Origin of the sequence: Actinomadura barringtoniae, assembly GCF_017573505.1 — a bacterium.
Lineage (GTDB): Bacteria > Actinomycetota > Actinomycetes > Streptosporangiales > Streptosporangiaceae > Spirillospora > Spirillospora barringtoniae.
On record NZ_JAGEOJ010000001.1, the window covers coordinates 515,741 to 570,207 of the forward strand.

At 68.3% G+C, this 54,467-nt stretch carries 63 protein-coding genes and 2 pseudogenes (2 of these 65 running past the window's edge); 19 read left to right on the forward strand and 46 right to left on the reverse strand.

All coding sequences use genetic code 11. The annotated features are described in order from the left end of the window. A protein-coding gene (locus J4573_RS02255) for a sensor histidine kinase (RefSeq protein WP_208253481.1) crosses the window boundary here: on the reverse strand, window positions 1-63 show its beginning. The gene continues 939 nt to the left of window position 1, outside the view; 63 of the gene's 1,002 nt are visible here — the first part of the coding sequence; its start codon is at window positions 61-63; the stop codon falls past the left edge of the window. 129 nt (window positions 64-192) lie between these two features. Here J4573_RS02255 and J4573_RS02260 point away from each other — a divergent pair, with 129 nt between their 5' ends. From J4573_RS02260 to J4573_RS02275, 4 genes are all read left to right on the forward strand, one after another. Beyond that, window positions 193-1,293, forward strand: a complete 1,101-nt coding sequence (locus tag J4573_RS02260; RefSeq protein WP_208253482.1) for a hypothetical protein — start codon at window positions 193-195, stop codon at window positions 1,291-1,293. A 30-nt stretch (window positions 1,294-1,323) separates the two neighbouring features. Further along, window positions 1,324-1,464 carry a hypothetical protein gene (locus J4573_RS02265; RefSeq protein WP_208253483.1) on the forward strand — a complete coding sequence of 47 codons (141 nt, stop codon included), beginning with the start codon at window positions 1,324-1,326 and terminating at the stop codon, window positions 1,462-1,464. Window positions 1,465-2,965: 1,501 nt separating this feature from the next. Then, the gene (locus tag J4573_RS02270; protein WP_208253484.1) at window positions 2,966-3,115 is read left to right on the forward strand and encodes a hypothetical protein; all 150 of its coding nucleotides are present in this window, start codon (window positions 2,966-2,968) and stop codon (window positions 3,113-3,115) included. Window positions 3,116-3,357: 242 nt separating this feature from the next. Beyond that, a complete protein-coding gene (locus J4573_RS02275) occupies window positions 3,358-4,131 on the forward strand; it encodes a transposase family protein (protein WP_208253485.1) in 774 nt (257 codons plus the stop codon). A 9-nt stretch (window positions 4,132-4,140) separates the two neighbouring features. On the opposite strand, the gene J4573_RS02280 is transcribed toward J4573_RS02275, so the two are convergent. Then, window positions 4,141-5,049, reverse strand: coding sequence for a LysR family transcriptional regulator (locus J4573_RS02280; protein ID WP_208253486.1), 909 nt, complete (start codon window positions 5,047-5,049; stop codon window positions 4,141-4,143). A gap of 139 nt (window positions 5,050-5,188) precedes the next feature. Between J4573_RS02280 and J4573_RS02285 the strand changes: the two genes are divergently transcribed. Further along, a complete protein-coding gene (locus tag J4573_RS02285) occupies window positions 5,189-6,742 on the forward strand; it encodes an MFS transporter (protein WP_208253487.1) in 1,554 nt (517 codons plus the stop codon). Further along, window positions 6,739-7,155, forward strand: coding sequence for a YciI family protein (locus tag J4573_RS02290; RefSeq protein ID WP_208253488.1), 417 nt, complete (start codon window positions 6,739-6,741; stop codon window positions 7,153-7,155). Before J4573_RS02285 ends, J4573_RS02290 begins: the two co-directional genes overlap by 4 nt. A 334-nt stretch (window positions 7,156-7,489) precedes the next feature. On the opposite strand, the gene J4573_RS02295 is transcribed toward J4573_RS02290, so the two are convergent. The 15 genes from J4573_RS02295 to J4573_RS02365 form a co-directional block, all read right to left on the reverse strand. Beyond that, the gene (locus J4573_RS02295; RefSeq protein WP_208253489.1) at window positions 7,490-7,927 is read right to left on the reverse strand and encodes a S26 family signal peptidase; all 438 of its coding nucleotides are present in this window, start codon (window positions 7,925-7,927) and stop codon (window positions 7,490-7,492) included. Between the two features lie 24 nt (window positions 7,928-7,951). Further along, complete coding sequence (locus tag J4573_RS02300; RefSeq protein WP_208253490.1) at window positions 7,952-8,494, reverse strand: TlpA family protein disulfide reductase; 543 nt, start codon at window positions 8,492-8,494, stop codon at window positions 7,952-7,954. Between the two features lies 1 nt (window position 8,495). Continuing rightward, window positions 8,496-9,080, reverse strand: a complete 585-nt coding sequence (locus J4573_RS02305; RefSeq protein ID WP_208253491.1) for a MauE/DoxX family redox-associated membrane protein — start codon at window positions 9,078-9,080, stop codon at window positions 8,496-8,498. 370 nt (window positions 9,081-9,450) lie between these two features. After that, complete coding sequence (locus J4573_RS02310) at window positions 9,451-10,185, reverse strand: 2-hydroxychromene-2-carboxylate isomerase (protein WP_208253492.1); 735 nt, start codon at window positions 10,183-10,185, stop codon at window positions 9,451-9,453. Then, window positions 10,182-11,165 (reverse strand): hypothetical protein, encoded by a 984-nt coding sequence (locus tag J4573_RS02315; RefSeq protein WP_208253493.1) that lies wholly within the window; start codon window positions 11,163-11,165, stop codon window positions 10,182-10,184. Before J4573_RS02315 ends, J4573_RS02310 begins: the two co-directional genes overlap by 4 nt. A 14-nt stretch (window positions 11,166-11,179) precedes the next feature. Then, complete coding sequence (locus tag J4573_RS02320) at window positions 11,180-12,007, reverse strand: alpha/beta fold hydrolase (RefSeq protein WP_208253494.1); 828 nt, start codon at window positions 12,005-12,007, stop codon at window positions 11,180-11,182. 8 nt (window positions 12,008-12,015) lie between these two features. Next, window positions 12,016-12,987, reverse strand: a complete 972-nt coding sequence (locus J4573_RS02325; RefSeq protein ID WP_208253495.1) for a beta-ketoacyl synthase N-terminal-like domain-containing protein — start codon at window positions 12,985-12,987, stop codon at window positions 12,016-12,018. Beyond that, the gene (locus J4573_RS02330) at window positions 12,984-14,123 is read right to left on the reverse strand and encodes a beta-ketoacyl-[acyl-carrier-protein] synthase family protein (RefSeq protein ID WP_208253496.1); all 1,140 of its coding nucleotides are present in this window, start codon (window positions 14,121-14,123) and stop codon (window positions 12,984-12,986) included. Before J4573_RS02330 ends, J4573_RS02325 begins: the two co-directional genes overlap by 4 nt. Further along, window positions 14,098-15,249, reverse strand: a complete 1,152-nt coding sequence (locus J4573_RS02335) for a beta-ketoacyl synthase N-terminal-like domain-containing protein (protein WP_208253497.1) — start codon at window positions 15,247-15,249, stop codon at window positions 14,098-14,100. The genes J4573_RS02330 and J4573_RS02335 overlap by 26 nt, the downstream gene beginning before the upstream one ends. Beyond that, the gene (locus tag J4573_RS02340; protein ID WP_307796456.1) at window positions 15,239-16,474 is read right to left on the reverse strand and encodes a beta-ketoacyl-[acyl-carrier-protein] synthase family protein; all 1,236 of its coding nucleotides are present in this window, start codon (window positions 16,472-16,474) and stop codon (window positions 15,239-15,241) included. The genes J4573_RS02335 and J4573_RS02340 overlap by 11 nt, the downstream gene beginning before the upstream one ends. After that, on the reverse strand, window positions 16,462-16,710 hold the full coding sequence (locus J4573_RS02345; RefSeq protein WP_208253498.1) for an acyl carrier protein: 249 nt from the start codon (window positions 16,708-16,710) through the stop codon (window positions 16,462-16,464). Before J4573_RS02345 ends, J4573_RS02340 begins: the two co-directional genes overlap by 13 nt. A 32-nt stretch (window positions 16,711-16,742) precedes the next feature. Continuing rightward, complete coding sequence (locus J4573_RS02350; RefSeq protein ID WP_208253499.1) at window positions 16,743-17,684, reverse strand: beta-ketoacyl synthase N-terminal-like domain-containing protein; 942 nt, start codon at window positions 17,682-17,684, stop codon at window positions 16,743-16,745. Then, a complete protein-coding gene (locus J4573_RS55900) occupies window positions 17,677-18,903 on the reverse strand; it encodes a beta-ketoacyl-[acyl-carrier-protein] synthase family protein (RefSeq protein WP_208253500.1) in 1,227 nt (408 codons plus the stop codon). The genes J4573_RS02350 and J4573_RS55900 overlap by 8 nt, the downstream gene beginning before the upstream one ends. Next, entirely contained in the window at window positions 18,900-19,643 is a 744-nt protein-coding gene (gene fabG / locus J4573_RS02360; protein ID WP_208253501.1) for a 3-oxoacyl-[acyl-carrier-protein] reductase, read from the reverse strand. Before fabG ends, J4573_RS55900 begins: the two co-directional genes overlap by 4 nt. Then, a complete protein-coding gene (locus J4573_RS02365) occupies window positions 19,643-21,028 on the reverse strand; it encodes an NAD(P)/FAD-dependent oxidoreductase (RefSeq protein WP_208253502.1) in 1,386 nt (461 codons plus the stop codon). The genes fabG and J4573_RS02365 overlap by 1 nt, the downstream gene beginning before the upstream one ends. Window positions 21,029-21,334: 306 nt before the next feature. On the opposite strand from J4573_RS02365, the gene J4573_RS02370 reads away from it, so the two are divergent. Together J4573_RS02370 and J4573_RS02375 are read left to right on the forward strand one after the other, a co-directional pair. Beyond that, the gene (locus J4573_RS02370) at window positions 21,335-22,555 is read left to right on the forward strand and encodes a cytochrome P450 family protein (protein ID WP_208253503.1); all 1,221 of its coding nucleotides are present in this window, start codon (window positions 21,335-21,337) and stop codon (window positions 22,553-22,555) included. A 19-nt stretch (window positions 22,556-22,574) separates the two neighbouring features. Further along, entirely contained in the window at window positions 22,575-23,228 is a 654-nt protein-coding gene (locus J4573_RS02375) for an NADPH-dependent F420 reductase (protein WP_208253504.1), read from the forward strand. A gap of 103 nt (window positions 23,229-23,331) precedes the next feature. Here J4573_RS02375 and J4573_RS02380 read toward each other — a convergent pair whose 3' ends face one another. The 5 genes from J4573_RS02380 to J4573_RS02400 all read right to left on the reverse strand — a co-directional run bounded on the left by J4573_RS02380 (window position 23,332) and on the right by J4573_RS02400 (window position 27,809). Then, complete coding sequence (locus J4573_RS02380) at window positions 23,332-23,718, reverse strand: winged helix-turn-helix transcriptional regulator (RefSeq protein WP_208253505.1); 387 nt, start codon at window positions 23,716-23,718, stop codon at window positions 23,332-23,334. Between the two features lie 12 nt (window positions 23,719-23,730). Beyond that, window positions 23,731-24,804 (reverse strand): type III polyketide synthase, encoded by a 1,074-nt coding sequence (locus J4573_RS02385; RefSeq protein ID WP_208253506.1) that lies wholly within the window; start codon window positions 24,802-24,804, stop codon window positions 23,731-23,733. A gap of 169 nt (window positions 24,805-24,973) precedes the next feature. Next, window positions 24,974-25,534, reverse strand: coding sequence for a TlpA family protein disulfide reductase (locus J4573_RS02390; RefSeq protein WP_208253507.1), 561 nt, complete (start codon window positions 25,532-25,534; stop codon window positions 24,974-24,976). Between the two features lie 80 nt (window positions 25,535-25,614). Next, window positions 25,615-25,851 carry a hypothetical protein gene (locus tag J4573_RS02395; RefSeq protein ID WP_208253508.1) on the reverse strand — a complete coding sequence of 79 codons (237 nt, stop codon included), beginning with the start codon at window positions 25,849-25,851 and terminating at the stop codon, window positions 25,615-25,617. 86 nt (window positions 25,852-25,937) lie between these two features. Further along, window positions 25,938-27,809 (reverse strand): ABC transporter ATP-binding protein, encoded by a 1,872-nt coding sequence (locus tag J4573_RS02400; RefSeq protein ID WP_243772303.1) that lies wholly within the window; start codon window positions 27,807-27,809, stop codon window positions 25,938-25,940. Between the two features lie 315 nt (window positions 27,810-28,124). On the opposite strand from J4573_RS02400, the gene J4573_RS02405 reads away from it, so the two are divergent. Then, entirely contained in the window at window positions 28,125-28,304 is a 180-nt protein-coding gene (locus J4573_RS02405; RefSeq protein WP_208253509.1) for an ATP-binding cassette domain-containing protein, read from the forward strand. Window positions 28,305-28,439: 135 nt separating this feature from the next. Here the strand turns inward: J4573_RS02405 and J4573_RS02410 are convergent, their stop codons facing one another. Further along, a complete protein-coding gene (locus J4573_RS02410; RefSeq protein WP_208253510.1) occupies window positions 28,440-29,828 on the reverse strand; it encodes an MFS transporter in 1,389 nt (462 codons plus the stop codon). 487 nt (window positions 29,829-30,315) lie between these two features. On the opposite strand from J4573_RS02410, the gene J4573_RS02415 reads away from it, so the two are divergent. Next, window positions 30,316-30,567: a hypothetical protein gene (locus tag J4573_RS02415; RefSeq protein ID WP_208253511.1), complete on the forward strand. Its 252-nt coding sequence runs from the start codon at window positions 30,316-30,318 to the stop codon at window positions 30,565-30,567. Continuing rightward, window positions 30,564-31,175: a TetR/AcrR family transcriptional regulator gene (locus J4573_RS02420; protein ID WP_208253512.1), complete on the forward strand. Its 612-nt coding sequence runs from the start codon at window positions 30,564-30,566 to the stop codon at window positions 31,173-31,175. The genes J4573_RS02415 and J4573_RS02420 overlap by 4 nt, the downstream gene beginning before the upstream one ends. 10 nt (window positions 31,176-31,185) lie before the next feature. Here J4573_RS02420 and J4573_RS02425 read toward each other — a convergent pair whose 3' ends face one another. From J4573_RS02425 to J4573_RS56575, 3 genes and pseudogenes are all read right to left on the reverse strand, one after another. Continuing rightward, window positions 31,186-31,551, reverse strand: a complete 366-nt coding sequence (locus J4573_RS02425; protein WP_208253513.1) for a hypothetical protein — start codon at window positions 31,549-31,551, stop codon at window positions 31,186-31,188. Next, a complete protein-coding gene (locus tag J4573_RS55120) occupies window positions 31,499-31,906 on the reverse strand; it encodes a hypothetical protein (protein ID WP_279575322.1) in 408 nt (135 codons plus the stop codon). Before J4573_RS55120 ends, J4573_RS02425 begins: the two co-directional genes overlap by 53 nt. A 115-nt stretch (window positions 31,907-32,021) precedes the next feature. Beyond that, window positions 32,022-32,228: pseudogene (locus tag J4573_RS56575) on the reverse strand (ABC transporter permease subunit); the annotation flags it as partial. Window positions 32,229-33,020: 792 nt separating this feature from the next. Here J4573_RS56575 and J4573_RS55905 point away from each other — a divergent pair. The 3 genes from J4573_RS55905 to J4573_RS02445 all read left to right on the forward strand — a co-directional run bounded on the left by J4573_RS55905 (window position 33,021) and on the right by J4573_RS02445 (window position 33,939). After that, window positions 33,021-33,125, forward strand: coding sequence for a DUF3761 domain-containing protein (locus tag J4573_RS55905; protein WP_208253515.1), 105 nt, complete (start codon window positions 33,021-33,023; stop codon window positions 33,123-33,125). Between the two features lie 50 nt (window positions 33,126-33,175). Next, window positions 33,176-33,616 (forward strand): DUF3592 domain-containing protein, encoded by a 441-nt coding sequence (locus tag J4573_RS02440; RefSeq protein ID WP_208253516.1) that lies wholly within the window; start codon window positions 33,176-33,178, stop codon window positions 33,614-33,616. A 122-nt stretch (window positions 33,617-33,738) separates the two neighbouring features. After that, a complete protein-coding gene (locus tag J4573_RS02445) occupies window positions 33,739-33,939 on the forward strand; it encodes a DUF4158 domain-containing protein (RefSeq protein WP_208253517.1) in 201 nt (66 codons plus the stop codon). Window positions 33,940-34,041: 102 nt separating this feature from the next. Here J4573_RS02445 and J4573_RS02450 read toward each other — a convergent pair whose 3' ends face one another. Further along, window positions 34,042-34,326, reverse strand: a complete 285-nt coding sequence (locus J4573_RS02450; RefSeq protein ID WP_208253518.1) for a hypothetical protein — start codon at window positions 34,324-34,326, stop codon at window positions 34,042-34,044. A gap of 849 nt (window positions 34,327-35,175) precedes the next feature. Between J4573_RS02450 and J4573_RS56580 the strand changes: the two genes are divergently transcribed. Then, entirely contained in the window at window positions 35,176-35,520 is a 345-nt protein-coding gene (locus J4573_RS56580) for a transglycosylase SLT domain-containing protein (RefSeq protein ID WP_372442797.1), read from the forward strand. A 342-nt stretch (window positions 35,521-35,862) separates the two neighbouring features. Here the strand turns inward: J4573_RS56580 and J4573_RS55125 are convergent, their stop codons facing one another. Next, complete coding sequence (locus tag J4573_RS55125) at window positions 35,863-35,997, reverse strand: hypothetical protein (RefSeq protein WP_279575323.1); 135 nt, start codon at window positions 35,995-35,997, stop codon at window positions 35,863-35,865. A gap of 797 nt (window positions 35,998-36,794) precedes the next feature. On the opposite strand from J4573_RS55125, the gene J4573_RS02460 reads away from it, so the two are divergent. Next, complete coding sequence (locus tag J4573_RS02460; protein ID WP_208253520.1) at window positions 36,795-37,196, forward strand: DUF3592 domain-containing protein; 402 nt, start codon at window positions 36,795-36,797, stop codon at window positions 37,194-37,196. Window positions 37,197-37,269: 73 nt separating this feature from the next. After that, window positions 37,270-37,545: a response regulator transcription factor gene (locus tag J4573_RS02465; protein ID WP_243772304.1), complete on the forward strand. Its 276-nt coding sequence runs from the start codon at window positions 37,270-37,272 to the stop codon at window positions 37,543-37,545. A 915-nt stretch (window positions 37,546-38,460) separates the two neighbouring features. Here the strand turns inward: J4573_RS02465 and J4573_RS02470 are convergent. From J4573_RS02470 to J4573_RS02485, 4 genes are all read right to left on the reverse strand, one after another. Further along, window positions 38,461-39,084, reverse strand: a complete 624-nt coding sequence (locus tag J4573_RS02470; RefSeq protein ID WP_208253522.1) for a response regulator transcription factor — start codon at window positions 39,082-39,084, stop codon at window positions 38,461-38,463. Then, window positions 39,081-40,199, reverse strand: a complete 1,119-nt coding sequence (locus J4573_RS02475; protein ID WP_208253523.1) for a sensor histidine kinase — start codon at window positions 40,197-40,199, stop codon at window positions 39,081-39,083. The genes J4573_RS02470 and J4573_RS02475 overlap by 4 nt, the downstream gene beginning before the upstream one ends. A gap of 9 nt (window positions 40,200-40,208) precedes the next feature. Continuing rightward, window positions 40,209-41,693, reverse strand: coding sequence for a carotenoid oxygenase family protein (locus tag J4573_RS02480; protein ID WP_243772305.1), 1,485 nt, complete (start codon window positions 41,691-41,693; stop codon window positions 40,209-40,211). A 113-nt stretch (window positions 41,694-41,806) separates the two neighbouring features. Continuing rightward, entirely contained in the window at window positions 41,807-41,950 is a 144-nt protein-coding gene (locus tag J4573_RS02485; RefSeq protein WP_208253524.1) for a hypothetical protein, read from the reverse strand. Window positions 41,951-42,032: 82 nt separating this feature from the next. Between J4573_RS02485 and J4573_RS02490 the strand changes: the two genes are divergently transcribed. Next, complete coding sequence (locus J4573_RS02490; protein WP_208253525.1) at window positions 42,033-42,230, forward strand: hypothetical protein; 198 nt, start codon at window positions 42,033-42,035, stop codon at window positions 42,228-42,230. A 31-nt stretch (window positions 42,231-42,261) separates the two neighbouring features. On the opposite strand, the gene J4573_RS02495 is transcribed toward J4573_RS02490, so the two are convergent. The 7 genes from J4573_RS02495 to J4573_RS02525 form a co-directional block, all read right to left on the reverse strand. Then, complete coding sequence (locus tag J4573_RS02495) at window positions 42,262-43,227, reverse strand: chorismate mutase (RefSeq protein WP_208253526.1); 966 nt, start codon at window positions 43,225-43,227, stop codon at window positions 42,262-42,264. A 99-nt stretch (window positions 43,228-43,326) separates the two neighbouring features. Beyond that, the gene (locus J4573_RS02500; protein WP_208253527.1) at window positions 43,327-43,875 is read right to left on the reverse strand and encodes a DUF8788 domain-containing protein; all 549 of its coding nucleotides are present in this window, start codon (window positions 43,873-43,875) and stop codon (window positions 43,327-43,329) included. After that, complete coding sequence (locus tag J4573_RS02505) at window positions 43,875-44,363, reverse strand: DUF8788 domain-containing protein (protein WP_208253528.1); 489 nt, start codon at window positions 44,361-44,363, stop codon at window positions 43,875-43,877. Before J4573_RS02505 ends, J4573_RS02500 begins: the two co-directional genes overlap by 1 nt. A gap of 34 nt (window positions 44,364-44,397) precedes the next feature. Continuing rightward, window positions 44,398-45,189 (reverse strand): DUF8788 domain-containing protein, encoded by a 792-nt coding sequence (locus J4573_RS02510; protein ID WP_208253529.1) that lies wholly within the window; start codon window positions 45,187-45,189, stop codon window positions 44,398-44,400. Between the two features lie 24 nt (window positions 45,190-45,213). Then, the gene (locus J4573_RS02515; protein WP_208253530.1) at window positions 45,214-45,975 is read right to left on the reverse strand and encodes a DUF8788 domain-containing protein; all 762 of its coding nucleotides are present in this window, start codon (window positions 45,973-45,975) and stop codon (window positions 45,214-45,216) included. Window positions 45,976-46,142: 167 nt separating this feature from the next. After that, window positions 46,143-47,684 carry a hypothetical protein gene (locus J4573_RS02520; protein ID WP_208253531.1) on the reverse strand — a complete coding sequence of 514 codons (1,542 nt, stop codon included), beginning with the start codon at window positions 47,682-47,684 and terminating at the stop codon, window positions 46,143-46,145. 155 nt (window positions 47,685-47,839) lie between these two features. Continuing rightward, window positions 47,840-49,177 carry a pyridoxal phosphate-dependent decarboxylase family protein gene (locus J4573_RS02525; RefSeq protein WP_208253532.1) on the reverse strand — a complete coding sequence of 446 codons (1,338 nt, stop codon included), beginning with the start codon at window positions 49,175-49,177 and terminating at the stop codon, window positions 47,840-47,842. 485 nt (window positions 49,178-49,662) lie between these two features. Between J4573_RS02525 and J4573_RS02530 the strand changes: the two genes are divergently transcribed. Continuing rightward, entirely contained in the window at window positions 49,663-49,827 is a 165-nt protein-coding gene (locus J4573_RS02530) for a hypothetical protein (RefSeq protein WP_208253533.1), read from the forward strand. A gap of 245 nt (window positions 49,828-50,072) precedes the next feature. Here the strand turns inward: J4573_RS02530 and J4573_RS02535 are convergent, their stop codons facing one another. The 7 genes and pseudogenes from J4573_RS02535 to J4573_RS02565 form a co-directional block, all read right to left on the reverse strand. After that, on the reverse strand, window positions 50,073-50,666 hold the full coding sequence (locus tag J4573_RS02535; RefSeq protein ID WP_208253534.1) for a TetR/AcrR family transcriptional regulator: 594 nt from the start codon (window positions 50,664-50,666) through the stop codon (window positions 50,073-50,075). Window positions 50,667-50,677: 11 nt separating this feature from the next. Continuing rightward, complete coding sequence (locus tag J4573_RS02540) at window positions 50,678-51,574, reverse strand: FAD-dependent oxidoreductase (RefSeq protein ID WP_372442792.1); 897 nt, start codon at window positions 51,572-51,574, stop codon at window positions 50,678-50,680. Further along, window positions 51,568-52,020: pseudogene (locus J4573_RS56585) on the reverse strand (FAD-dependent oxidoreductase); the annotation flags it as partial. The gene J4573_RS02540 and the pseudogene J4573_RS56585, both read right to left, overlap by 7 nt. 190 nt (window positions 52,021-52,210) lie before the next feature. Next, window positions 52,211-52,873 (reverse strand): VOC family protein, encoded by a 663-nt coding sequence (locus J4573_RS02550; RefSeq protein ID WP_208253536.1) that lies wholly within the window; start codon window positions 52,871-52,873, stop codon window positions 52,211-52,213. A gap of 77 nt (window positions 52,874-52,950) precedes the next feature. Next, window positions 52,951-53,907, reverse strand: coding sequence for a fumarylacetoacetate hydrolase family protein (locus J4573_RS02555; RefSeq protein WP_208253537.1), 957 nt, complete (start codon window positions 53,905-53,907; stop codon window positions 52,951-52,953). 3 nt (window positions 53,908-53,910) lie between these two features. Further along, window positions 53,911-54,306, reverse strand: coding sequence for a hypothetical protein (locus J4573_RS02560; RefSeq protein ID WP_208253538.1), 396 nt, complete (start codon window positions 54,304-54,306; stop codon window positions 53,911-53,913). Next, window positions 54,303-54,467: the 3' end of a hypothetical protein gene (locus tag J4573_RS02565; RefSeq protein WP_208253539.1), read on the reverse strand. It continues 219 nt past the right edge of the window; the window shows 165 of its 384 coding nt (coding positions 220-384); its start codon lies beyond the right edge, outside the window; its stop codon occupies window positions 54,303-54,305. Before J4573_RS02565 ends, J4573_RS02560 begins: the two co-directional genes overlap by 4 nt.

Here is a 54,467-nt window from a genome sequence, read left to right on the forward strand (position 1 = left end):
CGCGGTCAGCGACACCCCACCGGCCACCGCTGTGAGGATCGGGATCGTGGCCCTGCTGTTCACGGCCTAGATTCTAGAGATCCGTCGGCGTGATCGACCCATGCTGAACGGCATGCGATGCCCCTGTCTTCGCTGGTGAGCGTGACGATCGGCATGTGGCCGCGTGGCCGTCGCCTTGAGGACGCTGGAGCCATGAAGTTCATCAGGCAATGGCCGCAATGGTCGGGGTATGCGGCGGCTGGATGGTCACTGCTTTACGGATTGGCCGGACTGTACTGGTCAGTGGGAGGCGCGGGCTTTCCGTTCGCTCCCATCGACGAGGATTATCGATCCGGCTCATTGTTGGAAGGGGCCGATGCGCGGATGGTTGCGCCGATCATGGCGGTGACCGGTGCGGTCGGAGCCGTCATCGGTGTTCTGATGACACGCGTTCAGTGCCGCTTTCGTGTTTACATGCTCGGCTTTGCTTGGGCGCTGGCCGTCACGCTGGCGCTGATAATTCCGGACTATTCATTGATCGCCCTGGTCGCGTTGGCGCCGTTCATCCTGGTCTTCGCGTTCACCGGTGTACCGGGCGACCAAGGCGGCGTCGGCGACATCCTCTATTGGCACCGGATGAACCTCGTCATCCTGTTCGTCGGCGGGGTCCTGTGGGCGACCGCCGCACTCGCCTACCAGCGCCGTACGGCGGGGAACTGTGCGCACTGCGGGCGTAACGACCGGCCGTCTCCACAATGGATGAGCTCGCCGCAGCGCTGGGGACGGTGGGCGGTCTGGGTCGCGGTCGCCTCCTGCCTTCCGTACGAGATCACCCGCGTGGCCTGGTTCCTCGGTTATCCGCTGGGAATCCCCGACTCGTTCGAGCGGATGATGCAGGACACCCCCGGAATGCTGGAGATGGGCCTCGGCCTTGCGATCGCCTCGGCCCTGGGTGGCGTGCTCACGCATGGCCTGGTCCACCGATGGGGTGAGGTCTATCCGCGCTGGATCTGGTTCAAGGCCGGCCAGCGGGTGCCGCCCGCCCTGGCCATCGTCCCGGCATCGATCGTGGCGGCCGTGCTCATCCCGGCCGGCTTGATGAACCTTCAGCTTGGCTTCGATGCCGACTCATGGGCCGTCAATGCACCGGGGGTCCTCTGGGTGGTCTGGGGAGCTGCGCTCGGCGCCGCCACCCTCGCCTACCATCTCCGCCGCCGCGGCCCCTGCCGCCACTGCCACCGCGGCGCCGCCGGTCCATGCCTCCCGAGAGATCCGCAGCGCGCTGCCCGGCCTCCCTCGAATCGGCTGGCCTGACCGTGCCGACCGAGCAGACATGATGCCCGTATGGAGCAACGTCTCAGTGGACGGCTTGGCCGACAGGTCTCGGTGATCGAGCTCGGCACCTGGCAACTCGGCGCAGACTGGGGACAAGCCCGAGATAAGGACGCGCTGGCCGTCCTGGAGGCGGCGATCGAGACAGCGTGACCCCTTCCTCGACACCACCGACGTCCACGGAGACGGGCACAGCGAACGGATCTTGTGGTGCTGATGGAGTAGTGGTCAGGTCGGCCTTTGGGTGCGGGGCATAGGGCTGGCGGGCGCTTCCCCAAGGGCCGGCTCGACCTGCCGGACCAGGCCGCCCACCACCAACACAGCACCTGCGGCCAGCGCTCCATAGAGCCGCACAGCGTCACCTTGCCGCAGCAGCGTGAACGGGACACCACCGCACCGACCGCGACCACCAGGCACCTAACCGAATCGCTTGCTAGATCGTCCTCGTGCGCCAGCGTGCCTTCACTAGCTGGCAGGCCGACGACGACACACCAAGCACCGAAATTTACTGACAATCACACACTACGTCTGAGTTCGAACTTGCCGCATTTACGGCACGCACGACAGTTCCATCCATTGCTATATTTTATCCATTCACCCCATCGATGTTGGCCGTTCCTACTATTGGGGCAATGAGACATGTGAAAGTGGATTTTACCCACGTCAGTCAAACCGCCAATCCACAGCGGCGGTCGTCAAATTTTCGACCTTCTGCCCGAGACTCAAATCGATGACCAGGTGCCCTGCCGTGGCGTGCCTGATTGACCTGGATTGTGCCGTCACAAGCAGATAGGATCAGGGCGGGAGTCGCGCGCCTTTCACTGTCTCGACTCCCCAGAAATCGCCGAAGGCGTTATTCATGGTGCCGTTTATGAGTGTGCTATGAGCCGACATACAAGGCCCAGACTAGGGAGCCCGTGTCCGTGTAGATGGCATTACAGTAGTAGCCGGTTGAGCCGTCCGCATAACTCCTTCCGTCTATGTTGCATTGAGCCAGCCCCGCAGAAGTATGGGGATAGGCTCTGACGAACTCCCAGCTCTTCAGCTCAGCGGATCCAGTCACATATGCTGATGCTGAGTCCATGCCAGTCATGGTTGCGCCGATGATGATAGCGATTGTAAATACCCCCAGGCGGTTCTTGGCGCTTGACATGATTCTCGATCCTTTCGCGGGAATTGAATTTCGAGGCACAATACATTATTGCGTGGCGTACTTGCGTATTGCTGGCGCCAGCCTGGCGCCGCCCTTACTCAGCCACCTGCAGCGCTCCCCAAGGGCGGCGTGCACGCACATCATCTGCGGCCCTCGTCGTGGGGGGGCGGCCGGCGTCCGGCCCCGGTCCGTCTCCCGGCTCGCTGCGCTCGCCACCAGCCGGCAGGCTGGGCCATGGGGGGACTGCTCGATGAGCAGCTTGCCTCATATTCCCGCCGGGCCAAGCAGCGCCACTGACCCCCGCGTCCCGGTCACGAATCTTCTGAATCGGGTATGCCATGCCACCGGTGAGGCCGTAGAAAGCTGAGATGACCGATCTTCCTTACCCCGACGTCCGTTGTGAGGCACCAGGGCCTGGATACTCGGGGGTGTGCCGGCCCATTCTCCCGACGGACGTCTGCTAGCGGTCACCAGCGGCGACAAAAGCGACCAGATCAAAGTGTGGACATATCCGAATACCGTCAACTGGGCATTCCCCTCACCGGCTACCAAGGCGCGATCGCGGGCCTCACGTTCACCCCAGACAACAGCGCACTCATCAGCGTGGACGCAACCGGCAAACTGCTCTCACGTTCGATCGTGCCCAGCTGACTCACCACCGAGATCTGCGCCGAGTCCGGCCCCCTCACCCGGCACGAATGGAACACCTACATCCCCGACATCTCCAACCGAAACCCCTGCAGACAAACCACGGCCGTTTCTACATCACCAGTGAGCTGATTCCATCCTGATCTTGCGGTCACAGAGTGGTTGCGGCCTGCGCGGTGTGATCGGTAAACAGAGAGCTCCTGGTAGATCGAGGTTTGCGACGACCTTGACCACCAGGAGCTCTGATGCTGTTCTATCGCGCTGCCCTCGATCTTTCTTGCTCGGCCCGTAGGTTCGTGGCCGACCTCATCCGCGAGCATCGGCGCCGGGTCGGTTCGCGGTGGCGGCTTTTGGCGCCCGGCCGTCAGGCGCTGCTGGTGCTGGTGCACCTGAGGCGCAATGAGACCTTCGCCGGTTTGGCGGCGGCGCTCGGTATCGGGACCGCGACCGCGCATCGCTACGTGACCGAGGTGGTGGACCTGCTCGCCGAGCTGGCGCCTGACCTGCGCCAGGCCCTGCGGATCGCGGCGCGTAAGGCCTTCGTCATCCTCGATGGCACCCTGGTGTCGACCGACCGGCTGTCGGGCACCAACGACCGGCTGTACCACTCGGGCAAGCATCGCCGCCACGGGGTCAACATCCAGTTCCTAACCGACCCGCATGGCGAGCTGATCTGGGCGTCACCGGCACTGCCGGGCTCGACCCACGACCTGACCGCGGCTCGCAAGCACGGCATCATTCAAGGGCTGACCGCGCGGGCGATCGCCTGCTATGCCGACAAGGGTTACGTCGGCGCGGGCGGCGCGATCGGCACCCCCTACAAGCGCAGGAAGCGCCGCCCGCTGGGCAAACGTAAGAAGCTGTTCAACCGGCATCATGCCAAGATCCGCGCCTTGGGCGAGCGCGGCGCCGCCGCGCTCAAGCAGTGGCACATCCTGCGCAAGGCCCGGTGCTCACCCAGCCGCCTAACGGTCGTTGTCCAGGCAGTTCTCACCGTCCACCACCAGGCCGCCGGATGAGGGTGGAATTCAGCCGGGTGTGGTGTCGTCGGTGGATTGTTTGAGGACTTCGGTGGCGAGGGCGGCGAAGGCGCGGATGGCGGCGGTTTCGCGGGTGGTGGCCCAGACCAGGACGCTGCGGACTGGTGGTTGGCCGTGGAGGGGGATGTGGGTGACTTCGGGGTGGCGGTAGTAGTCCATGAAGGGTGCGACGGTGGGGTGGACGACTTCGCCGCGGGCGACGAGTTGGAGGACGTCGCTGCTCATGGTGATTTCGGGGCCGCGGGGGATGGGGCGGCCGGTGGGGGTGGTGGCGGGGTAGAACTGGTCGTAGGTGGGCTGGGGGATGCCGCTTTGGGAGATGACGGCGTAGTCGGCGAGGTCTTCGATGGTGGCGTGGCCGCGTTGGGCGAGCGGGTGGCCGGTGTGCACCAGCAGGATGCGGTCTTCCTCGCTGAGGACCGGTCCGAGGGTCAGGCCGGGCTCGTCCACCGGTACGCGGTGGCACATCAGGTCGTAGGTGCCCTTGCGGAGCAGGGACAGGTCACCGGGGAAGTCCTCGGTGACCATCACCTTGCAGTCGGGGTACCGGTCCTGGAAGGTGCGGACGATCATCGTGAATGACTGGCCGGCCATGGAGTAGGTGGGCAGGCAGATGCGCAGGGCACCGCTGACCCCCTTGGCCAGGTCGGTGGCGATGCGCATCGCCCGCTGGAATTGCTGTTGTGCGGGAATGAGTTCGTCGCGTAGCCGCTCGCCCAGTGGTGTGAGGCGGACGCGGCGGGTGGTCCGCTCGAACAGCTGGCCGCCGATGCGTTCTTCCAGGATGCGGATGGTCTGGCTGACCCGCGGCTGGGTGAGGTAGAGCCGCTCGGCGGTGCGGCCGAAATGCAGCTCCTCGGCGAGCACCAGGAAGATCTCTGCCTCGCGAAGTTCCACTCGCTGATTGTAGGCACTGATTAGCCGTGCTTATAAGCGACTTATCGGATCCGTCGTTGATCGGCGATAGCCGGCGCACCGAGGCTGAAGGCGACCGGCGCGGACCTCGCACCGGAGATCTTTGGAAAAGGAGACGGTGATGTCGGATGTGGCCGGGCCGCGTGCCCCTGCGGCCGGACGCCGCCAGTGGATCGGGCTGACCGTGCTGGTGCTGCCGACGCTGCTGGTGGCGATGGACATGACCTCGTTGTTCCTGGCGCTCCCGCGGCTCAGCGCGGACCTGGGCGCCAGCGGCACCGAGCAGCTGTGGATCAGCGACGCCTACGGCTTCATGGTCGCCGGGTTCGTGATCACGATGGGGACGCTCGGCGACCGGATCGGCCGCCGTCGCCTGCTGCTGGCCGGTGGGGCGGCGTTCGCCGTGCTCTCGGTGATCGCGGCCTACGCGTCCACACCGGAGATGATGATCGCCGCCAGGGGGCTGCTGGGCGTGGCGGGGGCGACGCTGATGCCCTCGACCCTGGCGCTGATCAGCAACATGTTCCGCAACGACCGGCAGCGCGGCAAGGCCATCTCGATCTGGGCCACCTGCCAGTTTGCCGGCGGTGCGCTCGGCCCGGTGCTGGCCGGGATCCTGCTGCAGCACTTCTGGTGGGGGTCGGTGTTCCTGATCGCCGTGCCCGCGATGGTGGTCCTGCTGCTGGCCGGTCCGGTCCTGCTTCCCGAGTACCGCAACCCGGCGCCCGGCCGGATCGACCCGATCAGCGTCGCGTTGTCGCTGGTGGCGGTGCTCGCGGTGGTGTATGGCCTCAAGCAGCTGGCCGTGCAGGGCTCCCACGACCTGACAGTGCCGCTCGCCGCGATCGCCCTCGGAACGGCCGTCGGCGTGGTCTTCGTCCGCCGCCAGCTCACCCTCGACACCCCGCTGCTGGACCTGCGACTGTTCGGCAACCGCTCGTTCACCGCCGTGCTGGTCGCGCTCGTGCTGGCAGGCGTCGCGATGGCCGGCACGGGCCTGCTGGTCACCCAGTACCTGCAAAGCGTCCTGGGGCATTCGCCCGCCGCCTCGGCGCTGCTGTTCGCGCCGATGGGCCTGGGCGTCGCGGTGGGCACCATGACCGCGCCCGCACTCGCCACGCGGATGCGGCCGACCACCGCCATCGCCGCCGGGCTCGCGGTGTCGGTACTGGGCTGCCTGCTGCTGACCCAGGTCGCCAGCGCCGGCGGGCTGGTCCTGGTGATGGTGGGCATCACGGTCCTGGCCCTGGGCACCGGCCCGCTGTTCGCACTCGGCACCGGAATGGTCGTCGGCTCCGTCCCGCCTGAGCGAGCCGGATCGGCCGCCTCGATGTCAGAGACCAGCAACTACTTCGGCTCCTCCCTCGGCCTGGCCCTGCTCGGCGTCACCGCCACCAGCCTCTACCAGGACCACATGGCGCACGCCGGCGCGCCCGCCGCCGCGCGCCAAACGCTCGCCGGTGCCCTCACCACCGCCCAGAACCTGCCACCCGCCCAGGCGACCCAACTGCTCCACACCGCCAAGGACGCCTTCACCTCCGGCCTGAACCTGACCGGCGCCATCGCAGCCACACTCTTCGCCACACTCGCCATCCTCGTCGCCACCACCCGCCGAGGCGAAGCGCCGGCCCGACTCCCCGAATCCCACGCCGAACTCCAAGGAGCCTCCTCATGAAATACATGCTGCTCATCCACAACCGCCCCGGCTACGTCGACGCACTACCTGAAGCCGACCGCGCCGAGCTCATCGACCAGGTCGAGACCGTCATGAAAGAACTCTCAGCCACCGGCGAACTGATCCGCGGCGAAGCCCTCGCCGACCCCTCCCAAACCCGCACCGTCCGAGTCCGCGACGGCCTCCCCGCCATCACCAACGGACCCTTCATCGCCACCGCCGAACAATTCGCCGGCTACCTCCTCGTCGACTGCGACACCCCCGAACGCGCCATCGAGATCGCCACCCAATGGCCCGACGCCCGCCACTACGCCATGGAAGTCCGCCCCATCACCCACCACACCGAGCCTGCCCCGGAACCCGTGGAACCCGAGGCAGCGGCGACCCCCTACCTGAACTCTGCTTCGTGGTAAGCCTCCAGACGTAACAAACCGCAGCCGAGGATCCCCGAATACCGAGGATCCTCGGCACATCCCTCCCACCCCATCCCCGGGCACGAGCGGCCCCAGACAACCAGCCGATGATCTACACAATTCAGGATGGAAAGGGCTCAGTGCACAGGACTCCGGGAATCAAGCAGAGGGCTTTGGAAACCGACACCGCACCACGGCACCGAGTGCGTTACGGGTGAGAGGTTGCCACCGCTGACGTGGTGAACGAGGCGCTGCTTCTGGAAGCCCTACAACATCACCGTCCCGGTAGCGAACAGGGCTCCCAGGCCGTGCAGGGCGGAGCCCGGCTTTCGGATCAGACGGAGGGACGTACGACCCTGCCGAGCAGGGTGTTCGAGCTGAAGTAACCGACTCGCCGTGAGTCGAAGCTGGCGGCACGGTTGTCCCCCAGCAGGACGAGCCGTCCAGCCGGGACCCGTGGCTCCATCACGTGCCGCAGTGCGGGCACCGCCTCGCGTGGGACGGGGTCGCCCGGCAATGCCGCCACACGCTTGATCAGCCACGGCGGAGCATCCGCCCTGGGCGGCCCGTCAGGCGGATGGGCCACCACCACCACCTGGCCGCGACGCAGCTCGGCCACCTCGGCTCGCCGGACCAGCACGCGCTGACCCGCATGCAAGGTGGGCTCCATGCTGCTGCCCTCAACAAGGACGGACAGGAACCGGCGCCGCAGAACCGTCAACGCCGTTCCAACGCCCGCCACCAGCACCATCGCGCCCACGGCCCAGATCATCCGGGCACTCCCCTGGCTGCCGGCTCAGCGGCCGACTGCCGATGACAGGGCGCTCAGATCAAAGCCGCTGCTCAGCACCACACCGCCCTCGACCAGCGCGAAGGCGGGGAAGCCGCGCACCGCCAGCGCCTCATAGACAGGCCCGTAGCGCCTCTCCCGCACGACCAGGGACACCGGCTCAAGGCGACTCACGTAGCCCCCGGAGTCGGCCTCCTCGTCGACGACGAGCGCCAGAACCTGCCGCCTGCCGCCCGGATGCGCCATGGCGTGCTCGACGAACTCGTCCAGCTGCGCCTCGCAGGCCGAGCAGCCCGGCGAGAACACACCTACCAGGGTGGTGTCGGCAAAGCCGTCCCGAGACACCTGCGCACCGTCGACGGTGCGCGCGTCGAAGTCCGCGACCACCTCGCCCGCCCCGAGCATCACCTCGACTGGCCCGCCTTGCCGGGCTAGATCGTCGAGCGTTTCGGTGTGCTCTCGCATTCGGCGAATGACCCCGAACGAGAACAGCAGGTTGACCAGGCCGAGCAGCCCGACGATGACCACGGCGACGACGAAGACGGACATGTCAGCTCCCGGTGGGTGAAGCCGACTCCGCGGAACGAGCCGGCGCGTAGAGATCGACGAGGTCGTCGACATGGATCAGGAGCAGCGCCACGACGGCTCCCCCGGCCATCGCGACCAGTGCCCCGGCGAGGTCGGCGGTCCCTTCACCGGCCAGCGAGCGCGTCGCCACACCGGCGAGCACCACGCCGAGCAACAGGCCGTTGCGAACGAGATGACGGCCGCGGAGGGGCCGTTCAGTTGATCCGAAGCAGGCGCACGTGGCCTCCCACCCCCGACGCACCGCCAGCGTCATCCCGAAGGTGAGGGCCGACAGGAGCAGACCGGCCAGCGCGAGCGACACCAGTTCGGCGATCACGCCACCGGGAACGGCGCCGATGACCGCCAGACCTGCCCAGCCGAGCCCCAGCGCCGCCACCAGCTCCGCGACGGTGACCACCGCGGCGACCTGCCGGACGAGACGACGCGGAATCAGCCGCACGGACCGCAGGGACTCAGCGAACGCGTCGCGCCGCATCAGCTTGCTCCAGGCGGACACTCCGAACACGACAAAGAGCACCGCGTAGAGACCGCTCAACAGGTAGAGCAATCGACTCTCCTCGGGCCGCTAAAGGCATACCTGGTCGACGACGCAGCCGGCCTTCCAGATCCTCGAACAGTCGCAGTTGGTGCAGTACCGCGGGATGGTCCCCATGGGGCACCCATCGCAGCCGCAGCACCTTGTCGTGTAGCAGTCGTTGCACGCGCAGGCTCCGGCCCTCGTCCTCGGGACCACGTAACTCACGAGGCGATCCGCGGCCCTTTCGATGAAGCTGAGCATTCGTTGAGCTCCCTTCCACCTGACCTGGCTTCTCATCAAGGATCGCCCGCCTTCCTAACTCCCCGCTGGCGTCCCACTGGCGCCGCGTGGAACGCCGCAAACAGGCATGCCGTTCCGCAGATTCGACGAGCGGCGTAGGTCAGCCGCAGCCTCCCGGGGCATCGGTGTCATAGGCGTCGGAAATCAAGGCGTGACCGTTCAAGTGCTCCGGGGAAAGCGGTGCCGTAGCCGCATTCTGATCGGGCACCCACGGGGCACCCGCAAAGACGTCGACGAAGGTCTCCAGGCGATCGAGGCCCCAGAACTTGTCCCGGCCGTAGCGCAGGTACGGTATGCCGAACACGCCGTCGTCATATGCCCGACACAGGCAGTCGATGCCTTCGGCGCGGATGTCGGGGTCTTCCGGTGCGCCGGTCATGACGGCGCCGTCCAGTCCGGCCTGCTCCGCGCAGCGGCGCACGGTGTCACGCGTGCAGATGTCCTCGCCGCGTTCCCAGCGAGCCGTGTTCAGAGCCTTGAACAGCTCCGCCTCGCGGCCCTCGCGGCGCGCTGCCAGATAGGCCAGGTGCGGGAGATCCCACCAGGGATCCCGGTCGATCGGCCAGCGCATCCGGTATCCGCGCTCAGCGGTCAACCGCCGGATGTCCTGGAGCAGGTACAGATGCTTGGCCTTGCTCATCTGCTGATAGTGGAACTTGGCCCCTCGGGAACTGACCCCGGCCAGGGTCACCTGATCAGGATCCCAGTAGGGGATGTACTCCAGCTGCCGGGAGATCTCCGGATGCCGGTCCTCCAGCTGCCTGACGGCCAGCCAGGAGTAAGGGCTGCGGAAGGAGAAGTACAGGCGCGGAGGAGCCTTCGGGCGGCGGCTCATCGGCTCGCTCCGCCGCCTTGGAGCGCGGCGGTGGTCGCCGCGTCGAACTCGACGAGAGTTCCCATGTCCGGCCCTTGGGTGACCGCGTAGCCGTGGGTGATGGTCGCGGTGGCCGTGTGGACGAGAACGTCGCCCCGGCAGACGAAGCACTCCAGCCTGCCGGTGTGCAGGACGTCCTTGACGATCGAATCGAGCGTGAAGACGGTGTGCAGCGTCTCTTCCATGTAGGCCGAGGCGTGCATGGTGAGCCGGACCTTGGACGCGACCGGGATCCAGTGCCGCTCCTTCAGCACCGAGCCGACGGAGATCTGCCGTTGCGCCAGGAAAAGGTCCACGGCCTCCTCGATCATCCGCACGTAGCCGGAGAACTGGAGCCGCTCGGATCCGTGGCAGAAGTAGTACGGCACCCGCTGGCTGATGACCAGTCCGTTCTCGACCGGAGTCGTCACCCGGTTCGTACCGATGTCATCGCCGGTCTCGGGGGCGAGGATCTCACGGAGGACGGTCAGCGCAGTTGAGGGGGTCTCCGCGCCGCTCAGGTGGCGGCCACGATCCCGGTGGGTGAACGGGGCGCACCACACGGGCAGTTCGACTTTCGCAGGCGGGTCGGAGAGCGGCAGCAGTCTCGCCTTCAGCGACCCCGTCAGCACCATGCGCCGGGTGCCCTCGCGGCTTGCGGTCATCCGGCAAGACGCGGCGAACGCGTCGACCGGCTCCATGGGCCGTAGTTCCACCTCGACGATGTCGTCGGCGAGCACAGGGGTGGGAAGCCGAGCCGAGATCTCGGTCAGATCGAGGGTCACGCCGTGCTCGGAGTACAACCGCCCGGCGCCCAGCCCGCGCTTCCGGAAATGGTCACGGACGGCCTCCTCCACTTGATAAAGGAAGTGTTTGAATCCGATCCAGGGGCCGATGTTGGCCCCCTCATAGCCGGGTCTTCCCGAGTAGCGGCTGATGGTCGGCTCAACGAGTGCGGTCATGTCCGGTCCTTTGATCAGGGGGTCAGGCACTGGTCGAAGAAGGTGATCATGGTTTCGGCGAGGTCCGGAGCCTGGTCCCGGATCGCGAAATGCCCGGCTCCGCGCAGCCTCACCAAGCGGCTCCTCGGCACCGCCGCAGTGAGCGCGGACAGGGACGCGGGGGTCGCGTAGGGATCGTCCGTGCCCGCGACGACCAGCGTCGCGATGTCGGGGCGGTCGAGATCCGGGATGCCGCCCACGGCGTAGAGCAGGAACAGTGAGTAGAAGCCGATCGGCCCCACCCGGTCCACGATCTTGTCGATCATGGTGGAGATGAGCTTCTGGTCGCCGCGGTCGAAATCCGGGCGCAGTCGTCCGACGAGGTCCTGGCCGATCATTTCCCGGAAGTCGTCCATCGCCCGGTACGCCGTCGCCCAGGTCACCGGTTCGCGCTCGCCGCGGTAGATGGGTGAGGCCAGCACGATGGCGCGCGGGCCGGGTCCGGACGCGCTGTGGAGGTGTTCCAGCATGGCGCCCGTCCCGAGCGAGTGCCCGACGATCACCGTCGGCTCCGCGTCGAGCAGGGCGAGTCCCGCTCCCAGCCAGTCGCCCAGCGAGCGCCTCCGGCACCAGGCGTAGCCGTTGCCGGTACGCCAGGGCAGGTCGAGCGCGAGCAGCCGGAACCGGCTCGCGAGCCGCTGCCCGATCCCGGACCAGATGTCCCAGCTCTCTTCCAGGCCGTGAACGAAGACGAGCGAAGGAGCCCGGGAGGTCGCTTCCTGAGCCTGGTAGAGGCGCAGGGTCTCCCCGTCCACCTCGGCCGAAGCGCTCAACGCCCAGCGCGAGCGATGGTGTGTCCGCACGGTCTCCCTCACCCTCCCGGCAGGCCGTGGATCACTACCCCGGCCTCGTCGTCGCCCCAGCTTCCGCCGGACGTCATCAGCACGCTGTCCAACGGGTGTCGTTCGAGCCACTGGCAGGCGGCAACAATCTGAAACACCCCCAGCGCCCCGGAGAGATCTCCCAGCGCGCCGGACAGGTCGACGGTCGATGGCCGCTGCGCCTCGGGCCACAGGCTCAGCCCCGCGGCCACGGTCTCGCGGACGCCCGTCCATCGCTGGTCGCCGGTGAGCCAGAGGCGCGGCCCCGCCGAACACCCCGCCACCAGTCGTTTCACCATCAGCGACGCCCCACCGGCCGAGGCGTGGTCGAACGAGTCCAGCAAGCCGACTCCCCCGTCGGCGGCCTCCCCGGTTTCCAGGATCACGCACGCGGCTCCCGCTCCGGACCCGTCCAGCTCGTCCGGGTCCAGCATGCCGGGCAGGGCACGCAGGCCCTTGGCCGACTCGGCGAAGAGGCCGCGGACCGTGTCGTCCTCCGGCTCCACGCCCACCACGATCATCCGGTCGGCGCGTCCGGCCCGGATGAGGTCGGCGGCCGCGGCGATCGCGTCGAGACCCGACGTCGCGCCATTGCAGACCGTGAGGTTCGGGCCCGCGAAACCGAACCGGATCGCGATCGTGCCCGCGATGACATTGCTCGAGGCGTTGGGCGCCCACAACGGGCTGACGTCCTTCAGCGAGCCTCGTCGCAGCGTGCGGACCACGCTCGTCACGGTGTCGAGGTTCCCGGTGTTCGAGCTGACCACGACGCCGGTCGAATGATCCTTGCGCGGTGGCGGCGGGAGAGAACCGACGGGCATCCGCAGTGCCGCGTGCGCGGCGCACAGTGCCAGCCGGGTCGAGGGTTCCTTGGCCCGCAGGCCCTTGCGGCCGACGATCGCCGCGGGGTCAAAGGGCGGCAGTTGGCTGCCCCACCCGGTCACCACGACGTCCGAGGTCATGAGGCTGCGCCTTCCAGGATGGCCACCGAGTTCACGCCGCCGAACCCGAACGCGTTGACCTGGACGGTGTCGACCTCGGCAGGCCGTTCGCTCCCCCGGACGAGGTCGAGCCCCTCGGCCTCCTTGATCACGGTCTCCAGCATGACCGTGGGAGGGACCCGGCCCTGCCGGATGGCCTCGATCGCGGTGACGACGGCGATCAACCCCGACGCTCCGGAGGTGTGCCCGATCATCGACTTGAGCGCGCTGATCGCGGTCGTCGCGGTCGCCGACCCGAACACCTCCTTGATGGCGAGCGCCTCGGCCGGATCGTTCAACGCCGTACCGGTCCCGTGCGCCATGATCAGGTCGATCTCGGCGGGAGCCACGGCGGCCCGCCGAAACGCGTCGCGCATCGCGCGGATCAGGCCGTCGCGGTCGGGCGCGGTCTCATGGTGCGCATCGCAGCTCAGCCCCACCGACCGCAGCCGTGCGAGCGGGCGGGCGTCCCGGTGGCGGGCGTGGTCGAGCCGCTCCAGCACCACGGCGGCGGCCCCGTCACCGAGAAGCACCCCTCGCCGGGCGGCCTCGAACGGCCGCAGCGCCTCGGCCGGGACCGGAGTCACCCGGCCGATCATGGCGAGCATGCTCTCTGTGAGGGTGTCGGCGGCCGCCACCACGACGGCGTCGAACCGGTCGAGGTCCACCAGGTCGGCGGCCACGGCCAGGGCGTAGCCGCCCGCCGCGCAGGCGTTGGTGAGTTCGAGGGTCGGTGTGCCCGGCCCGAGTGCTTCACGGACCGCCTGGGCGACATGGAGGTCGGCCAGGGTCGCGGTTCCCTGGCCGACCGACCAGAGCTCCACGCTTCGCAGTTCGCGCAGCCCGGTGGCGACGACCACGCCCACCCGCGACCGGGCGAGGTCGAGCCCCGAGTCGGCGATGGCGCCGGTCATGCACCGCACGAGCCACTGGGTCGTGCGGTGCATGACCGGCCTGCCATCGGTGATCTGGTAGCCGAACCGGACGCCCACGCTAGAGGGGTCGATCTCCAGCAGCGGCCCGAGCCCGCTCGTCCCAGCGCACAGTGCCTCGAAATGCTCCGCGGATCCGGCGCCCACGCTGGACAGCACGTCAGCTCCGGTGATCGCCAGTGGCATGCTCCGGCCCCCTCACGACTGCGCAGCCGAACGTTCCGTCGTGCCCCACGCACGTGAGCAGCCCGACCGGGCGGCGGGAGCCATGCGGCGCCCCGGCCTTTCCCTGCTCGGCGAGGGTCGCCAGCAACGCCGCCAGCTGAAGTGCTCCGGCGGCGCTGTAGCACTCGCCGACGAGCGGCTTGATCTTCAAGGTGGTGACCGGCCGTGCTCCGAGCGCCGCCTCGATCCCCTCCCGTTCCGCCCGGTCATGGGCCGCCTCGTCGCGGAAACTGCCGGCGACCGCCACCACCGACTCGGCGCTCACCGAGGCGCGGTCCAGCGCCCGTGTGACGCAGGACGCCAGGTCAGCGGCGAGCGTCTCCAGATCGGCGGGATCGCCGGTGATCCCGATCTCGCATGCCGCCACCTCACCGAGGCGGTGCCTGCCCGTGGTCTGAGGCCGCCCGGCGTCCTCGACCGTGAAGACGACGCTCGCCTCCCCCGGTGGAAGGCCACCGGGGCGCGCACGCCGGACGCCCCACGCCGACGTCGGGCTGAGTTCCTCCACCCCGCCGCACAGCATGACGTCGGCCTGTCCCCGCCATATCGTCTTGCGGGCGTAGCGGAACGCGAGCAGGCCACTGAGCTGTCCTCCGGCCAGGGTGGCGTTGACCCCCTTCAGCCCGTGCCATATCGCGGTCTGCCCGGCCGCGCAGTTCATCACGGTGCTCGGAAACCCGGCGGCGCTCACCAGATAGGGCCGCTCTTGGACCAGCGTCTCGCGGGTGTACCGGCTCGTGCTCTCGATACTGCCCGTGGTGGTGCCGAGAACGACTCCCGCCCGCGTACGGCCTTCGCCGGTGAACCGGAGCCCGCAGTCGTCGAGCGCGAGTTCGGTGGCCGCCACCGCGAGCGCGGTCGTGCGGTCGAAATGCGCTCCGCCCTTTCTTCCCAGGAGGTCACGGAGCCTGAACTCGCGTATCGGATAGGTATCGGCGAACGGGGCCGGATCGCCGAGGCCGCCCGCCACGGGCCGACGGCCCGGCCGCCCGGCCAGGACGTTCTCGGTGAACTCCGTGCGTCCGATCCCGGCGGCCGACAGCACGCCGAGTCCGGTGATCGCCAGAGTGGTCTGGTCAGCTCTCACGTGCTCGTCCCAAGATGAGGATGGCGTTGTTCCCGCCGAACGCGAATCCGTGGTTCTCCACGATGTCGACCCGGGCCCGGCGGGCCTGGTTCGGGACGCAGTCGATGTGCTCGCCGCACTGCGGGTCGATGGACTGAAAGTTCATGGTCGGCGGGAGGAAGCCGTGGCTGATCGCCAGGGCGCCCGCGATCGCGCCGAAGCCGCTCGCCGCGCCCATGGTGTGACCGATCATGGATTTGATCGAGCTGATCGGCGGCGGCCGCTCGCCGAAGACCTTCCGGACGGCCCGGCATTCGGCGATGTCGTTGGCCGGGGTGCCGGTGCCGTGCGCGCAGATGTAGTCGACGTCGTCAGGTCGGATACCGGCGCTGCGATGGGCGAGGGTGATGCATTCGGCGATGCTGTCCGGATCGGGTGCGACCATGTGCGTGGCATCGCAGTTGAGGCCGTAGCCCAGCACCTCGGCGTAGACTCGCGCGCCGCGTTCATGGGCGTCCTCCAGCGGCTCCAGCACCAGCATGGCGCCGCCCTCGCCGGTCAGGATGCCATCGCGACCGGCGTCGAAGGGGCGGCACTCGTCCGCGGCGAGCGCGCCCATCCGGTAGAAGCCGGCGTGCGCCCAGCGGCAGACCGAGTCCGCCCCGCCGCACACCATGAGGTCGGCCTCGCCCGACTGGATGAGGTCGAAGGCGTGCGCGATCGCGTAGTTGGCCGCCGAGCACGCCGTGGCCAAGGTCATCGACTCGCCGGTGAGCGTCAGCTCACGGCTCACCGCGTGCGAGAGCCGGCTGGCGGGCAGTTGCCGCACCAGTCCGGACGGCAGGGCCTCCGGTCCCTTCTCCAGCCAGACCGCGGTCAGCTCCTCGATGATCTGCGACTCGCCGCTGGTGGTCCCGACACTCGCCCCCGCCTGTGAGCGGGCCAGGACGTCGTCGGCGAGGTCGGCGTCGGTGACGGCCATCCGCGCCGCAGCAGCCGCGAACTGGCTGGTACGCCCGTACTGGTCGGCGTCGAGGCGCCGCAGCCATCGTTCCGGTTGGAAGCCGCGGACCTCGCCTCCTCTGGTCCGCGGGAAGCCCGTGGTGTCGAAGCTCTGGATCTCGGAGATGCCGCTGCGTCCGGTCTGGAGCCCGTGGCGGAATTCGGTCACGCCGAACCCGATGCTGGAGACCGCGCCGATGCCGGTGATGCCGACCCGGCGTGGGACGGAGGTCAGTTCTCCCACTTGGCGTACTCCCTGACGACCTCGAACACCGATCGCAGGTCGGACATCCGGGCGAGTTCCTCCTGCGGGATGTCGACGTTGTAGCGGCGTTCCAGCTGGGAGAGCACCTCGATCGCTCCTAGGGAGTCGGCCTCGTACTCCTCCACGAAGTTGCCGTCGTCGGTGATCTCTTCGGGCTCCATCTCCAGGACGTCGGCGACGATCTCTCGGATCTCGTTGAGACGCTGTTCGGTCATGGTGCTCATTAAGCCTTCCTTCAGTTGTTCGATCAGTCGTGTTCGATGGACACGGCCGCGATGTGGCCGTTCGGGGATACCGCTGCGAGGAGGGTCGGTCGATGCCGGGCGAGGGCGCCGGTCAGGGCGAGCAGTGGCGCCATGCTCGCGCTCGTGACGTCGTTGCTCACGGTCACCGCAGCCCCTTGATCGCGGAGAGCCTCGGTGACGATCTCGCCGAGTGGGTGGGCGGGGGCTATCAGGAGCACGTCTCCGTCTCTGCGCAGGAGCCTTCGTACGCCCTCTCCGGCCAACCCGCGAAGGCGTCGCCGCCCTTCGCCATCCCGGCACAGGCTCGGTGGCAGGAACCAGCTCGTGCCTGACCCGATGCGAGAGAGCGCACGCTGTCCGGCCTCGCTGCCGGTCTCCAGCGTCAGGAGGCAGCAACCGCCCTCGGTGACCGGCACACCGCCTGCTGGGCTGACTGCGGTGCCGCCTGCCGTGCTGACTGTTGTGGCCCATTCGGGCGGCGGTGTGCCCTCCGTCGCTCCCGCCAGCATCATGAGCGCACGGCCGGACCGCAGGGCCGCACCAGCCTGCAGTACCGCCTGCAGGCCGGCGACGAGCGGCGTGGTCAGGGTCAGGTTCATCGCCTTGAGGCCGTAGCGGATGGAGACATGGCTGCCGGGAAGGTTGGCGGCGAAGTTGGGTGCCTCGATCGGGCGCAGACCCGCGGCGCCCTGCTCGATGACGGACCGGTCCATCCGCGCCAGCGTCGCGGTGCCGCCGAAGTTGGTGCCGATCGCGACGCCCTGGGAGACCTGCGGGTAGGAGTCGGGTTTCAGCCCGGCGGCCGCCAGGGCGAGCTCGGCGGCCGCGAGCGCGTGCCTGGTGGCCGGGGCCAGGTGTCGTACGCCGCGGGAGGGCGGATGCCGGGTGTACGGACCGGTGCTCGCGTCGATGGAGCCGACCCCGGTCACGACCACGTCAGTCATCGGCGCCCGAGCCCAGTATCAGCGCGACGTTGCTGCCGCCGAAGGAATAGGCGCTGACCAGCAGGTTCCGTGGCCTCATCGGCGTCGCCTCGCGCAGTGGGCGCACGGGGCAGTCCGGGTCGAGGTCGCGCAGGCGGGCCGTCGGCGGGAACAGGCGCCGGCGCAGGATCAGGGCCGCGACCAGCGCGGAGAAGGCTCCCGACGCACCCGCGCTGTGACCGAGCTGGGACTTCACGGCGCACACCGGGATCCGGTCGATCCGGTCGCCGAAGACCTCCGCCAGGGACGTGGCCTCGGTGACGTCGTTCAGCCTGGTACCGGTGCCGTGGCACGCGACGCCGTCGATGTCGCCGGGGTCCAGGCCGGCGTCCCGCAGGGCGCGTTCGATGGCGGTGCGGGCCTGGTCCCCGGCCGGGTCGGGCGCGGTCGGGTGGAACGCGTCGGCGCTCTGGCCCGTACCTTTGAGCTCGGCGTACCAGGTGGCTCCTCTGGACCGCGCGTGGTCCGCCGACTCCAGGATGAGGATCGCCGCGCCCTCCCCGTAGACGGTGCCCTTGCGGCCGGTGTCGAAGGGGCGGCACGCCTCCGGGTCGACGGCTCTCAGCTGGTTGAAGGCCGCGTGGGCGACGCGGCAGACCGAGTCCGTGCCTCCGGCGACCATGACGTCCGCGGCACCGGCAAGGATCAGGTCGCCGGCCAGCCCCAGGCTGTGGCAACCGGCCGAACAGGCGGTGTTGACGACCGCGTTCGGGCCGGTGAGATGGAATCGGTCGGCGATGTGGCCGGTCACACCGAACACGTCTCTGTCCAGAGGACTCACGGCCTGTCCGCCCGAGCGTTCATCCTCCAGGAGGTCCTCGTCTCCGGTGGCGGTCCCCACGACGACGCCCGTTCGCCCGCCAGCCGGTCCACCAGGACCGCCCGGCCCAGCCAGCCCGTCCGGCCCGTCCGTGCTGCCCAAGGACAGGCCCGCGTCCTGGAGGGCGGCGGTCGTGGCGCGCAGGGCAAACGACGTCGCTCTGCCCAGGCCCGGAGCCGTCTCGGACCGGGAAGGCACCGAGTAGGTGTGCTGGTACTGCATCAGATCGGCTCGGATGTGAGGATGCGGGGTGGGTCTCGGTTCCTCCGAGCACAGCCGCCGCCAGAACACCTCAAGGTCGTCGCCGAGCGGCGAGACCACGCCCAGTCCCGTCACGACGACCCCCGGACCGCCGGTCACAGGACCATCCCTCCGTCCACGCGCAGCACCTGCCCGGTGATGTAGCCGGTGTCGCCGGAGGCCAGGAAGGAGATCACGCCCGCCACGTCCTCGACCGTCCCGAACCGATCCAAGGGGATGAGCTTGCGCGCCTGCTCCCGCGACCTGGCCGTCAGCGCCGAGGTCATGTCCGTCTCGATGAAGCCGGGGGCGACGACGTTGACCGGTATCCCGAACGGGCCGAGCTCCTTGGCGAGCGAGCGGGAGAACCCGATGATGCCCGCCTTGGCCGCCGAATAGTTGGTCTGGCCCGCGTTGCCGCCGATGCCGGCTACGGAGGAGACGTTCACGATCCTTCCCCGCCTGCGTTTCATGAGGTCGAAGACCAGGCTCCGGCAGACGTTGAAGGTTCCGGTCAGGTTGGTGTCGATGACCGACCGCCACGCCTGGGCGGTCATCGAGGCCAGCGCTCTGTCGTGGATCACGCCGGCGCAGTTCACCGCGACGCCGATCTCGCCGAACTCCGCCCGCGCCGCCTTCACGAAGGTCCCGACGGCCTCCTGGTCGGCGACGTCGCACGGCATGGCGAGGCATCGCCGACCGGCAGCCTCGATCGCCGCGGCGACCTCGGCCGCCGCGTCCTCACGGGATCGATAGCAGAGGGCGATGTCATGGCCGTCGTGAGCCAGCCGCAGCGCGGCCGCCCGGCCGATGCCGCGCGAGCCACCGGTGACCAGCGCGCAGCCGGTGGAATCCGGCATCAGATGTTTCCGCTCTTGTGCAACAGCGTGGGCACGAGCACGCGGGGGCGCAGCAGGGCCGCCGGGGTGTCGATGAGGTGGAGCACGTTCAGCAGGGCCTCGGCCACCTGACGGTTTCCCGAGTTGGACACCGCGAGCGCGCGCCGGATGTAGTGGAACGCCGCCCTGCCCACCATGCCGACGGGCGGTTCGTCGGACGGATAACGCAGGCTGCGGCCGGTCGAGATCGCCCACGGAACCGAGCTTTTCCGTGCCAGGCGCTTCTGGAAGAGAGCGGCCAGGCCCGGCCCGGCATCCGGATGTTCCCGAAGACAGCGTTCGAGGACCATGGCGGCCTCGGCGGCCATGGCCATGCCCTGACCATAGATCGGGTTGAAGGCGCAGGCCGCGTCGCCCAGGACCACGAACCCCTCCGGACGCCGTCGCAGCTTCTCGTAGAAGCGGCGCCGATTCTCCAGATGACGGAACGCGTGGATCGGCCCGGCGGGTTCGGCATCCTGGATGGCTTCGTAGAGCTCGGGGCTGCGCAGCGTCTTGGCGAAGTCCAGGAAGCCGGACTCCTCCGTCGGCGGGTACGCGTCGTTCTCCGTTCCGACCAGCGTGACCATCCACAGGTCGCCCTCGATCGGGTAGATGACCCCGAGCCGCTGCTGCGCCGGAGGATCCGCCTCCAGGTGCAGGGCCAGCCAGTCCGAACCATGGCCGGGCGGCACACGGTAGAGACGGGAGGCGTAGCCGAAGAAGTCGGCGACCACCTTCTCCTGTGGTGCCGGGAAGCCCAGCGACCGGAGCCAGCCTGACGCGCCCGAGGCCCGTCCGCTCGCGTCCACCACCAGCCGCGCCGCGATGTCATCGCCGTCTCCGCCAGGCGTCCCGGCAGGTTCCTGGGCTCGTTCGCGACCGCGTTCGCGATGACGTTCGCGGGCGGTCACGCCGACGACCGAACGTCCGTGCGCGGCGACGGCCAGACCGGTGACCTCGCGGCCTTCCAGCGTCTCGACCCCCGGCAGCGCCAGGACCTCCTCGCGGACGGCCGCTTCCAGGAGCTCACGGCTACAGGACAGGAATCTGTGGCTGGTGGGGAATCTGGCGGACCAGCCCGCGGAGTTCAGCCACCGGATGTCCTGCGGCACCCGCAGCAGCACCCCGCCCGCCTCCACGACCCGCCTCTCGGCACCCGGCACCAGGCGATGGATGACTCGGCGGCCCGCCCCGGCGAGCAGATGTACGTGCCGTGACTGCGGGACGCCCTTGCGATATTCGGGAACGGCGGGAAACCGGTCCCGGTCGACGATGGTGACCCTTGGGAAATGGTCGGCGAGCACGCGGGCGGCGAGCAGCCCGGCGATACCACCGCCGATGACGAGGGCACGATTCTCGGTCACTTCGCCGACCCGATGAACGACAGCAGCATGTGCGTTACCCGTCTTGTTCGTGGGATACATCAGGGATCCTGCGGCAGCCGGCCACCGAAGGTCAATAAGGCACCTTCAGGTGCCCAGCATTGGGCACCTGAAGGTGCCCTAATGTGACCTCGAGAAAGGCGGATTTCACCAGGATAATTTTCCTCCGACCGAGACGGAACGAATAATCTGGGGCTTGACGAATTGCACGAAAATGGTTCAGGTTTGTCGGCGCCAGCTCACACTCGATTCGATTACCGCTCCGACCGCCACGTCGAGGTGCCGACCATGACCGAAGCCATACGCCATCCGCCCCTCATCGGCGCCGACCAGGAGGGCGACCCGCATCCCCGCTATGCGCGCGCTCGCGAGGAGGGGGCCGTGGTCAAGCGGAGCCTCCCCGACGGCACGCCCATCTGGTGCGTCACCCGCTACTCGGGAGCGCTGCAGGCTCTCGGCCATCCCGACCTGAGCCAGCGTTCGGAGTACGCCGCCGAGGTCTTCCGCGCGAGCGGGCGGCGCGAACCCACGCTCCGGCGCGGGATCCTCGCGCGCAACATGCTCGCCTCGGACCCGCCGGACCACACCAGGCTTCGCCGGATGGTCTCCCAGGCCTTCACCGCCCGCCGCATCAGCGGCATGCGCGACCAGGTGCAGCGCTTCGCGGACGAGCTCGCCGACGGCATCGCGGTGCATGACGAGACCGACCTGATCGCCTCTTTCGCTTTCCCGATGCCCGTCATGGTCATCTGCGAGCTGCTGGGCGTCCCGTTCGGGGATCGTGACCGGCTCCGGCGCTGGTCTCAGTTGCTGACCTCGTTCCCCGTGACCGACCTGGAACGCGCCGAGGTGGAGCAGGCGGTCGCCGACTTCGGCGACTACCTGGGCGCCCTGATCTCCGACAGGCGGCGAAGGCCCGACGACCAGCTCCTCAGCGCGCTGATCGCGGCCGGCGACGAGATCGACGGACTCGCCGATGACGAACTGGTGGCGATGGCCGTCCTGCTGGTGATCGCCGGACACGAGACCACGGTCGGCCTCATCGGCAACGGGTTGCAGGCGTTGCTGCGGCGGCCCGACCAGTTCGCGCGACTCCGCGACGACGACACCCGCCTCGCACCGGCCATCGAGGAGTTCCTGAGACTCGACGGACCCGTCTCCCCCGGTATCGCACGGTTCTCCAAGCGAGAGGTCGAGATCGACGGCACCACCATCCCTGCAGGCCAGTTCGTCTTCGTCATGGCTCCGGCGGCCAACCGTGACCCGGCCAGGTTCGAGCATCCGGACGACCTCGACATGACCCGCGGCGACGGCCGCCATCTCGCCTTCGGGCACGGACCCCACTACTGCCTCGGCGCGCCCCTGGCCCGGCTCGAAGGGGAGATCGCCATCGGCACCCTGATCCGCAGGTTCCCGCGGATGCGCCTGGCCGTTCCTGCCGAGAGCCTGCGCTGGCGCGCTAAGAGCGTCTTCCGGGTGCTGCACGAACTTCCCGTCAAGCTCACCTGAGACAAGGAGAGGACAATCCATGAGAGTCGCGGTTCTGGGCAGCGGCATCGTCGGGAAGACCCTCGCGGCCGGGTTCGCGGCACGCGGTCACGAGGCGGTCATGGGGTCCCGAACGCCCGATCGTGCCGACATCACCGACTGGCTGGCAGGCCAGGGCCCCACAGCGCGGGCGGCCTCCCTCTCGGAAGCCGCCGCCTTCGGCGAACTGGCGGTGCTCGCCACCCGCTGGGACGGGACGAAGTCGGCCATCGACCTGACCGGTCCGGAGCACCTCGCCGGGAAGGTCGTGATCGACGCCACCAACCCGATGGGGATGCGGGACGGGCGGCTCCGGCTGCTCCTCGGCTTCGACGAGTCCGCCGGGGAATGGGTGCAACAGTGGCTACCAGACTCCAAGGTGGTCAAGGCGTTCAACAGCGTCAGCTACGCCTTGATGATCGATCCAGATCTCCCCGGCGGCCCGCCCGACATGTTCATCGCAGGCGACGACGGGCAGGCCAAAGCGCACGTGACGACGATCCTTCACGACTTCGGCTGGCCGGTCATCGACGCGGGCGACATCACGGCCTCGCGGCTCCTCGAACCTCTCGCCATGCTCCACGCCGACTACTGGGTCCGGACCGGCGAGCTGCTGCACGCCTTCCGCATGCTCATGCCCACGCCCCACCAGTGACCGGCGAGGCGTGACCGGCGACCGGCCGTTGACCGATGAAGATGTACAGGCCCCCTGACCTTCGTCAGGGGGCGTGCGTTTCAGGTTTTCAAGTCACCCATTTCTACTTGGCTTCTTTTCTCGCCCCTGCCGCGTAAGCGGCTCGCGCTCGGGCCAGCTCTGGCTCGTGCCGCACCGCCCACCGGTAGATCACCGCGTGCAACTCACCGAACGACACCCCCAGCGGCGTCAGCTCATAATCCACGCGACGCCGGGGGCCGGCGATGATGGTCCGCGCCACCAGGCCGTCTTCCTCAAGCAGGCGCAGCGTCTGTGTGAGCATCTTCTGGGATACTCCCCCGATCATCATTCTGAGTTCAGAGTGTCTTCTGGGTCCACCTTCGAGAGCGAGGATCACCGGGCAGACCCATCGGTTGCCGAGGAGACTGAACAACCGGCGCCCTGGGTGATCATCCCTGAGAACATGGACCTGCACGGAATCGCCGTTCACGAGTTCCCCAGGTCAGGCGGTCCATGTGCCGATGACCGCGAAGTAGGTGAATCCGGGCCCGAAGGCGACGGCGAGACCGCGCGCGCCCGGCTCCGGCGGGGAGGCGTGTGTACGCCGCAAGACGTCCAGGACCGAGACGCCACCGAGGTTGGCGACCTCGCGGAGAGAGTCGTAGGAATGTCTCAGCTGCTCTCGGGGAACGCTCAGGCCGTCCTCGATCGCGCTGAGGATGGCCGGGCCTCCGGCGTGCACGACGAGCCAATCGGGCGTGATCCAGTCGTGAGCCTTCAGCCACTCCAGGAGACGCGGCATAACCCTTGCCGGCCCCTTGACGGCGGCGCGGGTGCTCCGGAAATGGAAGCCGTCGGCGTCGAAACGGCCCCAGTAGTAGCCGTTCTGGGCGGTATGAGGAAGCAGATGCTGATGTGATTCCTGCATGGCGAAACCGGCCCCGACGGGCTCGCTGGTGACAACACAGGCGCCTGCGCCGTCGCCGAACAGCCCCTTGTAGATCTGGCTCTCGATTCCGACGTCGGTGTGATGGTAGGTGATCGAGATCGCCTCAGCGACGACCACCAGCACACGCGATCCGGGGTAGGCGCGAACCTCGTCCGCGGCTCTCCCCAGGGCCTTGGCGCCACCCACGCAACCAAGGGTGGTCATCGCGAGGGCCCGCACGTCAGGCCTCAGTCCGAGACGGTTGATCAGGGACACGTCGAGTTGAGGGATGGCCATGCTCGTGGTGTGGCTGGTGACGAGGGCGTCGATGTCGGCAGGTTGGAGTCCGGCGGCGTCCAAGGCCTGCCGGGCGGCGTTCTCGGCGAGGTCCTGGACGGCGGCCCAACAGGCGTCGTTACGGGCGGTCGTGCCGGTACGCCCCGAGATTTCCGGGGAATCGAGAGGGTGCGTGAAGGCGCGTTCGGCGACGCCGGTCTTGCGTATCGCCCGTTCCCAGTCAGAAAACCTTGAGTGAGTCTTCCCGTCTTCCCGTGTATGCAGTTCGATGTTGGCGAGTATTTCTTCCGTGGTCACCCGGTGAACAGGGTGAAGCACAACGGGTTTGGCAACATATGCCGATGTGGACATTCATCCCTCTCTTGGTAGAGCCTTCGATCGGCAGCACAGAAAGAATTGATCGCTGCCATTGCCGAATGACTCTAACGATCGGGCCTGTCGCAGAGCTGGCGTCCACATTGATCAACGCTGGCGTGGGCCGCCGGCGTTCGCGGTCCGGTGACCCGCGGTCCAGCGCCCCTCACACCGCCGACGGGACGGCGAGCTCGTCGACGCCGCGGCCGGTGGCGACGACCACTCCGGAAGGGTCGAGCAGGCACATGCCCGGCACGCCGTGAAGCGCGAATGCCGAGGCCATCGGGCCGGTGAAGGGCTCGACGACGACACTGGCCACCGGTTCCAGCTGCCCCACGAGGGAGGTCGCGTCCTCCTCGGTGCCGATCACCACCGCGATGGTGCGATCGACATCGAAGCGTAGCCGGGCCACCTCTTCCGCGAACTCGGAGACCGCCAAAGTGCATACCGTGCAATCGGTGGAGAAGAACGCCACAATCGTTCGGCCTCCCCCATTGCTCAACGTTTCGCTGGAGACCTTCTTCTCCGTCGTGGTCGTGGCCGAGAAGACGCCCGGAGATGTCCCGACGGCCACCGTGGGGGTTCGTGCGGGTTGAGTACGGAAGAACTGCTCGCCTTCCAGGAGCTCGCCCTGCTGGCGAAGCCTACGGATGACGCCAAATATGAGCAGGAGATTGAGCACGCAGACCAGCGAGCAGGCCATCAGACCGGCACTGAGAAACGTCATCGTGTTCCCTCTTCGAAGTCGGCACAGGTCGGCCAGTGGTCCGGACGGGACCACTGGCCAGAGTTTCCCGGTCGTTCAGGTCAGCAGCCGTTCACGCAGGGCTCGCAGCTCTCCGTGCCTCCACCGGTCAGGCAGCAGGCCTTGGCGAATCCGCGCGCGCATTCCACGCAGTAGCACCGGCCCGAGCACTGCGGGCCTCCCCACGGGCAGCGGGCGACGGCGGAGGCCGACGCGCTGATCCTGGGCACGACCAACCCGAGCATGCGGTCGCTCAGCCGCGCCGTCAGATGGGCGGCACCAGCGATCACCTTCGACATGACGCTCTCCTCTGTGTGTCCTCACATCGAGCCTGGCAGCGTCCGCTGGCATGGGCCTGGCGGAAGGCTTGCGCCTCGGCCTCTGGTCAGTCGGAGGAGCCGGTGGCCACGGCGGTGTCGTCCCGGTAGCCCTGTGCCTGGAGCGTGAACAGGCGGGCGTAAAGACCATTGAGGGCCATCAGTTCGGCGTGCTCGCCCTCCTCGAGGATCTCCCCGTCGCCGAGCACGAGGATCCGGTCGGCGTCTCGGATGGCGCCGAGCCGATGCGAGATGAGCAGGCTCGTACGCCCGGCACGCCTCGCGCGCAACATCGTGTGGATCTCGTACTCCGCCTCGGCGTCGAGGCCCGAGCTGGGCTCATCGAGGATGAGCAGGTCCTGACCGTCGTCGAGGAGGGCACGAGCCAACGCCAGGCGTTGCCACTGGCCCGTCGAGAGGGCCACCCCCACCCGGGCGTCCTCCTCGGACGATTGGCCTTCCGAGCCGGCGGGTTGGAACATCCGGCTCAGGAGCGTGTCGTAGGAGTGCGGCAGCCGGGCCAGCGTCTCGTGTACTCCCGCGAGCCTGGCGGCCGCCTCCAGTTTCGAACGGTCGGCCATGACGGCCGCGTGCCCGAGTCCGATGTTCTCGGCGGCCGTCAGGTCGTACTCCATGAAGTCCTGGAAGACCGCGCCGATGCGCGCCCTGAGGTCGGCGGGTTCCATGCTGCGCAGATCGACGCCATCCCAGAGGATCGCGCCTTTGGTCGGATCGTAGAACCTGCACAACAGCTTGATGATGGTGCTCTTGCCCGCGCCGTTGCTGCCGACCAGGGCGGTCGCACGCGCATGGGGAATCGTGAAGGTGACCCCGCGCAGCACCCACGGATGGTCCGGGGTGTACCGGAACCACACGTCCCGGAACTCGATCCCGCTGTGCAGAGCCGACGGTTCGACGGGTGCGCCGACAACGTGCAGGTCGGGTCCCACCTTCACCACCGCGAGGTAGTGGTCGAACATCAGCATCGACTGCCGTGCCAGCGCATAGTGGGAAACGACCTGCGACACCGCGCCCTGCGCACCGGCGACGGCCGCGATGAACATCGCGACGTCACCGACGGTGAGCTCCCCGCCCCTCGCGGCCGTGATGGCCCAGACGAGACCGGCTCCGGCAACCAGCGCCAGGAGCCCGGCGAGCGTCCCTTGGACGCGCAGTTTGCGGAGGTCCAGGCGCCGCTGAGCGACGTTCGCGCTCCTGCGCTCAGCGAGCATCCGCTGACGGAGATGCCCGCCGATGCCGAAGATCCGGACCTCCTTGGCGGCCCGCACCTCCCCCAGCAGCATCGAGTAGAAGATCTCGCGCCGGATCGCTGGGCTGATCCCCCACAGCATCGACGCTTGGCGCCTGGCCAAGGTGCGTTCGGCGTAGACCGCAGGGACCGCGGTGGCCAGCACGACCGCCGTCATCGGCCGGCTCAACGTCGCCAGCGAGCCGATGAAGCCGAGACCCGTGACCAGACCTTGTCCAAAGCCGATCATGCTCTGCACCAGATCGCTGGGGGCCGCACGCCCCGAGTCCCGCGCCAGCCGCAGCCGGTCATGAAACTCCGGGTCCTCGAAGCGGCCCAGCCCGACGAACCGGTCCACCGACCCGAACAGGCGGTCCATGCCGACGAGCTCGATCCGCCGCGTCATCTCCGTGCTCAGGAACCGGCTCATCTGCGGGACGACGGCGGCGAGAATGCCCGCCACCGCAAGGCAACATGCGAGCCAGACCAGCGTCGCCAGGTCCGCGCCGGCCACCAACCGGTCCAGAACGAGCTTGGTCGACCATGCCACGGCGAGGGGCGCGACCGCCGCGACCACCGCCATCCCCACCATGCACGGCAAGATGAGCGGCCCGGCACGCCAGGCGAGTTCGAACGCGGCAGCGACCTTTGCCGGCGAGTCGCCCAGCGGCTTCCTCGCGAACTTCAACATATTCTCCTTGGCCGCGAGACAGCCTAAGGACGGGCTCTAACAGACCACTAACGCCAGGCTGGCGCGCCATTGCAGACCAGCGGAGCAACCGATCTCGTGTCACGGGCGCCCATCCTCGAATTCCCGGGGATGGACGCCCGTGCGCATTCTCGCGATCCTGCTGATGGGAAGAGTCGCGCGGACCATAAGGGCGTCCAGGCCTCACCAATTCCGATCATGGAGGTGAGGCCACACATGCACCACGCGCTGTCGCCGAGGCGTCGGCAGCGTGCTCGGGGGATTCGGACTGTAGGACCTCGTGGAGTCGGCCGAGCAATGTCCGGGCCGCGCGGCGCCATCGACACGATCCTGGAGCGCTTCCCGGCGCTAAGGCCGCTGCTGAAACGCCGCGCCGGGCTCCTGTCGGGCGGCGAGCAACAAATGCTCGCCCTCGTCGGCGCGCTCGCCTCCGGCCCGCGCCTCATCATGACCCCTACCGCCTGGCCGCCCGCCTGACCACCAGCCTCCCCGAACAGCACCACCTGTACAGCTGGGCGGCACGGCTCGCCCCCAAGGCCGACGACGTCGCGGCGGCTACGTAGCCTGCCTGATCGATAAAGGTGCGAGAACACGTCGCGGCAGTTGCCGCTCTCACAGTTGTGTCGCCACTTCTCCGTTTCCAGGATCGCGGTCTTGTCCGGGGGCAGGTTGCTTGGGCCGCAGTAGCACGAGCGCGACACTGAGACATCCCACGGCGATGACGAGGTCGCCGGTGAGTCCGGCCCCGAAGCCGTTGGTCATCCGCGCGGGTTCCGCCGAATCACCTCCGTTGGAGACAACAATGGCGGAAGTGACCGCGGCGCCGAGCGCGCCGCCGATCTGGAACCCCGCGTTGGCGGCGCCGGACGCCACGCCGGCGATCTCCTGGTCCACAGCGGACAACGTGGCGGCGACCGCCGCCACCGGACCGGCGCCCAACCCAAGACCGAACATGAGCAGGCCCGGAAACAAATCGGCAAAGTACGTCCCGTGCACCGTCACCTGGGAGAGCAGGAACACGCCGACCCCCATCGCCACCGCGGCGGTAGCCACCACCGGACGGAAACCGATCTTGGTCAGCCCGGCCTGCCCAACGTAGGAGCCGACGACGGCCATCACGGTCATGGCCACCATGCCGAGACCGAACTGCAACGGCGTGTAACCCAGCACCTGCTGGGCGTACGCCGTCACCGCGATCGACATGCCCACCGTGATCGCAGCGAAGAGACTCATCGCCAGGTTGCCGCCGACGAACAGCCTGGAGCGGAAGGTCTGCAACGGGACGAGCGGTGCGACGGCCCGGCTCTCCACGAGGACGAACAAGCCGAGCAGCACAGCCGAACCGAGCAGCATGCCAAGCGCCGGTCCGCTGAGCCATCCCTTGGCGGGTGCCAGGACGATGGCGCCGATGAGGAGCATGAGGCCCACCGTGGACGTGAGCGCGCCAGCCGGGTCGTAGGCCCGGCGGCCGCTTCGTCCCCGGCTCTCCGGGAACAGGATCGGGGCGAAGACCAGCATCACGACGGAGACCGGAACGTTGATGAAGAAGATCCACGCCCAGCCCAAGGTGTCAGTGATCGGTCCGCCGATCAGCAGTGAGGCGGTGGCGCCGATCCCGCCGACGCCCGACCAGAACGCGAGCGCCTTGTTGCGTTCGGGCCCTTCGGGGAACATGCCCATCAAGATCGCGAGCGACGTCGGCGCCATCAGGGCCGCTGAAACTCCTTGCACCACCCGGGCGCCAATCAGCACCGCTGCTGACCAGGCGAAGCCACACAGCAACGAAGACACCAGGAACAGCGCGGTCCCTACGATGAACATCTGGCGCCGCCCGCGCAGATCGGCGAGACGACCGCCGAACAGCAGCAGGCCACCGAAAGCCAGCATGTAGGCGCTGAGCACCCACTGGCCGTCCTCGACGGAGACGTCGAGGCCTCGTTCGATCGACGGCAACGCCAGGATCACGATCTGGGAGTCGAGGACCACCATGAAGCCCGTCATGCAGAGCAAGATCAGGGCCTTCCAACGCCGCGGATCTGGTGGGGGAAGCGCCGACTCGGCCCCCGCTGCCAGGCCGGTTCGAACACCGTCGGGCATGTCGCTACCCCCAGGCTGGCTTCCCATACAGGCCCTCACTCCTCGACTGACGCGCCGCCGTTGATCAGCTCCTCACATCAGAGGTCGGAACTGGCATCCCAGAATCGACATCTCAACACGCGAACTTGCCGGGTCGGCCGAGCGATAGCCGGTCTAGAAAGCCGGCCGTCGCGGTGGCTTTCACCGAGGATCACCCTGATGGGGAGGCATCACCCGGAGAGGACACAAATCCTCACTGACCGAATCAAGATCGCAGGGCACTCCGCCGTCAGGGGTGTCCGGCTGGCCTCGCACCAGCGAAGTTCAGCTATCTCCACACGATTTCCCGTTACTAGGTCAACTCTCGTTGTTACGCAGAGCTACATTTCATCTGGTCCGGGAGGGCTCCTACATGACCGGGAACCGGCGCGTGTCGCCCAAGGAGCGCAGCCAGTGGCGGTTCACCTTCCAGCGTCTGGCCAAGGATGCCCGCCACGCACTCGCCCCGGACGTCCCTACCGGCGTTGCCGCCCTTGAGCGGCTCATCGACCTGGCGCGCGAGACCAAGGACTACGATCGGACCGACGACCGGATCCGGCCCGCCGGCGTCGGCCTGGTCGGCCTCCGCACCATCCAGAGCAGGGCCAATACAATAAGTGCATGACGCGCAAGGCCGGGCGGAGCCGCGACACCGGCATCGACGCCCGGATCTTGGCCGTGGCCGCCGAGCACCTCTCCCGCGACGGTTATCAGGCGATGTCGCTGGCGGCCATCGCCGAACAGGCCGGCACCACCCGGCAGGCCCTCTACCGCCGCTGGCCGGGCAAGGCCGAGCTCGCCGCCGCCGTGGTGACCAACATGGCGGACGACGGCCAGGCCATCACGCCGGCCGACCCCTATCGGGCGCTCGTCGCGGAACTCGCCGACTTCCAGCGCGGTGTCTCGATGCCGGGACGCCTGTCGCTGGTCGGCACCATGCTGCAGGACACCACCCAGCCCGAAGTCCTCGCCCGCTATCGCGCCCGCGTGGTCGTCCCGCGCCGCAGCCGACTGCTGGCCATCCTGGAGGCCGCCCGCGTCGGCGGTCTCGTCGATGCCGACGCCGACCTTGAGGTCGCCCTCACCATGTGTACCGGGAGCTGGTACGGGCGCGCCCTGGCCGAGGACGCGCCGCCGCCGGACTGGCCTGAACGGACCGCGGCGCTCATCTGGCGCGCCATAGGCGGCCGGGGTCCCGGCGGCCCGTGCCCTGACGACCGCCCGCGGCCCTGACCGGCGTGCTTCAGGCGTGCACCTCGCCGGACGCCTCGCTGAGCAGGCGTTCGCCGCGGGAAGCGGCGCTGTAGGCGCCAATGTCGCGCAGCAGGGGAACGGCTGGTTCGAGGACCTCGGGGGCCTGAGTGAGCAGACCGGTGGCGATCTGGGCGGCGACGAGATCGAGCGAGACGGTCGCATGGCCGCGTAGGTCGCCCGTCAGGTCCATGAGGGCGCGGGCAGCCTCGGCGGCCTCGATCGCGTCGTGATGGGCGCCGGCATGGAGGTGGATCTGGATGCGAAGGCTCAGGCACCAGGCGAGATCGAACAGGCGGGTCCTGTCACTGCCGAGATCGGTGAGGGTGACCGGTGGAGACGATCGCTGTCGCGACATCGAGGTAGGTGAACCGCTCGGGCTCCACGGTCTGCAGGAAGAATCCGCGCTCCCGGCTCTCGGCACCGTCGGCCTCCGAGACGAGCGTGCTCTCGAACCGTCCCCCGGCCCAGGGTTGTACGTCGACGACCCCGCGATCCAGCTCGGGCTGCCCGAGGTCACGCTCGGCCTGCTGCCCGGCGGAGGCGGCGTCGTCCGCACCGTGCGCATGCTCGGCGTCGCCGCGGCGCTGGAGCACGTCCCGCTGCCCGGCACGCGCTTCGCCCCCCGGCGGGCCGAGGAGCTGGGTCTGGTGGACGAGTTGGTCCCCTGGGCCGGGGACCTCCTGCCCGCGGGGGCACAGGCGGAGGCGCATGTTCTGCTCGACGGTGAGGCCGTGGAAGACCCCACGTTGCTCGGGGACGAGGGACAGGCCCAGCCGGGCAGGCAGCCGCTGATTCCGGCGAGGAAGGAGGAAAGGCGAAGCCGAGCAGTTTCGTTCGCGCCACGTCGATGCCGATCGCGGCGCTGGCGCGCTCGTTGGACCGTACGGCCAAGAACCGCCAGCCGGTCGCACTTCGTGTCAAGTTGCCGACGGCGACCGAGGCGAGGACGAGAACGGTAAGGCAGAGGAGGCCGAACTGCTTTCGGGCGGTGTTCGCGCCAGGTCCGTCCGCCGTGACCTGCTCGACGGCCACGCGCCCGAGGTGGCCAGAGAGGGGACATAGCGCCTCACAGTCACACGAGCCACGATCTCCCGAACCGAATGACTCTGTGTGATCGATTCACAACAAGTGGATCAGAACCTGAAAGGCTCCCCGCTGGCGGCAATTTACGGCCCAATGACGGTCACCGGGCTTCCCTGCGTACGGCCGGATAGCTCCCCGCTCGTTCCCCTCCACGCCCGGCCGATAGACCCGAAGATCCCTCACGTTGCTAACTGGCGAGAACGGTGAGCGGCGAGCTTTCACCTCGGCTGGACGCGGTGGTCGCCGTAGTTCTGTTTTCCTTCTGCGGAGGTTCGGCGGCGCCTGGGTTGATGAGCAGTAGCTTTCAATGTGGCCAGTCCGTTGACGTGCACGTCGACGGACGTGGCCGCCTCCGCGAGAACACCCGGCTGACCGTGGTGCTGACCGGCGTCGCGGCGCCGCTTGGTGGACAGTGCCACAGCCGCGAAGCTGCCGATGCCCTGCAGGCCAAGCTTCCTGTCGGGCCCTGGCCTACGCGGTCACCACCGGCACGTCTGACGAGGTCAGGATCTGGGATGCCGCTGGAACGCTGATCAACAGAAGCCTTGTGGCCGACGGTGACGCCAAGGCGTGTGCGTCCGCCGACCCAGATCTGGCCCGGGGCGCAGGCCGAGGCGAAGTCAGCGCACCTGGGGCTGTGGTCCACGGCATGCGGCAAGCCGAAGCCCACGCCCACGCGAACCGACCCCTTCGGAGGAGCCCGGCGCGCCCTCGTCCGGTGACGAAGGCGGGGGCGATTCGGTGCCTGGCGGTGCGACCGCGGTCTGCAGGGACGGCACCTTCTTCTCCCCGCACCATCGGGGTACCTGCTCCCATCATTGCGGCGTCGCCCGCTGGCTTGATTGATTGAGTGCAGGGCTTCGGAACCGGGGGATGAGCCACAGCGTCCCAAGGTCATGGTGAACCGGGGGCTGCCGGAGCGCCTGTACGGGCGTGTGGTGGCGTTGGTGCTGGTGACCGTGTTCTTTGGGGCGGCCGCTGCTGCGCTTGGGTACGTGGCGGTCTCCCTGGGCTTTTCGGAGCAGCCATCCGGTAAGGCCAAGGGGCGGGTGCTGGAGGCCGACCGGACGTGGAGCAGGGACGGCCATGTGGTCGTCGAGTTCACCGCCTCGGACGGGCGGGTCGTTCGGTTTCGCAGTGATCACGCCAAGTGGAAGGTGCGCATCGGGCAGCAGGTCAATCTGCGTTACGACCCGCGAGATCCGGTGCATTCGGTGGTGAGGGCGGAGGGCCAGCGGGCGGTGGCCGTGGTGATGACGTCGCTGTTCTCGCTGGCGAGTGGGGCGTCGGGCGTGGTGACCGTGCGGTCGATCCCGCGCTATTGGGGGTCCCAGTAGCAATCGCCGAAATCCAACGAATATAGGTCTGACCTGCAACTACTCGGGTTCTCCTAACTGGCGTTGATCCTCGCCGCGACGGTTCGTGATGCTTTGTGGACTCCGCGGCGTGTGGGTGATTGATGTCGACTCGGTTCCTCTCTGATGAGCAGGTCGAGCAGCTGCGCTCGTTCCCAGACATCGGACGCGAGGAACTGATCAAGTACTTCACGCTGACGCCGCGCGAGCAAGCCTTCCTGGACGCGCCGGGCCGCGGCGCCGACGCGCGCCTTTGGCTCGCTCTGCAGGCCGTGGCAGGGGAAGGGGAACAGGTCGCTCTCTAGATCCGTGATCGCTTCCTTGAGCTGTTCTACCGATCCACGATGGCTACGGGTGGCCGCCTGGACACCGCACAGCTGGAGTACGTGCTTGAGGAGTACCGCGACTCAGTCGAGCACTGGAAAGAGCGTGCGCAGGTTCTCACTGGCCGGTTGCAGAAGACGCAACACCACCTCGACCAGGCACGACGCCAGCTCAGCGACAAGGATGGCACGCTCGCGGAGCTGGAGGCCGGTCTCGCCTCCTAACGACGGCACAACCAGGTCGTGCTGGCCGAGCAGCAGCGGATGCGCGCAGACCTCCAGGGCCCAGGTCTGGTGGGACGCCGGCACCGCCCGCTCCTGCCCCGCCTCATTGCCGGCCGCACGTCCGGGCCGCTGTTCATCGGCCACCGCCGCCCCGACCCCAGGTCGACGCCCGCGACCTGTGCCCCGACACCGGATGGGACCTGCGCGAGCTCCGCCATTCCGCCCTCGCCCACCTCGGCGAATCCGGGGTCTCCTTGCTGCTGTTCATGGCCAAGTCCCGGCACAAGAAGCAACAGCACGCCCGCCCCTACTTCAAGCCGTCGGCCGCGGTCCTCGGCCCCACCTCCTGACCACAGACGCACGAGGCCAGGCCGAGATCGCCGTCGCCCCTCACCCCTCCAGCCCACGCGTAATCGGCGCAGAGTGTCACGCCAAGGAACGTGCTCCGGGCCGGTTACCGCCACTTCTCGCAGGGATGCTCGTCATGCCCCTTTCCCGGTCTGGGCCAACCCGCCAGCCAACGGAATCACCAACGCCGCCAAGTCTCGAGACGGCCGCCCCTCTGCGATCACGACGCCAGACCATGCCAGGACGGATCAGCGCCTGTTCCTCTGAACTGCGGAAACCGGTGCGGTAGTTCAGTCGAGAGGAAAACGCGTCCTACTGGCCGACTGAGACGGGTCCGCCTCACGGAATCAGTGCCTGATCCAGATTTCGGGCGTCGTTGACAACGGCGCCCGTGGAAGCGGTCCAGCCGCCGCCGACGACGCGATCCACTTTCGACGCCAGCATGGCGCCAGCCGCGCGCCCGCGAGCTCTTCTATGGTTAGAAACGTTACGGGCAGCACTCAAGGGAAAGGACGCGAGACGTTAGTTCGATGTAACCGAGTGGTAGCGATCCACCTAACACCACGAAAACGGGGTAATAGTATGCGCGATAACATAGTCAAATCGATATCGCTAGGAGTAGCTACCATAGGCGCTTCGATCATCATGTCCGCCCCGGCAAACGCAACGCCCGATTCCTCGTTGTCGCGGGTTGGTGCCACAGGCAACAACACTGCACACCCGTTCAGCGCTGTAGAAAATGCAGCCATCATTACCAGTGTATTCGGTGCTGGTGACGGCCCCGAGGCTGTGCGTATAGCGCGGTGTGAATCTAACCTCAACGCGGGGGCATACAATCCCAGTACTGGCCAAGCCGGCCTCTTCCAGCTCACCCGAGAGTGGTTCAATAGCGCCGGTGGTGGGAACATTCTTGATCCGTGGGACAATACGAGAGCCGCAGGACGCATATTCCTTAGACTTGGCTGGCACGCATGGGCAGAATGCGCGTGATTCCCGCGAGTTTCCTTATCGCAGCTATCTCGTCGCCCTCTCCGCCGTGGTCACCTACCACTCTCTCGCCCTGACCCGAAACCCACCGCGATCAATACACCAGGACCACAACACCGGCCATCGCCCTTATAACCGGCACTCACCGCCCGCCGACTTTCCACGGCTGAATCAGGCACTCCCGCTGTCCGCCAGACGGCACTCGGGGAAGCGGATGAGCCCGTCGAACAAGTCGATGAGCTGGGTGGGGGCGTAGACGAAAACGATGCTCTCCGGGGACGTCAGCGTGGCGGAGTGGCGCGGTTGGTTTCCTGAGCACGCGTCGCGGGCTAGCGCAGGCTGCAGTTAGGTCTCCTCGAGCTCGGCGACACGGGCGTGGAGCTGCTTGTTGGCGGCGGTGGCCTGGCTGTGCTCGTCAATCAGCCGCCCGATCCCGACGAGGTGATGCCGGGCCTTCCGCACCGAACTGGCCAGCGGCATCGGCGCCCCGCGCGCCCGCACACCGGGCCTGGGTATCGGCACATGGCATTTCAACGGCGACACCTGGACGCAGGTCGACACCCGTAAGTTGCTTCCGCACCGATCGAGCGCCGTTTCGGCTAGGCGGCCCCTCCCAATGCGTCTATCTGAGAGATGGCGCTGCACCTGCCGCCCAGGATGTGTAGGTGCGGGCGAAGTGCGTCGCTCCGACGGGGAGGGCGATGACACCGATGAGACCCTCCTGCTGCATTGGAACGGCCGACGGTGGCAGCGTGCGGACATACCGAACGGCCGGACTCCGGATCGGATGGTGCCCGACGGTCGCAACGGACTCTGGTTCGTCGGCGGCGAGCCCCCGAGTGATCCCGAGGGTTCCGGTACCCATCTGCTGCACCGCACAGCGGCCGGGGCGTGGAGCACGATCCAGATCGACACCACAGAAGGCGCCTTGGTCGGGGACTTCGCTCTGATCCCAGGAACGCGATCACTCTGGGCCACCGGCCACCGGCCGCGTTCCGGCATCCGGCATCTATGACGCCACAATCTATCGCCTCGATTGACCGGGCGGTTCGGTCCTTCGACGGTCGCCGCTCATGGCCGGACACGGCCATGAGCGGCGGCTGCGAAACGGCGCGGTGATCTGGGACATCAGAAAAAGAACTCGGGGAGGATCGATGAGTCTGCGACGTTCATGGATGTCAGCGCTGAGAAAGCGGCACGAGAAGCGGTTGGCGGCAACGGAGCCCGCGCCACGCCGGGCGATACGCATACCAGGTGGCGGAGCGACCCTCTGGTTTGTGCTCGCCCTGTTTCCCGCCGGAATCGCATCGTGGCTCATCTTCGACGAGGTCCAGCGAGAAGAGAAAGGAGTCGAGGCGCCCGCTGTCGTCGTTAAGAGATGGTCTGGGTCCAAAGATGATTTCGCGGACGTCGTCTTCACAACTGCGACCGGACGGCAGGTGAAGGCAACCATCAGGGATGACGAGTGGGCAGAGATGCCGAAAGTCGGCGCGCACGTTCGCGTGCGATATGTGCCCTCGTGGCCCGAAGACAGTGCGGTCGACGCGCACCGACCGCTGACAAGCAAGCTCATGGGGCCGGTTCTGCTGCTCAGCCTCGCCTTGATGTGTGCACTTGGACCGATCCTGACCCGTCGACGAAAGAAGGCGATCGACGCTCGAAAGCAATTCGAGGCGTAACCGGGCTGCAGTGCTGACCCGGGTCTGAGGTCTTCGACCAGCCCACAATGACCAGCGCGGAGCACGCACTTTGTTGGCGCAGGCGCAGCGTGAGCGGCGAAGACTGGGAGTGCGAGTTCCCGGCAGCCGCCTCTCAGCCACCGACCGAGCCGGAGCGCCCTTCGGCCTGTCGGGCCGCGAAACGGAAGTGGCCCAACTGGTCGCCGACGGTTTCACTAACCAGCAGATCGCGGAAAGCCTCTTCTTGAGCGTGCGGACCATCGAAACGCACTTGTCCCGAATATTCGCAAAGCTCGGCGCGACGTCGCGCGTCGGCGTCGGTGCCACCCTCCGGGACCGAAGCGAATGAGCCGAACGTAGCGGCCCTGACCAATGCGGGCTCCGGCGCTATCTTCCCGTACATCCGGCGCGACCACCCAGCTAGTGCTCACATGGCTCGTCTCGGACGGAGGCGACCTCACCACCGATATGCACAGCTTTGGCGGTGCGACCGGCGCGGGGCAGATAGACGGGTGCGCCGCGTAGCGAACAGGCCGCGTCCAGGCCGGCGCCCCGGCGCGGTTCTGCTATCACGTCCTCCCTGGAGCGTGGACGTGCCGGTAATGATGATGACACCGACCAGGAGTCGCGATCATTTCCACTTCCACGCCATGGGTGTCCCTTGCAGGACACACCTCGCATGGGGATGTTCTGCGATCTAGGTCTGGTGACCCGCCAATGCGACAGGCGTTGGATCGAAGTATCGGCCAAGCTCTCCGGTCGCCACCGATCAGCAACCGCAGGGGAGCCCGAACGGAGCCCGGCAGATCCGTACTGACCCGGTATGGTGCGGCGGTCGCGGCACAGATTGACATGTGAGCAACGCCATGACCTGCAAGGATGACAGAATTCGGGATCACGTGTCATCGTCTGGCACGTCGTCGGATGGTCTTCTAATCCGACGGTCGCGGGTTCGAATCCTGCCGGGCGCGCCACATTCCACCGCTCTGACCTGCACAGATGCGGCACGGCCCCGTTCTGCGGCCCGTTCATGATCGCCTTGGGAGCCCGAGGGGAGCGCGGCGCCCTGGCCGACTTTGTGCCGGCGCAGCACCTTGATCGTTGCCTGATCGAGCGGGATGGCCTCGGTCTTGGCTTCCTCAATCTCCGCCCAGCTGATCCTGACCCGGGCTTCTCAGCCCGGTGCAGGGACGCTCCGGTCTACTCGGGCGTCCACGCTTCGCGGATCCGTCCACGTCGTCCTGCCAGGCTCTGGTCGTGGAGGTCAGGGGCGGAGCAGGCCGCGGGCCATCGCGGTCGTGACGGCGGCGGTGCGGTCGGAGACCTCTAGTTTGGTGAAGGCACGGAGCAGGTGCGTTTTGACCGTCGTCAGGCTGATGTGCAGGGCACGCCCGATCTCCGCGTTGGTCTTGCCCTCTGCTACGAGGGTGAGGACCTGGGCCTCGCGCGTGGACAGGGCCATCGCGGCGGGGCGCCTTACGCGCTGGGCCAGGCGCCCGGCGACTGAGGGGGCCAGGACCGTCTCGCCGCGGGCGGCGGCGCGGACGGCGGCGGCGAGGTCGGCGCGGGAGGCGTCCTTCAGCAGGTAGCCGGCGGCGCCCGCCTCGACGGCGCGCAGGATGTCGGCGTCGGTCTCGTAGGTGGTGACGACGACGATCTTGGTTTCGGGCCGGTCCGCGAGGATCCGCTCGGTCGCGGCGACGCCGTCCACGCCGGGCATCCGCAGGTCCATCAGCACCACGTCCGGCCGCAGGCTCCCGGCCAGCGCGACGGCCTCGGCGCCCGAGCCGGCCTCGCCCACCACCCGCAGGCCCGGTTCGGCGGCGACGACGGCGCGCAGGCCCTCTCGCACCACCGGGTGGTCGTCGGCCAGCAGCACATCGATCAAGCGGGCACCTCGATCTCGAGCGTGGTGCCCGCCCCGGGCAGACCACGGACCGACATCCGCCCGCCGATCTGCTCGACGCGGTCGCGCATCCCGCGCAGCCCGAACCCGCCGCCGGGGTCCCGGAGCCCGATGCCGTCGTCGGTCACGGTCAGCCGGACGCCGTCGGCGGTGACGGCGATCTCGACCGTCACGGCGGAGGCCCGGGCGTGCTTGCGCACGTTGGCGAACGCCTCCTGGGCGGCGCGCAGCAGCACCACTTCGCCGGCCTTGCTCAGCGCCGGCGCCTCGGCTGCGGCCTGGACGGTCACCGCAACGCCGGTCTCCTCGTTCAACCGGCGACCCTGGCGGCGGACGGCCTCGGCGAGCGAGCCGTCGGACAGGGCCGAGGGGGTGAGGGCGCCGACCATCGCTCGCGCCTCCGCCAGGTTGTCGCGGGCCGTCGTACGGATGAGCTCGACGTGCCGACGGGCAGCGTCCAGGTCGGTGCCGAGCTCGGACTCGACGGCCTGGCTGAGCGCCACGACGCTGGTGAAGCCCTGCGTCAGGGTGTCGTGGATCTCCCGCGCCAGCCGCGCCCGTTCCGCCGCCGTGCCCGCCTCATGCGACAGCCGGACCACCTCGGCGTTCAGCTCGATGGTCTTGGTGATCCACGTGCCGAGCACCGGAGTGATCACGAACGAGAGCAGCGCGAGCACCACGATGGTGGCGAATGCGCCGGAGTGCACGCCGTCCTGGACGGCCACCGCGACGACCGGCAGCGTCGTGGCCGCTGACGTGACGACGAGCGCGCCGCGCAGCGCCAGCGACATGAAGATGGGCGGATAAACCGCCGGCAGCGCCATGGCCGCGACCGACGAGAACGACAAGGCCGCCGTCAGCAAGACGGCCATTCCCGCCACGAGCACCCACGGCGACCCGCGTCCGGCGAGCACCCTCCGGCTGAAGACGAGGGCCCAGAGCGCCAGCGCGGCCAGGGCCGCGACCGCACCGAACCGGTCGCCGAGCGGGACGCCGTCGTAGGCGAGAACGGCGATGGCCGTGACGGTGCACCCGCCGCCGACGTAGAAGTCCCACAGCCAGAACCAGCCCGGCACGTGGCGCACGGCGACCTCCATCGCCCGACCCTAACCCGCCGAGGGCACCCAGTTGCCGTGGATCCCGTGCGGCACCCGCGCCGGCAGGTGCACCGTGGCGGCCGTCTCCAAGGTCGCGGCGTCCAGCATGACCAGGTCACTGCGATCGGACGCCCGATCGTAGACGAACCCCATCACCACTCCGTCGTCCTCGGCCGCGTCGTCCGAGCTCGGCACGAACACGAACTCGCCCGGCTCCCGGCCCTCGCCGAACCACGCGACGTGCACCGACCGCCGCTCGACATCATGCTTGAGCAGTACGTCCGGTGACCCCATCCATTCCGCGTCCTGGCCGTACCCGACCGTGTAGCCGAACCGGTGGCGCCTGCCGACCCGCCGCTCGTCGACGCGCGGGAACTCCTGAGACCGGTCGTCGATCCGTTCCTCCCGGACCCGTCCCGCGACCAGGTCGATCGTCCACCGATCGAGCGTGGGCGGGTCCCCGAACGGCCACCCGCCGTCCGCGTACACCTTCGAATGCCGTGCGACCTCCAGGACGACGCGATCACCCTCGTCGTAGGCGTTCAGCGCGTGATACACGAAGGAAGGCCCGACATCGAACCAGCGGATGTCCGAGCCACTCCCCTCCCTGGGCATGACTCCGACGCGCGGCCGGTGCCCCGTATCCCAGCGGAACGGTACGCCCGCCATGCCCATCTGCCGGAGGCTGGACGCACGCATGAGGCCACGCGCCAGCGGACCGGGCATCGGTGATCCGGCGAGCCGGTTCAGCAGGGACCCCAGGGTCCGGCCCGGCCGCGATCGGAGAAGGACGCGCAGGTCGAGCACGACAGGCAGGTGATAAAGGACCACATGCCGTTCGGTCAGCGAGAAGTCGTGCATCATCGTTCTCGCGTCCACCGGGATGTCCACCGCGCGCCGGATCCGCCCATCGACGCCGGTCACCGTGTACTGCACGCTGTTGCCGCGAAAGGGGCCGTAGGACACGGCGTGCAGCTCGCCCGTGACAGGGTCCCGTTTCGGGTGCGCGCTGTATCCGCCGTAAAGAGTCCCGCAGAAGTCGGACGGCCCGACCGTGTCCAGCTCGTCGGTCAGCTCGTACGGTCGGACACCCGCGTCGTTCAGAACCAGCGTCCGGCCGGCATGACCGATGACGTTGATGCTCGCCGCGAAGTCCAACCCGCCGCGATGGGGACCGCTGCGCCGGCGCTCACCCAGCGCGCGCGACACCTCAGCCGACCGGACCCACCGGTTGCGGTACCAGACCGCACGCCCGTCCTGGATCCTCAGCCCGTGCACCATGCCCGTACCGGCGAACCACTCGTAGCGCTCAGGGTCCGGATCGCCGAACGGATTGGGCCCGTTCCGCAGGTAGCGCCCATCCAGGTACCCGGGAATCGTCCCCGTCACGTCCAGATCGGTCACCGTGAGCTCTTGCCGCACCGGGGCGTAATTCCCGTCCAGCCCCGCGTTGCCGGAGTTAGCGCGTCCCTTGGCCTCGGTCACCTCGCTCATACCGGGATCATCGCTGAAGCGAACGAAACCCCGCGACGTCCAGACGACTGAACACCGCTGTCAGCCGAACGGAGGACACGCAACCTGGCCCCGCCCAGCCGGCCGTCGAAGTCTCAGTCCGCGGGCTGAGCCTGTTGGGTCGGTCCGCCGCAGAACACCTGCTTGACGAGTGCGTCCAGGACCTTCGGGAAGACCCGCGCCACGTCGGTCGCGGCGTCTCCCATGGTCACCGAGGCGGTCAAGGTCTTGCTGCCCACCCGATCATTAGCTTTGTGCGGTCGACGACATGTGTTGGGCTGTTCGGCGAACGATGTCGACGAAGGAGCGGACTCGGGTGTTGTGGCCTGTGGCGGGCCATATGAGTCCGTACTCGATGGGCGGCGCGTCAATGACGGCGACGCCCAGCTCATCCATGACAGCTTCGGCCCCGCCGCCACCTGGCACTACCCGGGTGACCTGCCCATCTCCAAGATCTGGCAGGGCCGCGACGCCATCGTCGGCGACTTTCCCGGAGGCATGGGCCTGACCCTGCTCTGACCTGCACAAATGCGGCCTGGCTGCGTGTGCTTCACGGGGCGTGGCGTCCGGGGAGGGCGGCGCATTGGGCGGTCACGGCGTCGTCGATCAGGTGGTTGAAGATCCCGGAGACCGTGTCGGGGCTGACGGCCAAGCGGCCCGCGAGGGTCTTCGCGTGTTCCAGGACCTGGATCTCGCGGCGCAGGTCGCGGACCGGGAGCCGGTGCCGGACCTTGATCTCACCGATCACCGTTGCGAGGGCGTGCCTGCGGGCGACGAGGCGTACGAACTGCTCGTCGATGACGTCCAGTTGCTGCCGTAGCCGGGTCAGTTCGGGGACGGGGCCGCTCTGTGGGGCCGCGTCGTTCCGCTCGGGTGATTCACGGATCGACAGGAGCGCGGAGGTGACGGTCAGATCGTGGAGGAGGAGCGCGGCCGTTCCGGCGTCGTCCATGTTCAGGAACAGTCCGTCCGCACCGGCGCCGAGTGCCGCCCGGGAGACCGCGGTCAGGAGGGCGGGATCGGTGTGCGGGTCCAGCATGATCGGGCGGGTCGAACGGTTCTGGAGCGTGAGGATCGTTCCGATGTCGTTGCCGCGTTCCCCGAGCGCCACGCCGGGGGCGCCCTCGTCGGCCAGTAGGTCGGCGGCCGACAGCCAGGACGTCATCGTCGTGCCCGGTGCGCGTTCCAGGAGGATCGGCCGGCCCGTGCGTGCGGCGGCGCGGAGAAGGTGCGGGTCTCCCGTGGCGATCCGGAGCATGTCCGCGTGGTCGGCGACGCGCTCGGCGTCGTCGGTGCTGGTGACGTACGCGATGACGGGCAGGCCGGTCTCCTTGCCCGCGGCGGCCAGCGTGTGCGCGACCGGGTCCGCGCTTGAGAGCGCGTGGGCGCCGGCGTCGGCGGCGTGGTGCGCGGCGCGCATGGTGGACGCGTGGTCGGCGGCGGGGAGGGTCGCGACCAGGGTCGGGGCGCCCGCACCGAGAACGGCCGATCCGATCGGCACTTGCGCGTCAGACATCGGTTTCTCCTCGCACATCGCGATTCCAGATGGCCGTGATTCCAGATGGCCGTGTCCAAGGGCGGCATCGGCCTGCCGCCCCTGGACGGTTGAGGCTCGTCAGACCTGCAGGACCCTGAGCGCCGGGTGGCGCGTGGTGTTCAAGTACAGCTTCTGGGTGCCGATCTCCTTCTCCAGTTCGAGGACGAACCGGTAGCGGTACAGGCCCGGCTGCGCGGTGCTGAGGACGGCACCGGCCCAGTAGTAGTAAATGGCCGTGTTCGGGTCCCGCATGAGGTCCGGGCCGCCGTAGATCTTGAGTTCGGTCATGATCCGGCGTTCGGCGACGTCGTTCTCGTCGCCCTTCTCCATGTCGAGGAAGACCAGGTTGTTGATCTTGGGCATCGGCGGCCAGGTGCCGTCGGGGCGGCGGTCCATCTCGATCGGCCGGATGATCCAGTTGAGGACCTGGCCCTGTTTGCAGATCGTCTCCGGATGGTCGGTGCCCTGCCCGATGCCGCCGACGCTGTTGTCCATCATGAACAGGCAGCCGTCGAGGGACTGCGTCGCCGCCGCCCGCTCCATGTCGACGAGCGTCACGACGTTGAGCTGGACCGAGTTGAGCTGGCCGCGGTCGCTGAGATCGCTCGAGTGGTACGTCTCGTTCATCACTGCTCCTTCGCGCCCGGCGCGCCGCGGTCGACGAGTGCTTGATATGCCTCCGTGGCGAACGGCTTGGTCACGGTGCCCAGCAGGAACTGGAGCCGGTAGCGGACCGGTTCGGTGATGTCCTGCTTCACCGTCGCCGTCCAGAACGTGATGTCGGTCCCGGGGTAGGTCTGCATGCGGGGCTCGCAGAACCGCTCGTCGATGTCGATTCCGTAGATGGCGACGAACGTCTCGCATTCCAGGGGAATGACGTTCCAGAGGAGCCGCTCACCCTGGCGCACCTTGGTGCGCAGTTCCTCGGTGCCGAAGCCCGTGGAGCCCTCCGTTCTGTTGGTGTCGTACATGTAGACGCTGCCGGTCAGATCCCAGGCGGCGAGCGCTGCGACGGGGTCCACCACGGCGGTGATCGTTACCGGGCGGCCGGCGGCGACGGGGTTCTTCTGCTGCTGCTGGGCACGGTTCTGCGGTTGCTGAGCCTTGGGGGGCATGTGCTCCTCCGATCGGAGAGGGCCGCCGTAACGGCTAGGCGGTCGGTGGCGTGGCGGGGACGGGCAGCGCGCCGAGCCCGGCGTGGGTGAAGCCGTTGACCTTGGGCTCAGCGGTGATCTTGAGCGCGGAGTCGCAGGCGAGGTTCACCGACTCCCAGACCAGTTCGCCGTCGCGTTCGACCAGTTCGTGCAGCTGCACGTCCATCCGGTACGGGTAGACGCCCGGCCGGCTGGTGTCCACGGTCGCCGCCCAGTACCAGCCGTCGTAGACCATGTCCGGGGAGCCGTACTGGGCCGGGTACATGATCTTCTCGTCCACGGCCTGCCCGGTGATTCCGGTGATCACCGGTTTCGGGTAGTTGTAGGCCGCGGTGGGGTCGGTGCCGGCGACCTGGCCTGTGACGTCCAGAACCTTGCCGGTGGTGAGGCTGCGGCTGCCGCGCGGGCGCCGCGCCCGGCGGCCGACCTCGCCCTGGATGCGTTCGACCCCGGTTCCGGCGCCGATGCCGGTGGCCTCGGTGAGCGCGGCCAGCTGTTCCAGGGCCTGCCGGTCGGTCTGCTGCGCACGTTCGGCGTGGTAGTTGACGGGGACCGTCGGCGGAATGGCGCCGAGCGCGGCGGGCAGCCAGTTCAACACCTGTTCCGTCGCCTGGGAACCGTCCATGTAGTAGGTGCCGGGGACGATGGTCACCAGCTGCTGGGTGCCCTCGCCCGCGGAGCCCAGGAACTTCATGTTGTCGAACCAGTAGGCGTTGCCGTCCAGAGTGCGCGACTCGAGCGCGTTCGCCACGTCGATGAGCACGATGATTCCGTGTTGTTGGGCCATGATTCGCCTTCCGGATGGGAGGGGTTACACGCGCACCAGTGCGGGTGAGTCGATGTGCATGACGCTGTTGGGCCCTTCGTGGAGCTTCACGGTGAGCCGGTAGCGGTAGGGGATGTTGGGCACCATGTGGAAGGGAACGGTCCCCTCCCAGACCAGCAGGTCGAGGTTCTCGTGACCCGCCGCAGGCTCCGGCTCATCGGACGGGGCCACCTCGTACGCCGCGGGAGCGCCTTGCAGCGTGGCCGTACCCGCCTGACCGCCCGGACCGGCCAGACCGCCCGGACCGCCCGGACCGGCCAGACCGGCCTGGCCTGGCTGACCCGCCGGACCTGCGTGACCGCCGTGAAGCGTGGCGGCCCCTGCATGGCCGGGCAGAGTGGGGGCCGGGTCACCCGTGGTCAGGGCCGGAGCGGGCGGGGGCGCCGCCAGGCCCGGCTGACCCGCCGGATAGCCGGCCATGGAGTCTGCCAGGGCACCGGCAGGCTGGTGCGCCGCCGGACCTGGGTGATCGGTGGACATGGAGCCGTAGGGCTCTGCCGTGGTCCGGCCGTCGGGACCGAGGAACGCGATCCCCTGGATCTCGACCGGTGTCTGGACGTCCACGGCGATCGGGGTCCACTTGACGACCTGTCCGGGCATGACCGCGGTGGCGAGGTTCGGAGTGCCCTGGTGGTGGCTGTGGAACGGGCTGTCGTCCACCAGGGACAGGTTGCCGTTGTGCAGCGTCTGGTCCGAGAGCGCCCCGACCGCGTCGACCATGACGACGATGCTGATCTTCGGTTTCACGTCTTCTCCCGTCATTGCTCGGTGTCTGGCTGTGCCGCCCACTGAGGGCGTGGCTGTGCCGCCCGCTGAGGGGCGTGCCGCCCGCTGAGGGGCGTGGCTGTGCCGCCCGCTGAGAGGCGTGCCGCCCGCTGAGGGGCATGGCCGCCGGCGGAACGGCGGCCGCTCCATCACCCCCGATCCCGCACGAGGGGGACCTTGCCGACGACGGTCCGCTCGATCTCCGGCGACAGGCGATGGACGAAGACGAGCTGGAACCGGTAGCCCGTCTGCTCGATCGAGGCCGGTGTGGCCTCCCGGTCGTTGAACAGCGACAGCGCGCGGGGCAGTGCTCCGGTGAACAGGTGCTGCACGCCCACCGGGCCCAGGGCGCCGTTCATGCGGCGCGTGAGGCCGTCGACGTCGTCGACCGTGACGAGCAGGGTGATGGCCTTGGCCTCACGGTTGTTGACGAACTGGATCTCGTGGGCGATCGCGTCCAGGTCGATCGCCGCCGACTTGCGGAGGTCGTCGTTCAGCGCCGCGTAGGCGACCGGCGCGGAGTACTGGCTGTCGTTGAGGTGCAGCACGTCGCCCGTACGGCCGGCGAACTCGAAGCACTGCGTCTTCAAACCCGGCCCGTCCAGCCGTGACCTGCGGACCATGCGATCCCCGAGCTTGAGCCGCAACAGCGGTGCCTCGTGGGCGTGCAGGCGGGTGACCACCAGCTCGCCCTCCTCCCCCTCGGCGACCGCCCGGCCGTTCTCGTCCACGATCTCGATCAGATGCAGGCCGGGGACCGCCGCGAGCTCCGGGGACTCGTCCCGCAGCTGCAGCCCGATCGTCTCGGCCTGCGTCGCGGCGAAATAGCTGAGGATCGACACGTTCGGGAAGACCGCACGCAGCTCGGACCGCTTCCGCTGGGTGAGGACGCCGCTGCCGTACATGGCGACCCGGAAGCTCTCCCGCGCCGCCTGCGGAATCCCCGCGCCCAGGTCGCTCAGGAGCCCGACGCCGGCGGTGATGCCCATCAGGGCCTTGGGACCGGGATAGGTGAACATGTGCGCCAGCACGGGGGCGGTGACCGGGCCGGCTCCGATGAAGTTGACCCCGGGCACGTGCGACAGGACGCCGCCGACCATCGTCCCGCTGCTCCACATCTGGTAGTCGGCGAGCGTCGTGAACAGCCACTTGGGCTCGGGACCTGACAGGGGCCCGCGCAACTGCTGGGCGCCCATGAACTCGCCGGCGATCCGGTAGGTGTCGCGCAGCTCGCGCAGCGAGTAGACGACCTCGAGCGGAAGACCGTCGCTGGTGCCGCCGCTGGCCACGACCTGGAAACCGCCCCGCTCCAGGGGCACCACCATTCCGGGCCGCGCGCCCATGAGCATGTCGCGCTGAACGACCTTGTCCGACAGCGGAATCCGTTCCCAGTCCTCGAACGTCGCGGGGGCGGCGAAGATCCCGAAGTGGTTCAGCCGCTCACGCCACAGTGGATTGAGAAGGATGGAGCAGACCATCTGCTGAAGCCTGCGCAGCACCAGCGCGTCCTGGATCGCGTGGGAGGTCTCGCCGTAGGGAACGCCGCAGATCCGTTCGCACTCGCCCAGCTTGCTCGCGAACGAGGGCAGGCGCGCGACGTCGTCGACCGACCACGGTCGCAGTTCCTCGTCGGGAATCAGCCGGGCCGCGAGTTCTGTGGCAGAGGCAGGGTCAAGGAGCGTTGAGCCCATTGGTGACTCCTGTTTTCGGGGATGAACGAGGTGCCGGTCCGGCCGAGGTCGGCCTGAATCAGCCGATCCGCATCAGCGGACCGGATCAGCGGACCGGATCAGTCGGCCTGAATCAGCCCGATCCAGATCAGCGGACCGGATCAGTCCGACTCGGATCAGGCCGCGAGGAGCAGGCGTGCGCCGATCTTTCTGATTTCGGCGACGAGCATGGTGAGGTGCCCGGCGTGGATTCGATGGTTCATCAGCACAAGACGCAGGGCCGCGACCCCGTGGACATCCACCTTCGAGATGAAGAACCTTCCGTCGCCACGCAGTTGGTCACGAATATCGAGCTGCAGACGGTGGAGAAGGTCGGCGCCGATCTCCCTGGGCTGGTAGCGAAAGCACAGAATATTCGCTTCCGGCTCATGCAGGACCGCGAAATCGGGCTCAGCCTGGAGAATGCGATGCGCTTCACCGGTCAGCGCGCACAGATAATCAATCTTTTCGGCGAAAAGCGCCCGGCCGTACACCGACCAGAGCGTCCACAGCGGCATGATCATAGGACGCTTGGTGCATTCGAAGTTCTTGTCCCCGCTGTCGAACGAACTGTAGATGTCCGGCTCATCGTCGAAGACATAGCTGGCCCGTTGGCGAAAGGCACCGGCCGCCGTCTCACCGCGCCGGTAGAACAGCAGCGTGCACGGCGCCGGGACGAACAACATCTTGTGGGCGTCCCAGGTCAGCGAGTCGGCCTTCTCGATACCCCGCAGCTTGGCGCGATGCCGGTCCGACACCACCAGGCTCGCGCCGTGCGCCCCGTCGACGTGCAGCCACATGCCGCGCCGGGCGGCCAGATCGGCCAGCTCGTCGAGCGGATCGAACGCGCCCATCGAGGTCGTCCCCGCAGAGGCCACCAGACAGAAGACACGCAGGTTCCGGCGTTCCGCGGCGGCCAGGACTGCGGCCGCCCGATCCGGCCGCAGCTGCCCGCGCCGGTTCACCGGAAGCCGGATGACCTGCGATTCTCCAATGCCGAGCACCCCGGCCGCACGGACCACGCTGTAGTGCGCCTCCTCACTGACCCCGATGGCCGGCAGCCCGCCCCCACCGGGATCGCCGCGCGCCCAGATCTCGGGGAAGGCCTCGTTGCGGGCGGCCAGCAGCGCGGTCAGGTTGGCCAGCGAACCGCCCGAAGTGGTGATCATCGTGGCCCGGTCCGGATCCCAGCCGAGGTAGCGATTCAGCTCCTCGGCCATGATGCGCTCGGCCACATTCGGCAGCTGACCCGCCTCGTAGAACGACGACGGCTGGTTGACCACAGAGCTCACGAAGTCGACGACGCCCGCCAGCGGAAAGACTCCAGAGAACTGCCGCCCCATATAGCCGGGTGAATGCACCTGGATCCCCGTACCCACATAGAGATCGAGGATCTCGGCCAGCCGCCCATGGTCGAAGTCGGCGACCTTTTCACGTTCCCGCGTCATCAACTCCCGGGCGAGCTTGGTCAGCATGCCCGGATCAACGAGGTCCAGGCCCTTGACCGATTGGTCGGCGAGCTGGCGGGACAGCCGCAGCAGCGCGGCCCGTGAATTCTCCTGGAAGTGGCGTGGATCGAAGAACGACTCCAGATCCCCGCCTCGCCGATCACCTCCGAACTCCGATTCGGTTGGTGGCGCAGACCAAGTACTGCCAGTTGAGACCGACAAGGCGAATCATCTCCGATGCGCACAAGCGAGCGGACTGGCGCGGCAAGATGGACACTACGACGGGCAGGGCTAATCTGACTATCACCTGACCACTTCAGGCAATGCCCGCGAAAATGGCTGCTCCTTTATCAGAACCACGGGCCGAAATTCTCGAAGGACGCTTCACAGGGTCGGGGCACGTCCGAAGGGCGGCGACTCCACTGGAGCCCCCCTTTTTTGGACAGCCAGTGGCATGGCCGGTCAGGCGCCGAGTGGATGAACTCGCTCAGACAGGCGTGATATCAGAAGGCATGACAGCGACCGTTCACATCCTGACCACCGGGTACGCCGCCGACCGCGTCGCCTGCACGGTCACCCTGATCCGCGAGGACGACCTGATCGCCGTCGTCGATCCGGGAATGGTCGCCGAATCGAGGGCGTGCCCCTCACCGGCCTTGATCTTGACGCGCGGATAGCCGTCAACCTCCGGCATGGAGGCCCGCATCCAGGGTTCGAACCACCCGGCAGCGGCTTCGGACCCGCGGAGGCGGTGCTGGGTGGACTGGCTGGAGGAGCGGGGACCCTCGGGTTCCTGCTCCCGTCTCCGAACGGGGCCGGCGTCAGCGGCCTGATGAACAACCCCTCGGGCGTGGTCACGGGCCCGCCTAGGTAGGGCGATCGTGGCATGACGGATGGGCGTTTCTGTCTGGCGGCGAAGCGCCTATCCGTCGGCGGTGCTGTGGGGCTGGCTCATCTGGGCGGCCATGCGGGCGCATTGGGTGAGGACGCGGTCGGCGGGGTAGGCGTCGGGGTCGCGGAGATGGAGGCGGAGGAGTTCGTCGCCGACCAGGTGGAGCAGGTGGATGGACAGAGCCGGGTCGGGGCCGGTGGGGATGAGCTGGTCGGGGGCGTTGAGGAGTTCGATGATGCGGCGGCGGCCCAGGGCACGGCCTTGGGCGATGCGTTCGTAGAGCTCTGGTGGGCCGCCTTCGGAGGGCATGAGGAACATGCGCCAGGTCGCGGGGTCGGCGTCGGCGGCGTTGATGAGGCCTTCGAGTGCCGCGGTGAACGGATCCCGGTCGGCCGGAGGGCGTTCGGTGATGACCTTGAGGAGGCCGGCCATGGCGCGTTCAGCCTCACGATCGACGAGCGCGGTGAGGAGGCCGGAGAGGTCGGCGAACTGGTGGTAGACCAGGGTTCGCGTGATGCCGGCGGCCTCGGCGACGCGGGCGATGGTGACCGCGGCGAAGCCTTCGGCGTCGACGATCGTCCTGGTGGCGTCGAGGATCTGGTCCCGGCGGCGGTCGGCGCTCATCCTTGCCATGGTCAGCTGATCGTACGCAGGGCATCGACGGCGCGAGCGGCGCTCTGCGCGGCGCCTTCCATGGTCGTGGGCCAGTCGTTGCGGGTCCAGTCGCCGGCCAGGGCGAGGCCCTCGACGGCGGTGCGCTGGTCGGGACGGATGGTGCCGGTGCCTGGGCGTGAGGAGAAGGTGGCCTTCCGCCAGGGGACGACGTGCGCGTGTACGACTCTGGCGTCTTCCGCTAGGGGATAGATGCTGCGTAGGGACGCCATGCAGCGTTCGATGACTTCGGGTGCCCGCAACTCGATGAGGTCGTAGGACGCGCAGGTGGTGAGGGCGTAGAGGTGGCCCGCGGAGCTTCGCTTGCCGTGCATCACGGTCCGGTCGAAGACCCAGTGGACGTCGCTCTCCAGCAGCGTCTCCCAGGGGTGCGTCGTCCCGATCGGCCGGTCGAGGTAGAGGTTGACCGACATGATCGGAATCGGGACCAGCTTCTGGGTCGCGGCGGCGATCTTCTCGGTCCCTGGAACGTGCTCCAGCAGGCCGCCGACGTCCCAGGCCGGCACCGCGACGATCACCGCGTCGGCCGGGATCAGTTCGCCGTCGGCCATCGTCACGCCCCGCACCCTGCCACCGTCCACCTCGACCCGCGCGGCCTTGGCACGCAGCCGGACGTCGACGCCCTTCTCCGCGAACACCTTCTCGGCCCCGTGAGGTAGAGGGTCCGCAGATCCACGGTCGGATAGCCGATGCTGAACGCGCGCCGTCCGTGCCGCAGGGCCTTCCTGTTGCCCGTTCGCATCACCGACGCCAGCGCGTGCGCGGACGCCAGGGGCGGCACCTCGTTCAGTACGCCCAAAGCCACCGGCCACCACAGCATCCGGCGCAGCGCCTGCGGCATCCCGATCCGGTCGAACCACTGCTCGACCGTGATCTCGTCCAGTTCGTCTTTGGGGCGAAGCGAGGCCGCCATCATGCGCAGGTGCGGGAGAACGCTGCGCATGACGTCGCGTACCCCGATCCCGGGGACCCGGCCGGTCCAGAGCCTGAGCTGGTCGCGAGCACGTACACCCAGGGTCGCCGTGGTCCCGTCGGCTGCCCTGATGCCGAAGGTGTCGGGGAACGCGACGAACTTCCGCGTCCCCACTGAGTCGAGGTACTTCAGGATGTAGTCGTAGGACCCGGCGATGACGTGCTGCCCGTTGTCGACCATCTCCCCGTCGGCTTCGTTCAGCGGAAACCCGAGCGTCCGCCCGCCGAGACGCCCCCTGCGTTCCAGCAACGTCACCTGATCGCCGGCCTCGGCGAGCCACACCGCCGAAGCCAACCCGGCCAGCCCGCCACCGATCACCACGACCCTGCGCACAGCCCGCCTCCCAGGAAGTTACGACTTGTAAGTTTCATTCCGTAACTTGGTGGCGGTCAAGGCCCAATCCCGCCCCCGCAGGCCTCGGGACGGTCCTCGGGGTGGTCCTCGAGGCGGTCCTCGAGGCGGTCCTCGAGGCGGGCCTCGAGGCGGGCCTCGAGGCGGGCCGCGCACGGCCTCGGCGCGGTGCTTAGAGGGTCTTCCAGCGGATGGTGCGCAGGCCCGCGCGAGGTGCGCGACCGTCGGGGGGTGCGGATCCGCGTTCGAGGAGCTGCTCGGCCGGCACCCCTTCGCCCAGCAGGCGTTCCAGCACGTCCGGGTCGAACTCGACGCCGATAGGGTTGCTCGCGAACTCACCGTTCTGGATCCAGTCGACCAGCTCGGCGGGGCCACTGAAGTTGTCGACCTGCAGTTCGACCCGGTTGCCGTCCGGGTCCTCGTAGTACATGGACGTCGTCGGGCCGTGGTTGATGCACCACACGGGCGTGATGCCCGCGTCGGCGAGCCGCCGGTAGGTCGCGACCAGGTCCGGCAGGCTGTCGTAGGTGAACGCGACGTGGTCGAAGCCCCAGACCTTGCGGTGCAGCGCCCAGACTCGCCCCGGGATCCGGAACGCCTTAGGCAGGGCCACCAGCGCGATGCGGTGATGCTCCTCGTCATAGGTCAGGAACGTCAGGCGGCGGTCGCGGTAGACGACCATCGCGTCGAGCACCGTCGCGTACCAGCGCGCCATCTCGGCGCTGCGTGGAGTCTTGAAGACGACATGGGCGAGCTTGGCCGGTGCGCCGGGCCGCGGGGACTGGTTCAGGTCCTCGGGCCGCACCAGAACGTTCGGTACTGATCGTCTGGCCATGGATGGATCCCCTTTTCTTAAGAGCCGTGCAGATTCTCAAGAGCCGTGCAGACCGGCGCCGACGATCGTTTCCCGAGTCACGTCGCCGCTACCCGATTGCGCAGCGTGCCGAGCCGCCCCAGCGACAGCTCGACCAGATCGCCCGGCTGCAGGAACGTCTTGAGCTCCAGCCCGGACCCCCACGTACAGCAGCCGGTGCCGATCAGCTCGCCCTGGACGAGCGTCTCCCCGCGCGAGGCCTCCACGAGCATCTGCTCGACCGAGTACCGCATGTCCGAGGTGGTGCAGGTCGCGCGCCGCCGCCCGTTCACCCGGACCTCTCCGTTCAGCGCCCGCGGGTCGGGGACCTCGTCCCGCGTCGCCAGCCACGGACCGATCACGTTCCCGGTGTCGAAGTCCTTGCCCTTGGCCGGTCCCATCCGCGACAGCAGCTCGCCGGTCAGAACGTCGCGCGCCGACACGTCGTTCAGCAGCGTGTAGCCGAACACGTGATCCAGGGCCGTCGCCGCGTCCAGGTCCCGGCCCGGCCGCCCGATGACGACGGCGAGCTCCAGCTCGTAGTCGAGCTGCTCGGTGTACGAGGGCCGTACGATCTCGGCGTCCGGCCCGATCACGGACGCGTGGTTGCCCTTGTAATAAAGAGGCCGCCGATACCAGGCCCGTGGCGGCCTCGCGATCCCCAGCCTGTCCGCCAGATCGGCGGCGACCCGCCCCGCCCGCAGCTCGATCGCGGCACGGACGGCGTTCCGGATGTGCCCCTCGTACACGCTGAAGTTGCGCACCTTCACCGGCCGGAACGGCGGCAGAAGCCGCAGCCCCTCAAGTGGCACCACCAGCTCTTCGGGCGCCCGGGTGAGCAGCTCGGAGGCCGCGTCCAGGGCCGCCTGCCCAGCCCGGATGAATTCCGCCGCCGGATCCCCCGGCGCCCCGACCCCCAATTCCTCGATCATGGAGGTCAGATCGACGACACGATCACCATCAAGGCGCGCGCCCAGCCGCACCCCGTCTTCCGTCTCGTACCGGCACAGGAACATGGCTCACCCCGCCTCATCGCGAACGCGAGCCAGCGCCCGGACCTGGTGGATCGCCCCCAGGCCCAGCACCAGATCACCCACGACGGTGGCCACGTTGCGCTTCCCGCTCCGGTCTCCGCTCGCCACGGCCGCCGCACGCGTGGCCGCCAGCAGCAACGCGCTGGCCCCGGCGGACACCAGGAATGCCTCCTCCGGCCGCCCGCGCAACGCCCTGATCATGCCGATTCCGAGCCCGGCGTTGAACGCCCCGATCTCACGCTGATACCAGCGATCCTCGCGCCACCCGAAGTACCCGGCCATTCCCCCCGGAGCCACCAGGTGCCCGAAGAACGCGACGCCCGCCATGGCCAGCGTCCCGCCCGCCAACACCCGCTGTTCCGCAGTGATCTTCTCCTTCATTCATCCACCCCCGGCTCCGGCAGAAGGCTCACCGCAACCGCCCCAGCCCCCAGCGCCACGTCGCCCGCCATGACAAGGAAGCTCAACGCCCCACGCCGCTCACCCCGAAGCGTGGCGACGGCCCGCACCCCCGCCATGAGCAGGGCGCTCATGCCGGTTGA

Coding starts and splice junctions, on each gene's coding strand:
- J4573_RS02260 (WP_208253482.1), top strand. CDS start 193: ATGAAGTTCATCAGGCAATGGCCGCAATGGTCGGGGTATGCGGCGGCT.
- J4573_RS02265 (WP_208253483.1), top strand. CDS start 1,324: ATGGAGCAACGTCTCAGTGGACGGCTTGGCCGACAGGTCTCGGTGATC.
- J4573_RS02275 (WP_208253485.1), top strand. CDS start 3,358: ATGCTGTTCTATCGCGCTGCCCTCGATCTTTCTTGCTCGGCCCGTAGG.
- J4573_RS02285 (WP_208253487.1), top strand. CDS start 5,189: ATGTCGGATGTGGCCGGGCCGCGTGCCCCTGCGGCCGGACGCCGCCAG.
- J4573_RS02290 (WP_208253488.1), top strand. CDS start 6,739: ATGAAATACATGCTGCTCATCCACAACCGCCCCGGCTACGTCGACGCA.
- J4573_RS02295 (WP_208253489.1), bottom strand. CDS start 7,927: ATGATCTGGGCCGTGGGCGCGATGGTGCTGGTGGCGGGCGTTGGAACG.
- J4573_RS02300 (WP_208253490.1), bottom strand. CDS start 8,494: ATGTCCGTCTTCGTCGTCGCCGTGGTCATCGTCGGGCTGCTCGGCCTG.
- J4573_RS02310 (WP_208253492.1), bottom strand. CDS start 10,185: ATGAGCCGCCGCCCGAAGGCTCCTCCGCGCCTGTACTTCTCCTTCCGC.
- J4573_RS02315 (WP_208253493.1), bottom strand. CDS start 11,165: ATGACCGCACTCGTTGAGCCGACCATCAGCCGCTACTCGGGAAGACCC.
- J4573_RS02325 (WP_208253495.1), bottom strand. CDS start 12,987: ATGACCTCGGACGTCGTGGTGACCGGGTGGGGCAGCCAACTGCCGCCC.
- J4573_RS02330 (WP_208253496.1), bottom strand. CDS start 14,123: ATGCCACTGGCGATCACCGGAGCTGACGTGCTGTCCAGCGTGGGCGCC.
- J4573_RS02345 (WP_208253498.1), bottom strand. CDS start 16,710: ATGACCGAACAGCGTCTCAACGAGATCCGAGAGATCGTCGCCGACGTC.
- J4573_RS02350 (WP_208253499.1), bottom strand. CDS start 17,684: ATGACTGACGTGGTCGTGACCGGGGTCGGCTCCATCGACGCGAGCACC.
- fabG (WP_208253501.1), bottom strand. CDS start 19,643: ATGCCGGATTCCACCGGCTGCGCGCTGGTCACCGGTGGCTCGCGCGGC.
- J4573_RS02370 (WP_208253503.1), top strand. CDS start 21,335: ATGACCGAAGCCATACGCCATCCGCCCCTCATCGGCGCCGACCAGGAG.
- J4573_RS02375 (WP_208253504.1), top strand. CDS start 22,575: ATGAGAGTCGCGGTTCTGGGCAGCGGCATCGTCGGGAAGACCCTCGCG.
- J4573_RS02385 (WP_208253506.1), bottom strand. CDS start 24,804: ATGTCCACATCGGCATATGTTGCCAAACCCGTTGTGCTTCACCCTGTT.
- J4573_RS02390 (WP_208253507.1), bottom strand. CDS start 25,534: ATGACGTTTCTCAGTGCCGGTCTGATGGCCTGCTCGCTGGTCTGCGTG.
- J4573_RS02395 (WP_208253508.1), bottom strand. CDS start 25,851: ATGTCGAAGGTGATCGCTGGTGCCGCCCATCTGACGGCGCGGCTGAGC.
- J4573_RS02400 (WP_243772303.1), bottom strand. CDS start 27,809: ATGTTGAAGTTCGCGAGGAAGCCGCTGGGCGACTCGCCGGCAAAGGTC.
- J4573_RS02405 (WP_208253509.1), top strand. CDS start 28,125: ATGTCCGGGCCGCGCGGCGCCATCGACACGATCCTGGAGCGCTTCCCG.
- J4573_RS02410 (WP_208253510.1), bottom strand. CDS start 29,828: ATGACGGGCTTCATGGTGGTCCTCGACTCCCAGATCGTGATCCTGGCG.
- J4573_RS02415 (WP_208253511.1), top strand. CDS start 30,316: ATGACCGGGAACCGGCGCGTGTCGCCCAAGGAGCGCAGCCAGTGGCGG.
- J4573_RS02420 (WP_208253512.1), top strand. CDS start 30,564: ATGACGCGCAAGGCCGGGCGGAGCCGCGACACCGGCATCGACGCCCGG.
- J4573_RS02425 (WP_208253513.1), bottom strand. CDS start 31,551: ATGTCGCGACAGCGATCGTCTCCACCGGTCACCCTCACCGATCTCGGC.
- J4573_RS55120 (WP_279575322.1), bottom strand. CDS start 31,906: ATGCGCCTCCGCCTGTGCCCCCGCGGGCAGGAGGTCCCCGGCCCAGGG.
- J4573_RS02440 (WP_208253516.1), top strand. CDS start 33,176: ATGGTGAACCGGGGGCTGCCGGAGCGCCTGTACGGGCGTGTGGTGGCG.
- J4573_RS02445 (WP_208253517.1), top strand. CDS start 33,739: ATGTCGACTCGGTTCCTCTCTGATGAGCAGGTCGAGCAGCTGCGCTCG.
- J4573_RS56580 (WP_372442797.1), top strand. CDS start 35,176: ATGTCCGCCCCGGCAAACGCAACGCCCGATTCCTCGTTGTCGCGGGTT.
- J4573_RS55125 (WP_279575323.1), bottom strand. CDS start 35,997: ATGCCGCTGGCCAGTTCGGTGCGGAAGGCCCGGCATCACCTCGTCGGG.
- J4573_RS02475 (WP_208253523.1), bottom strand. CDS start 40,199: ATGGAGGTCGCCGTGCGCCACGTGCCGGGCTGGTTCTGGCTGTGGGAC.
- J4573_RS02480 (WP_243772305.1), bottom strand. CDS start 41,693: ATGAGCGAGGTGACCGAGGCCAAGGGACGCGCTAACTCCGGCAACGCG.
- J4573_RS02495 (WP_208253526.1), bottom strand. CDS start 43,227: ATGTCTGACGCGCAAGTGCCGATCGGATCGGCCGTTCTCGGTGCGGGC.
- J4573_RS02500 (WP_208253527.1), bottom strand. CDS start 43,875: ATGAACGAGACGTACCACTCGAGCGATCTCAGCGACCGCGGCCAGCTC.
- J4573_RS02505 (WP_208253528.1), bottom strand. CDS start 44,363: ATGCCCCCCAAGGCTCAGCAACCGCAGAACCGTGCCCAGCAGCAGCAG.
- J4573_RS02510 (WP_208253529.1), bottom strand. CDS start 45,189: ATGGCCCAACAACACGGAATCATCGTGCTCATCGACGTGGCGAACGCG.
- J4573_RS02520 (WP_208253531.1), bottom strand. CDS start 47,684: ATGGGCTCAACGCTCCTTGACCCTGCCTCTGCCACAGAACTCGCGGCC.
- J4573_RS02525 (WP_208253532.1), bottom strand. CDS start 49,177: ATGCTGACCAAGCTCGCCCGGGAGTTGATGACGCGGGAACGTGAAAAG.
- J4573_RS02530 (WP_208253533.1), top strand. CDS start 49,663: ATGACAGCGACCGTTCACATCCTGACCACCGGGTACGCCGCCGACCGC.
- J4573_RS02535 (WP_208253534.1), bottom strand. CDS start 50,666: ATGAGCGCCGACCGCCGCCGGGACCAGATCCTCGACGCCACCAGGACG.
- J4573_RS02550 (WP_208253536.1), bottom strand. CDS start 52,873: ATGGCCAGACGATCAGTACCGAACGTTCTGGTGCGGCCCGAGGACCTG.
- J4573_RS02555 (WP_208253537.1), bottom strand. CDS start 53,907: ATGTTCCTGTGCCGGTACGAGACGGAAGACGGGGTGCGGCTGGGCGCG.
- J4573_RS02560 (WP_208253538.1), bottom strand. CDS start 54,306: ATGAAGGAGAAGATCACTGCGGAACAGCGGGTGTTGGCGGGCGGGACG.